The 48,012-nt window shown below is 59.5% G+C and carries 46 protein-coding genes; 17 read left to right on the top strand and 29 right to left on the bottom strand.

What is annotated here, in order from left to right; all coding sequences use genetic code 11:
• Both PKC81_RS09220 and PKC81_RS09215 read right to left on the bottom strand, forming a co-directional pair.
• Positions 1-165, bottom strand: a 165-nt coding sequence (locus PKC81_RS09220) for a fructose-bisphosphatase class II (protein ID WP_324335339.1), incomplete at its 3' end; no start/stop codon positions are given.
• A 1-nt stretch (position 166) separates the two neighbouring features.
• Entirely contained in the window at positions 167-1,468 is a 1,302-nt protein-coding gene (locus PKC81_RS09215) for a homoserine dehydrogenase (RefSeq protein WP_324335336.1), read from the bottom strand.
• A 100-nt stretch (positions 1,469-1,568) separates the two neighbouring features.
• On the opposite strand from PKC81_RS09215, the gene PKC81_RS09210 reads away from it, so the two are divergent.
• Positions 1,569-2,372 carry a nucleotidyltransferase family protein gene (locus tag PKC81_RS09210; RefSeq protein ID WP_324335334.1) on the top strand — a complete coding sequence of 268 codons (804 nt, stop codon included), beginning with the start codon at positions 1,569-1,571 and terminating at the stop codon, positions 2,370-2,372.
• Here the strand turns inward: PKC81_RS09210 and PKC81_RS09205 are convergent.
• Entirely contained in the window at positions 2,369-3,427 is a 1,059-nt protein-coding gene (locus tag PKC81_RS09205; protein ID WP_324335332.1) for a DUF1176 domain-containing protein, read from the bottom strand. The genes PKC81_RS09210 and PKC81_RS09205 overlap by 4 nt on opposite strands.
• 71 nt (positions 3,428-3,498) lie before the next feature.
• On the opposite strand from PKC81_RS09205, the gene PKC81_RS09200 reads away from it, so the two are divergent.
• Together PKC81_RS09200 and PKC81_RS09195 are read left to right on the top strand one after the other, a co-directional pair.
• The gene (locus PKC81_RS09200) at positions 3,499-4,368 is read left to right on the top strand and encodes a 3-hydroxyacyl-CoA dehydrogenase NAD-binding domain-containing protein (RefSeq protein ID WP_324335330.1); all 870 of its coding nucleotides are present in this window, start codon (positions 3,499-3,501) and stop codon (positions 4,366-4,368) included.
• A gap of 86 nt (positions 4,369-4,454) precedes the next feature.
• Positions 4,455-4,907, top strand: coding sequence for a DNA starvation/stationary phase protection protein (locus PKC81_RS09195; RefSeq protein WP_324335328.1), 453 nt, complete (start codon positions 4,455-4,457; stop codon positions 4,905-4,907).
• A 59-nt stretch (positions 4,908-4,966) separates the two neighbouring features.
• Here the strand turns inward: PKC81_RS09195 and PKC81_RS09190 are convergent, their stop codons facing one another.
• Entirely contained in the window at positions 4,967-5,764 is a 798-nt protein-coding gene (locus PKC81_RS09190; RefSeq protein WP_324335326.1) for a cold-shock protein, read from the bottom strand.
• Between the two features lie 243 nt (positions 5,765-6,007).
• Between PKC81_RS09190 and PKC81_RS09185 the strand changes: the two genes are divergently transcribed.
• From PKC81_RS09185 to rpoN, 5 genes are all read left to right on the top strand, one after another.
• Positions 6,008-6,628: a ribonuclease D gene (locus PKC81_RS09185; RefSeq protein ID WP_324335324.1), complete on the top strand. Its 621-nt coding sequence runs from the start codon at positions 6,008-6,010 to the stop codon at positions 6,626-6,628.
• 36 nt (positions 6,629-6,664) lie between these two features.
• A complete protein-coding gene (locus tag PKC81_RS09180) occupies positions 6,665-7,303 on the top strand; it encodes an LPS export ABC transporter periplasmic protein LptC (protein WP_324335322.1) in 639 nt (212 codons plus the stop codon).
• Between the two features lie 7 nt (positions 7,304-7,310).
• Positions 7,311-7,832: an LptA/OstA family protein gene (locus PKC81_RS09175; RefSeq protein WP_324335320.1), complete on the top strand. Its 522-nt coding sequence runs from the start codon at positions 7,311-7,313 to the stop codon at positions 7,830-7,832.
• A gap of 152 nt (positions 7,833-7,984) precedes the next feature.
• A complete protein-coding gene (gene lptB, locus PKC81_RS09170; RefSeq protein ID WP_324335338.1) occupies positions 7,985-8,755 on the top strand; it encodes an LPS export ABC transporter ATP-binding protein in 771 nt (256 codons plus the stop codon).
• 50 nt (positions 8,756-8,805) lie between these two features.
• On the top strand, positions 8,806-10,305 hold the full coding sequence (gene rpoN / locus PKC81_RS09165; protein WP_324335319.1) for an RNA polymerase factor sigma-54: 1,500 nt from the start codon (positions 8,806-8,808) through the stop codon (positions 10,303-10,305).
• Here the strand turns inward: rpoN and glpK are convergent.
• Positions 10,302-11,771, bottom strand: a complete 1,470-nt coding sequence (glpK, locus tag PKC81_RS09160) for a glycerol kinase GlpK (protein WP_324335317.1) — start codon at positions 11,769-11,771, stop codon at positions 10,302-10,304. The genes rpoN and glpK overlap by 4 nt on opposite strands.
• Positions 11,772-11,980: 209 nt before the next feature.
• Here glpK and PKC81_RS09155 point away from each other — a divergent pair, with 209 nt between their 5' ends.
• Positions 11,981-14,044, top strand: a complete 2,064-nt coding sequence (locus PKC81_RS09155; protein WP_324335315.1) for a molybdopterin oxidoreductase family protein — start codon at positions 11,981-11,983, stop codon at positions 14,042-14,044.
• A 111-nt stretch (positions 14,045-14,155) separates the two neighbouring features.
• Here the strand turns inward: PKC81_RS09155 and PKC81_RS09150 are convergent, their stop codons facing one another.
• Positions 14,156-15,730: a peptide chain release factor 3 gene (locus PKC81_RS09150; protein ID WP_324335313.1), complete on the bottom strand. Its 1,575-nt coding sequence runs from the start codon at positions 15,728-15,730 to the stop codon at positions 14,156-14,158.
• Between the two features lie 157 nt (positions 15,731-15,887).
• On the opposite strand from PKC81_RS09150, the gene PKC81_RS09145 reads away from it, so the two are divergent.
• Both PKC81_RS09145 and PKC81_RS09140 read left to right on the top strand, forming a co-directional pair.
• Entirely contained in the window at positions 15,888-18,236 is a 2,349-nt protein-coding gene (locus PKC81_RS09145; RefSeq protein WP_324335311.1) for a TonB-dependent receptor, read from the top strand.
• A 189-nt stretch (positions 18,237-18,425) separates the two neighbouring features.
• Positions 18,426-19,103: a Fe2+-dependent dioxygenase gene (locus tag PKC81_RS09140; protein WP_324335309.1), complete on the top strand. Its 678-nt coding sequence runs from the start codon at positions 18,426-18,428 to the stop codon at positions 19,101-19,103.
• On the opposite strand, the gene PKC81_RS09135 is transcribed toward PKC81_RS09140, so the two are convergent.
• Positions 19,100-19,696, bottom strand: coding sequence for a TetR/AcrR family transcriptional regulator (locus tag PKC81_RS09135; RefSeq protein WP_324335307.1), 597 nt, complete (start codon positions 19,694-19,696; stop codon positions 19,100-19,102). The two genes, PKC81_RS09140 and PKC81_RS09135, sit on opposite strands and share 4 nt — an antisense overlap.
• A 138-nt stretch (positions 19,697-19,834) precedes the next feature.
• Here PKC81_RS09135 and PKC81_RS09130 point away from each other — a divergent pair, with 138 nt between their 5' ends.
• A complete protein-coding gene (locus PKC81_RS09130; protein WP_324335305.1) occupies positions 19,835-22,057 on the top strand; it encodes a TonB-dependent receptor in 2,223 nt (740 codons plus the stop codon).
• A gap of 77 nt (positions 22,058-22,134) precedes the next feature.
• Here PKC81_RS09130 and PKC81_RS09125 read toward each other — a convergent pair whose 3' ends face one another.
• From PKC81_RS09125 to PKC81_RS09080, 10 genes are all read right to left on the bottom strand, one after another.
• Positions 22,135-23,595, bottom strand: a complete 1,461-nt coding sequence (locus tag PKC81_RS09125; protein WP_324335303.1) for a S41 family peptidase — start codon at positions 23,593-23,595, stop codon at positions 22,135-22,137.
• 83 nt (positions 23,596-23,678) lie between these two features.
• Positions 23,679-26,048, bottom strand: coding sequence for a phenylalanine--tRNA ligase subunit beta (pheT, locus tag PKC81_RS09120; RefSeq protein ID WP_324335301.1), 2,370 nt, complete (start codon positions 26,046-26,048; stop codon positions 23,679-23,681).
• Positions 26,045-27,127, bottom strand: coding sequence for a phenylalanine--tRNA ligase subunit alpha (gene pheS / locus PKC81_RS09115; RefSeq protein ID WP_324335299.1), 1,083 nt, complete (start codon positions 27,125-27,127; stop codon positions 26,045-26,047). Before pheS ends, pheT begins: the two co-directional genes overlap by 4 nt.
• A 107-nt stretch (positions 27,128-27,234) precedes the next feature.
• A complete protein-coding gene (locus PKC81_RS09110; RefSeq protein ID WP_324335297.1) occupies positions 27,235-27,519 on the bottom strand; it encodes a GIY-YIG nuclease family protein in 285 nt (94 codons plus the stop codon).
• Between the two features lie 221 nt (positions 27,520-27,740).
• Positions 27,741-28,106, bottom strand: coding sequence for a 50S ribosomal protein L20 (rplT, locus tag PKC81_RS09105; protein ID WP_324335295.1), 366 nt, complete (start codon positions 28,104-28,106; stop codon positions 27,741-27,743).
• Between the two features lie 13 nt (positions 28,107-28,119).
• Entirely contained in the window at positions 28,120-28,323 is a 204-nt protein-coding gene (gene rpmI, locus PKC81_RS09100) for a 50S ribosomal protein L35 (RefSeq protein WP_115550181.1), read from the bottom strand.
• Between the two features lie 223 nt (positions 28,324-28,546).
• Positions 28,547-29,449: a helix-turn-helix domain-containing protein gene (locus PKC81_RS09095; RefSeq protein ID WP_324335292.1), complete on the bottom strand. Its 903-nt coding sequence runs from the start codon at positions 29,447-29,449 to the stop codon at positions 28,547-28,549.
• Between the two features lie 60 nt (positions 29,450-29,509).
• On the bottom strand, positions 29,510-30,388 hold the full coding sequence (locus PKC81_RS09090; RefSeq protein WP_324335290.1) for a helix-turn-helix domain-containing protein: 879 nt from the start codon (positions 30,386-30,388) through the stop codon (positions 29,510-29,512).
• Positions 30,376-31,158 carry an inositol monophosphatase family protein gene (locus tag PKC81_RS09085; protein WP_324335288.1) on the bottom strand — a complete coding sequence of 261 codons (783 nt, stop codon included), beginning with the start codon at positions 31,156-31,158 and terminating at the stop codon, positions 30,376-30,378. Before PKC81_RS09085 ends, PKC81_RS09090 begins: the two co-directional genes overlap by 13 nt.
• Before the next feature lie 75 nt (positions 31,159-31,233).
• Entirely contained in the window at positions 31,234-32,169 is a 936-nt protein-coding gene (locus PKC81_RS09080; protein ID WP_324335286.1) for a ribose-phosphate pyrophosphokinase, read from the bottom strand.
• A 203-nt stretch (positions 32,170-32,372) separates the two neighbouring features.
• On the opposite strand from PKC81_RS09080, the gene PKC81_RS09075 reads away from it, so the two are divergent.
• Entirely contained in the window at positions 32,373-34,028 is a 1,656-nt protein-coding gene (locus PKC81_RS09075; protein ID WP_324335285.1) for an NAD+ synthase, read from the top strand.
• Positions 34,029-34,127: 99 nt separating this feature from the next.
• Here the strand turns inward: PKC81_RS09075 and sppA are convergent, their stop codons facing one another.
• Positions 34,128-36,011, bottom strand: coding sequence for a signal peptide peptidase SppA (gene sppA / locus PKC81_RS09070; protein WP_324335282.1), 1,884 nt, complete (start codon positions 36,009-36,011; stop codon positions 34,128-34,130).
• A gap of 384 nt (positions 36,012-36,395) precedes the next feature.
• Positions 36,396-36,926, bottom strand: a complete 531-nt coding sequence (locus PKC81_RS09065; protein ID WP_324335280.1) for a hypothetical protein — start codon at positions 36,924-36,926, stop codon at positions 36,396-36,398.
• A gap of 50 nt (positions 36,927-36,976) precedes the next feature.
• On the opposite strand from PKC81_RS09065, the gene PKC81_RS09060 reads away from it, so the two are divergent.
• A complete protein-coding gene (locus PKC81_RS09060) occupies positions 36,977-37,723 on the top strand; it encodes a TlyA family RNA methyltransferase (protein WP_324335278.1) in 747 nt (248 codons plus the stop codon).
• 3 nt (positions 37,724-37,726) lie between these two features.
• Here PKC81_RS09060 and hemN read toward each other — a convergent pair whose 3' ends face one another.
• Positions 37,727-39,046, bottom strand: a complete 1,320-nt coding sequence (gene hemN / locus PKC81_RS09055; protein WP_324335276.1) for an oxygen-independent coproporphyrinogen III oxidase — start codon at positions 39,044-39,046, stop codon at positions 37,727-37,729.
• A gap of 135 nt (positions 39,047-39,181) precedes the next feature.
• On the opposite strand from hemN, the gene PKC81_RS09050 reads away from it, so the two are divergent.
• From PKC81_RS09050 to PKC81_RS09040, 3 genes are read left to right on the top strand one after another with little or no spacing between them, the layout of a single operon-like run.
• Positions 39,182-39,997, top strand: coding sequence for a universal stress protein (locus PKC81_RS09050; RefSeq protein WP_324335274.1), 816 nt, complete (start codon positions 39,182-39,184; stop codon positions 39,995-39,997).
• A gap of 22 nt (positions 39,998-40,019) precedes the next feature.
• Positions 40,020-40,208: a DUF2892 domain-containing protein gene (locus PKC81_RS09045; protein WP_324335272.1), complete on the top strand. Its 189-nt coding sequence runs from the start codon at positions 40,020-40,022 to the stop codon at positions 40,206-40,208.
• A 25-nt stretch (positions 40,209-40,233) separates the two neighbouring features.
• Positions 40,234-40,902 carry an OmpW family outer membrane protein gene (locus PKC81_RS09040; RefSeq protein ID WP_324335270.1) on the top strand — a complete coding sequence of 223 codons (669 nt, stop codon included), beginning with the start codon at positions 40,234-40,236 and terminating at the stop codon, positions 40,900-40,902.
• Positions 40,903-41,117: 215 nt separating this feature from the next.
• On the opposite strand, the gene PKC81_RS09035 is transcribed toward PKC81_RS09040, so the two are convergent.
• The 9 genes from PKC81_RS09035 to PKC81_RS08995 form a co-directional block, all read right to left on the bottom strand.
• On the bottom strand, positions 41,118-41,363 hold the full coding sequence (locus tag PKC81_RS09035) for a hypothetical protein (protein ID WP_324335268.1): 246 nt from the start codon (positions 41,361-41,363) through the stop codon (positions 41,118-41,120).
• Entirely contained in the window at positions 41,356-41,511 is a 156-nt protein-coding gene (ccoS, locus tag PKC81_RS09030) for a cbb3-type cytochrome oxidase assembly protein CcoS (RefSeq protein WP_324335266.1), read from the bottom strand. The genes PKC81_RS09035 and ccoS overlap by 8 nt, the downstream gene beginning before the upstream one ends.
• On the bottom strand, positions 41,508-43,637 hold the full coding sequence (locus PKC81_RS09025) for a heavy metal translocating P-type ATPase (RefSeq protein WP_324335264.1): 2,130 nt from the start codon (positions 43,635-43,637) through the stop codon (positions 41,508-41,510). Before PKC81_RS09025 ends, ccoS begins: the two co-directional genes overlap by 4 nt.
• Entirely contained in the window at positions 43,634-44,092 is a 459-nt protein-coding gene (locus PKC81_RS09020) for a FixH family protein (RefSeq protein ID WP_324335262.1), read from the bottom strand. Before PKC81_RS09020 ends, PKC81_RS09025 begins: the two co-directional genes overlap by 4 nt.
• Positions 44,093-44,097: 5 nt before the next feature.
• Positions 44,098-45,555, bottom strand: coding sequence for a cytochrome c oxidase accessory protein CcoG (gene ccoG, locus PKC81_RS09015; RefSeq protein WP_324335260.1), 1,458 nt, complete (start codon positions 45,553-45,555; stop codon positions 44,098-44,100).
• Complete coding sequence (gene ccoP / locus PKC81_RS09010; protein ID WP_324335258.1) at positions 45,542-46,492, bottom strand: cytochrome-c oxidase, cbb3-type subunit III; 951 nt, start codon at positions 46,490-46,492, stop codon at positions 45,542-45,544. The genes ccoG and ccoP overlap by 14 nt, the downstream gene beginning before the upstream one ends.
• The gene (locus PKC81_RS09005) at positions 46,485-46,643 is read right to left on the bottom strand and encodes a cbb3-type cytochrome c oxidase subunit 3 (RefSeq protein WP_115549887.1); all 159 of its coding nucleotides are present in this window, start codon (positions 46,641-46,643) and stop codon (positions 46,485-46,487) included. The genes ccoP and PKC81_RS09005 overlap by 8 nt, the downstream gene beginning before the upstream one ends.
• Positions 46,640-47,389, bottom strand: coding sequence for a cytochrome-c oxidase, cbb3-type subunit II (ccoO, locus tag PKC81_RS09000; RefSeq protein ID WP_115549886.1), 750 nt, complete (start codon positions 47,387-47,389; stop codon positions 46,640-46,642). Before ccoO ends, PKC81_RS09005 begins: the two co-directional genes overlap by 4 nt.
• Before the next feature lie 12 nt (positions 47,390-47,401).
• The coding region (locus PKC81_RS08995) for a cbb3-type cytochrome c oxidase subunit I (RefSeq protein WP_324335253.1) at positions 47,402-48,012 on the bottom strand (611 nt) is incomplete at its 5' end.

The following is a 48,012-nucleotide window of genomic DNA, read 5'->3' as shown; positions in this document are numbered from 1 at the left end:
AAGATCGTTGAGCGCAGCGCGCATCGCTTCAACGGCGGCGGCATCGGCGGCCTTTTCGTCACCGCGCCCGATCATGCTGGCCGCTGCCATCGCCGCGGCCTCTGTAACGCGCACCATTTCGAGGACCAGAACGCGGTCCATTGCGCCGCTAGATTGCGTCGTCATTCTATTCTCCCAAAATATGCATGACCATCGGTTCACCCTGCAGGCTATCAGAGCCTTTAAGGGCGGCGAGGGTATCGGTTACGGCCTGTTCACGCGCCTCGTGCGTGACCATGGCAATCAAAGCGGAGCCATCGGCTACTTCGCGCTGGATCAGGCTTTCGATCGACAGCCCGGCATCGCGCATCGCGGCTGCGATTTCGGCGAGTACACCCGGCCGGTCGGCAACAAGCATGCGCAAATAGGTTTTGTTGATGCGGTGCGCAGCGGTGGCGCGCGGCAATTCGTCGAGTTCGGTTGTCGGCACAGAGAATGCCGGGCCGGTTTCCTTGCGTGCAATGTCGACAAGGTCTGCCACCACCGCAGACGCCGTTGGCCGATCGCCAGCGCCAGCGCCCTGGAAAAGCAGCCGACCAGAAAAATTGCCCTCCGCAACCACCGCATTGGTTGCACCCGCGACATGGGCCAACGGATGATCGATGGGAACGAGACAGGGCTGCACCCGCTGGAACAGCGAAGCGCCGCCATTTTCACCATCGACTTCGGCAAGGCCTATCAGACGGATCCGGTATCCCAGCGCCCGTGCCTGCGCGATGTCGGCAGCGATAATCTTGCGGATACCGCGAATATCCACGCCTTCGAAATCGATCCGGCTGCCAAAGCTGAGTGAGGCGAGGATGGATAGCTTGTGCGCAGCGTCAACGCCGTCAATGTCAAAGCTCGGATCAGCTTCGGCGAATCCCTTGGCCTGGGCATCGGCCAGCACCTCACCAAAGTCGCGTCCGTCGCGCTCCATCGCCGAGAGGATGAAATTGCAGGTGCCGTTGAGGATGCCATACACTCGGTCGATCCGATTGGCCGCAGCCCCGTCGCGCAGTCCCTGGATAACCGGAATGCCGCCGGCTACTGCAGCCTCGAACTTCAGCGGCGCACCTTGGGCATCAGCCAGCGCCCCGAGTTCTGCGCCGTGATGCGCAATCATCGCCTTGTTGGCCGTAACCAGTGCGCGGCCCGCGCCCAGCGTTTCGCGCGCCAGCGTAACCGCCGGGCCATCGGATCCACCGACAAGTTCGACTACAACATCGACATCGGCTGCCGTGGCGAGTTCGCCCATATCGTCGACCCAGCGATAAGGTGTCAGGTCGACACCGCGATCCTTGGAACGGTCGCGCGCAGTCACAGCAGTAATCTGGATAGGGCGGCCTGCCCGGCGCGCAATCAATGCGCTGTTTTCTTCGATAAGCTGGATGACGCCAGTGCCGACCGTCCCCAACCCGGCCAATCCGATACGAAGCGCGTTTGCCATAAAAGCCCTGAATTCCTTTTCGCGCCCGCGCCTAGTGCAAAATCCGGTGCTTGACCAGCCTTAGCTTGCCGTAAAATGCCGCTGTCCCTATAGGCGCTGCATGACCGACCAGCCGACTATCCTCATCCTCGCGGGCAAGCGCGACGGGAAACTCGATCCACTCGCCGAACGCGCAGGTGTCAGCCATAAATGCCGGGTGCCAATCAACGGCAAGCCGCTACTCGAATGGGTGGTCGAAGCCGTCGGGCCCGCTTTCCCTGATGCCAAGGTTTTCATCTCGATCCACGATCCCGCCGTTGTCGCTGACCTACCAGCGGTCGAGGCACTTGCAAAAAGCGGGCGTCTTGTGCTGTGCGAAGCGCAGGCGGGCATCGTCGAAAGCGTCGAGCACGCAATCGCATTGGCTGGCGGGGACGCCGCCTTTCCTCTGTTGATCACCACCGCTGACAATGTGCTCGCTGAAAGCGGCTATCTGCAAGGCGTGCATCGCGATGCACTGGCGAGCGAAGGCGACGCCGTGGTCGTTCTCGCAACGCGCGAGTCCATCCGCGCGGCCCATCCGGACGGGCAACGCAAATTCTATGAATTCAAGGATGTCGCCATTTCGAACTGCAACGTCTTTTGGCTGCGCAATGCCAAAGCGTTGCGGGCGACCGAAGCCTTTCGCGAAGGTGGGCAATTTGCGAAGAACCGCGCCCGCATCGCCAAGGCGTTCGGCATCATCAACCTGATCCGTTTCCGGCTGGGCTGGTGGACGCTCGACAAGGCGTTCAAGGCCATCTCACGTCGGTTCGGCGTTCAGGTAGTGCCGCAAATCACGCCCGTTGGAGCCTTTGCCATCGATGTCGACAATGAACGGACTTATGGGGTCGCTGAGCTGCTGTTGAAAGCGCGCAAGGGTTAATCCTTGAACTCCACCCGGGCACGCCAGAGCTGCATCCATTCGGTAGAGCCACGGCATTCGTCCATGGCAAATGCTTCGACCAGGCGGAACACATCCCCGTCCCAGACATAGGTCTGGGCGGTGCCGCAATCGCCCGATCCGCGCCCTTTGTGAAAGCTGCTGAGTTGTTGTGTCGCGGCGTCCCAACTCGGGTTGGAAAGCAGCTTCACTCCGTCCATCCCTTCATCGGCCTGATCCGGATAATCGAACCGCGCCGGAGCGAAGGCCCATTTCTTGCCATCCGCTGAGCTGCCCACATAAGGGGCAACCGCCATGTTATAGGCTCCTGTGCCGCAACTGACCTGAAGCAGCACCCTGTGCCGACTATCTTTCTTGCCAAGGCTGACGGCGCTGTTTTCGGTTACGGTCGAACTATCGCTTGAACATTTCGCATTTTCCACCATGCCAATGATCGTTCCGGCATCAGGAACCGCTGACTGTTTGCCGATGCGGGTGGCGGTTATGACCGGCAGCGCAACCGATCTTGCAGCCTGTTCGCGCCGCCCGACAAGGAACAGCGCAGTACGCGTGCGTGCACGGTTTTGCATCATGTCGATATGGATCAGCGCGGCAGCAGAACCTTTGAGCGTACGCTTGCCCAAGACAGTTCCATCATCCCCGCGAATGACCATGTTTCGCCCCCGACCGATCGAACGCGCCAGTTTGAGCGAGTCAGCAACCGAACCAATGATCGACCACTCGCCTTGCGCAAGTGCGCCACGGTCAACTTCACGACCGTCGATCAAGATGCGGTAACTGTTCCCAGAGGGGGCCACGAGCGAGATTTTCACCGTGACCGCTTCATTGGGCGATTCCCGACTGATCAGGATGGCTGGGGCGGTGTCGCCACCGTCAACTTCGGGTGCAAGCGACAGCGCCTCGCACGAATAGACGTTGTCGCAGGCGGCAGCCCAGTCTTTATGGAAGAACTGCTTGCCCGGTTCGATTGGCGCGGCATGTGACGAAGCGGCCAGCACCGAAGCGACAAAGAGGAATTTTGCGAACGGCAAGCTCATGGCAAACAGTCTATCGTGAACCGTCCGGCTGCGCTAGGGGGGCGCCGAACATATTCGAAAGGGTCGTCAGCATGCGGTCAGTTGCAGTTATCGGGGCAGGTCAGATGGGTGCGGGCATCGCACAGGTCAGCGCGGCAGCGGGTTATCATGTGCTGCTTTCCGACATAGATATGGACCGTGCTAAGGCGGGCAAGGATGGCATCGCAAAAGCGATCCATCGCCTTGTTGAGCGCGAAAAGATCGGCGCCGCCGAAGCCGAGCAGATCATTGCGCGCATCGAACCTGTCGCCAGCTATGAACCGATGGCTTCAGCCGGGCTGGTGATCGAAGCCGCCACCGAGCGTGAGGACATCAAGCGCAAGATTTTCGACGAAGTGGGCAAGGTGCTCGGCCATCAGGCGGTTCTGGCGACCAATACCTCGTCCATTCCCATCACCCGCATGGCGCAATCGTCACCCGATCCGGCGCGCTTTATCGGTGTGCACTTCTTCAATCCGGTGCCGATCATGGGGCTGATCGAGGTCATCCGCGGGCTTGCCACATCGGAACAGACCGTTGAAAAAGTCAAAATGTTCGGTGACGCGCTGGGCAAATCGATGGTCTTTGCCGAGGATGTTCCAGGCTTTATCGTCAATCGCATATTGATGCCGATGCTCAATGAAGCCTGCTTTTCCTTGGGTGAGGGCGTGGCATCAATCCGCGATATCGACATGGCCTGCCAGATTGGTCTGAACCACCCGATGGGCCCGCTGACGCTCGCCGATTTCATCGGGCTCGATACCTGTTTCGAGATCATCAAGGTGCTGCACGACACCACAGGGGATTCCAAATACCGCCCTGCCCCTCTGCTGGTCAAATATGTCGAGGCCGGTTGGCTGGGTCGTAAGACCAAGCGCGGTTTTTATGATTATAGTGGTGAGGTGCCTGTTCCTACACGATGAATCGATTAGCGTAGCAAAGATTTCGCATTGGCATTCGGCGCGGCCAGACACCATATTCCTGTCATACGCTCTGAAGGAGATTTTAGATGGGAAATAACAGCACAACTGCGCTCGCAGCAGCGCTGAACCGACTGCTTGCCGACTATTTTGCGCTATATCTGAAGACCAAGAACTTCCACTGGCATGTTTCAGGGCCGCATTTTCGCGAATATCATCTGTTGTTCGACGAACATGCGACCGAACTGATCGGCACGACAGACCTGATCGCTGAGCGGGTTCGCAAATTGGGGCAACGGACTTTGACCTCAATTGGTGACATTACCGCCAAGCAGTCAATGAAGGACAATGACGAGGACGGCTTATCCGCTGACGCGATGCTCAAGGAGTTGCTGTCCGACAACAAGGCGCTGATCAATACTTTGAAATCGGTTAAAGAGCTCGCCAGTGAAGCCGGTGACAATGCAACCGACGGAATGCTCGACGACTGGACAGATCAAGCCCAACAGCGTGAATGGTTCCTGACACAAACAATCGGCTGAACCCGCAAACAAAAAGGGCCTCGAAAGAGGCCCTTTTCGTATCAGCGGTAAGCCAAGCCTTATTCAGCCAGACGCTCTACATTGGTCGCCGAATATTTGCCGCGACGATCGACTTCGATGTCGAATGCCAGACGGTCATTCTGCGTCACTTGGCCAACACCCGAACGCTCAAGCGCGGAAATGTGCACGAACACATCTTCGCCGCCATCGTCACGCTGGATGAAGCCAAATCCCTTCATGTCGTTGAAGAATTTGACAGTGCCATTTGCGCGTTCGCCAGTCGATTCGCGCATCGGTCCACGCTGGAAGCCGCCATCGCGATCGCCGCCGCGCTGGAAGCCACCACGATCGCCACCGCGATCACGATCGAAACCGCTACGCTCGGGACGCGGTGCGCGCTCTGGAACCGGAAGCGGATCGCCGTCGATCACAAGATCGGTCGCCGATACTTTGCCACCGCGATCGACAAGCGTGAATTCGAGCGGTTGCCCTTCGGCCAAGCCAGTCAGGCCGGCTTGCTCGACAGCGCTGATGTGCACGAATACGTCATCGGGGCGATCATCAACCTGGATAAAGCCGAAGCCCTTCTGATTATTGAAGAATTTGACAACGCCTTTGCCTTCGCCAACCACCTGGGCGGGCATTGAAGGGGCCCGGGGAGCGCCACCGCGGAAACCACCGCCGCCTCCGCCACCGAAGCCACCACCGCCGCCGCGGGGACCGCCAAAGCCGCCGCTGGGGCGCTCGCCACCTCTCAATTCACCAGGGAATGAGGGGGCGTCAAAACCGAAATTGTCGTCACCAAAACGATCGCGCTTGTCACGGCCACGGCCACGACGCTTGTCATTGAAACTCATGTTCGAACTAATACTTTCCCGTCGCCCGCCAATTTCCATCCATGCAGAATAGGACGAATACCCCGCATTTCCCGCGACATGCCACTGGCCCCGCAATGGCAGGCTATACCCTATGCACGAAAAGCGCGATAGCAAATAATGCACCAATCCTAAATCGGCGTAAAAGCCGTAAAACTTGCCTTGACGACGCGGCTGGGGCAGAGGGATTGGCATATTAACCGATTAGAGAAAGCTTGAGCGCGGATGAGCGTTTTCCTTCATGAAGAAGACCTGCCTGATGGCGTACTGCAAGGCAGCTCTGCCCTTGCGGTCGATACCGAAACCATGGGTCTGAACACATTGCGCGACAGGTTGTGTTTGCTGCAGATATCCGATGGTAGCGGCGATGAGCATCTGATCCGTTTTGCTCCCGGCAGCACCTATGCCGCGCCCAATCTTAAAGCGATTTTGGGCGATCCCAACCGATTGAAATTGTTTCACTTTGCTCGCTTCGATCTGGCCGCAATTGAATATTATCTGAAGGTGACGGCGACCCCGCTGTTCTGCACCAAAATTGCCTCGCGTCTCACCCGTACATTTACCGATCGCCATGGGTTGAAAGAATTGGTGAAGGAGCTTTTGTCCACCGACATTTCGAAACAACAACAATCGAGCGACTGGGGTGGGCCGGTCCTGAGCGAGGCGCAAAAGGATTATGCAGCCAGCGATGTGCGCTTCCTGCACCGCCTGCATGCCGAATTCGTTATCCGGCTCGAACGCGAAGGCCGCACCGAAATGGCGCAGGCCTGTTTCGATTTTCTGCCGCACCGGGCGCGACTCGACCTGATGGGCTGGCCCGAAGACGATATTTTCGCCCACAGCTAAAACCTTGTTCATCGACCGGAGACTGTAAAACCGCCTATGTCCGAGCAGGCAGACCGAGAACGCACATTGCGGCAGTTTTTTGCCGCTCCCGGCGGTCGACATGACCGGCTGGTGCGGATTCTTCGCGTTGCATTGCCCAGCATCATCGGCGTGTTGGTTGCAATGTTGGTGGTCAGCCCATTTTCGAATACGCAGGAAATGAGCTTCGTACTGGCAAAGGACGAGGTTAATATGGCCAAAGAGCGCTTGCGGCTGACCAACGCCATGTATCGCGGCGAAGACAGCCAAGGGCGCCCCTTCACGCTTCGCGGCGGCAGTGCAGTGCAGAAAAGCTCAGCGGAACCGATCATCCGGCTGACCGACTTGTCGGGGCAAATCCTGATGGCAGGCGGCCCCGCGCAACTGGTTGCAGGTCAGGGCTATTATAATCTCGAAACCGAAAAAGTTCGCGTTGAAGGGCCGCTGTCCTACACCAGTGGAGACGGATTCAGTGTTACCGCAAACAATGTCGAATTCGCGATGAAGACCCGGCAGATTGAGAGCTTCGGGCCAGTCAATGGCGCGATGAAGGTCGGCACTTTCAGTGCAGGCAAGTTACGGGCCGATGTTGATGCGCGTATTGTACGGCTTGAAGGCGGCGCGCATTTGCGCATCAACCAGAATGCGATTAGATAGGGCGACCATGTCAAAAACTTTCCTGCCGATCTTGCTGGCCAGCGCATTGGGAACTGCGGCCCTGTTATCGGTCGCGGCGCCCGCACAGGTCATCCGAAACCACAACAGCAACGCACCGGTCGATTTTGATGCAGGCGCGATTGAGTTGCAGGACAGGGCTGATCGCGTGATCCTGACAGGTGGCGTCACCGCCACCCAGGCTGGTCTGACGATGCGAGCCTCCCGCGTGACAGCGGCTTATACCAGCAATGGCGGGATTGATGTGAACAGGCTCGACGCCGTGGGCGGGGTAACAATCACCAAGGATGATTTGCGCGCTACCAGTGATGCCGCCATATATGATCTGGGATCCAACCTTATCACATTGATAGGCAATGTCCGCCTGACTCAAGGTGCAAACCGTTTGAGCGGCGGGCGTATTGTGATCGATTTGAATGCTGGTCGTTCGACCATCACCGGCGGCGCATCTTCCACAAGCAGCAAAGGCCGCGTCACCGGCACATTCACGGTCCCGCAACGCAAAAATTGAACCGTTCCGGATCAATCCGGCAAAGCGCCATGCACAAATCCTGCCAATTGCGGGCATTGTGCGCTTTTCTTGATGCTTTTTGCGGTATAAGCACTGTTCGAAGATAAAAGGACGAATACGGGATGAGCCTCGAACAGACCATGGGCGATGATATGCACCGGCACGAAACGCCGGCAAGCGCTTTGACCGAAGAAGGTCTTTCGACGGGTCTGGCCGTAGTGTCGATCGCCAAAAGCTATGACAAGCGCGCAGTGCTGACCGATGTTTCGCTCTCGGTGGCGAAGGGTGAAGTCGTCGGCCTGCTGGGCCCCAATGGTGCAGGAAAGACTACCTGTTTCTACTCGGTAATGGGGCTGGTGAAACCGGACTCGGGCCGCATCATGCTCAACGGTGAGGATATCACCCGCCTACCCATGTATCGCCGCGCGATTTTGGGTTTGGGCTATCTGCCACAAGAAACCTCAATCTTTCGCGGGCTTTCGGTCGAACAGAATATCATGGCGGTGCTGGAACTCGCCGAGCCCGACAAGAGCGCGCGCGAAGCGCGGCTTGAACAGCTGCTCGACGAATTCGGCCTCACGCGGCTGCGCGCGGCCTCTGCAATGGCGCTGTCGGGTGGCGAACGGCGGCGCTGCGAGATTGCCCGTGCATTGGCGGCGAACCCGTCAATAATCCTGCTCGATGAACCTTTTGCCGGGATCGACCCGATCTCGATCAATGACATTCGCGATCTGGTAAAAGACCTGAAAAAGCGCGGCATCGGCGTGTTGATAACCGACCATAATGTCCGTGAAACGCTCGACATCGTCGACCGTGCCTGCATCATCTACGGCGGGCAGGTGCTGTTCGCCGGATCGCCCGAGGATCTGGTCAAGGATGCCAATGTGCGCAGGCTTTACCTTGGCGAAGGGTTTGAGATGTGAGTTAGCACTGGTGGCGCGCGTGACTGCATCCCTTATCGGCTGACCCGGAAATGGCCTTAGCCCCCCGCCTTGATCTTCGGCAGACCCAGTCGCTGGTGATGACGCCGCAGCTGCAGCAGGCGATCAAACTGCTTGCGCTGTCATCGCTCGAAATCGAAAGCTTCATCGCTGAAGAGCTTGAGCGCAATCCGCTTCTCGAAATGGCATCGGGCGATAATGCTGGCGAAGCGGATGCGCCAGACATCGCAGAAACACCCCCTTCAACCGAAAATCTCGGCAGCGACCAGTTGATGAACGACGGTGATTTCGGCACCGGGGGTGAAGCGCTCGACACCGATTTTTCGAACGAGACATTCGAACCCGGTGAGGGTGGCGGTGCAGGGGCCGATGGGATGCTGGGAATGAACGGCATCGAGGGGCGCGGATCGGACTTTGGCGAAGGTCCGGATTTCGATGCCTTTGCGGCTCCCGACATCTCATTGCGCGAACATCTGATGCAGCAAGCGGGCTCCTCGGCCTCTGGCAGGCAATTGCTACTGCTCGAACAGTTGATCGAACATATCGAGCCTTCAGGCTGGCTAGGCGCGGACCTCATGGGCATCGCCTATCGACTGGGTGTGCCATTGGCGGAAATGGAGGAAGCGCTGGCGCTGTTGCAGACTTTCGATCCGACCGGCGTCGGGGCGCGCGACCTCGCCGAATGCATTGCACTGCAGGCAAAAGAGGCAGATCGTTACGACCCCTGCATGGCGCGGCTGATCGACAATCTCGATCTGGTCGCGCGCGGTAGTTTCGATCAGCTCAAGCGGCTGTGCCGTGTCGACGATGAGGATCTGCGCGACATGCTGATCGAACTGCGCAGCTATGATCCCAAGCCCGGCCTGCGCTTTGACAGCGACGATGCGGCGATGGCTGTAACGCCCGACATTTTCGTGACCGCGCAACGCAAAGGCTGGGCGATCGAGCTTAACAGTGCCAACCTGCCGCGGCTGCTGGTCAACCGCAGCTATTATTCCGAAATGGGCGGCGGAGGCAGCAACAAGGCGGCGAACAACTGGCTCAACGAGGCGCTGGCCGACGCCAACTGGCTGATCAAGGCGATGGACCAACGCCAGCGCACGATCATGAAGGTCGCGCAGGAAATTGTGAAGCAGCAGGAAGGGTTTTTCCGCGAAGGTGTCTCGCGGTTGAAGCCACTGACCTTGCGGCAGGTCGCGGAAGCGATCGACATGCACGAATCGACCGTCAGCCGTGTCACCAGCAACAAATATCTGCATTGCAGCAGAGGTCTGTTCGACCTCAAATATTTCTTCTCAAGCGGTGTCGGTTCGGCCGATGGCGATGGTGCATCGGCAGAGGCGGTAAAGGCCGCGATCAAGACACTGATCGATGCAGAGGCCCCCAACGATATCCTTTCCGACGACACGCTGGTCGACATGCTCAAGGGAAAAGGCTTCGACATAGCCCGCCGCACCGTCGCCAAATATCGCGAGGCGATGGGGATTGGTTCGAGCGTGCAGCGGCGTCGCGCGAAGAAGATGGGGCGTTAGGCGAGAACCCGCCCCAGCGCATCCTTCCACCCTGTTAGCCGCGCCTGCCGCGCAACGCCATCCATTGCAGGGCTGAACCGGCCAACCTTGCCGCGCATCACCGATGCCTCCGCAAGCGAACCGTAAAGCCCTGCCCCGACACCTGCCAGCATCGCCGCGCCCAATGCGGTGGTCTCAACGAAATCGGGGCGTTCGACCTCGACCGCCAAAATGTCCGCGAGATCCTGCACCATCCAGCCGTTTGAAACCATGCCACCATCGACACGCAGTTCGGCCCAGTCGGCCCCGTCGGCGGCGAAGGCGGTTTTGAGATCGTGGGTCTGGTGCGCCATAGCCTCCAGTGCGGCGCGCGCGACATGCGCTTTTTTTGCTGCAAAGGTCAGGCCGTGGATCGCGGCACGTGCATGCGGTTGCCAGTGCGGCGCGCCGAGGCCCGACAGTGCGGGGACAAGATAGACGCCGCCATTATCCTCGACACTGCGCGCCAGCGGCTCGGTATCGGGTGAGGCATCGATCAGGCCGAGATCATCACGCAGCCACTGGATCAGGCTGCCGGCGACAAAGACCGACCCTTCGAGGGCATAATGCCGCTCCCCACCAAGCTGCCATGCAATGGTCGCGAGCAACCTATTGGTCGATTTGGGCAGGCTCCGCCCCGTCTGGGTCAGCACGAAGGCACCGGTGCCAAAGGTCGCCTTGGTCTGGCCGGGCTCAAGGCAGCTTTGCCCGATCAGCGCCGCCTGCTGGTCCCCCGCCATTCCGGTGATCGCAATGGGTGCGCCGAACAGGCTGGTATCGGTCATGCCCAATTGGCCCGCGCTGTCGCAGATTTCGGGCAGGATGGAACGCGGAACACCGAACAGGCTAAGGAGGCCATCATCCCAATCGCCGCTGCCGATTGCCATCAACGCGGTGCGGCTGGCATTGCTGGCGTCCGACACATGCACCTTGCCGCCCGTCAGGCGATAGACAAGATAGCTTTCAATGGTGCCGACCGCGAGATGCTCCCCTGCCGCTTTTAGCTGCGGCCAGTTTTTGAGCGCCCAACCGATTTTCGATCCTGAGAAATAGGGGTCGAGCAACAGCCCCGTCTTCGCCTGCACATCAGCTTCATGGCCTGCGGCCTTCAGCGCCTCGCACATCTCCGCCGTGCGCCGGTCCTGCCAGACAATCGCGCGCGACAGTGGTTCCCCTGTGCGACGATCCCAAAAAACCACCGTCTCGCGCTGGTTGGTAATACCGATACCGGCAATGGCATGCGCCCCGCCCGCTTGCGCCACCATCTCGCGCGCGCATTCGAGCGTGAGGCCCCATATTTCGGCGGCGTCGTGCTCGACCAGTCCGGGGGCAGGGTAATGCTGCGTCAACGGGCGCTGCGCGCTGCCCAGACATGTGCCATCCTTGGCAAACAGCATCGCGCGCGTCGACGTGGTCCCTTCGTCGATGACGAGGATATGATCAGTCATTTTCTTCTCCCCTCCCGCCTGCGGGAGGGGCCGGGGGAGGGCCAGAATTCGGCGCTCCTTCTCAGGCCCTCCCCTAACCCCTCCCGCGCGCGGGAAGGGAATGTTGGTCTTTCGACCGGAGTGCGGCAAGCTAAGCGGATCGTCAAGCCGCCAAACCCTTGCATCCCCCATCAAACCGGATAGCCTGCCCATTGAGGAGAGAGTCGATCATGCCCACCACACACCACCGCACCTGCAGCATTTGCGAAGCCAATTGCGGGATCATCGTCACCGCCGAAGGGCGCGACATAATCTCGATCAAGGGCGATCCCGATAACGCACTGTCGCGCGGGCATATCTGCCCCAAGGCAACGGCGCTTGCAGATTTGCAGAATGACCCTGATCGCTTGCGCAACCCGCTGAAGCGCAATGGCGAAGCTTGGGAGGAAATCAGCTGGGATCGGGCCCTTGCCGAAATCGGTGAGCGTACCCGCGCAATATTGGCGCGCGATGCCAGCGGTGCGGCGATGTATATCGGCAACCCCAATGCGCACAGTTATGCCAATTCGCTGGTTTCGGGTGAGCTCAAAAAAGCGCTGGGGCTGAAGACTATCTATTCGGCAAGCACCGTTGACCAGATGCCGCATATGGTCGCGAATCTTGCCCTGTTCGGGCATTCAGGTTTGTGGGGCGTGCCTGATATCGACCGCACCGAAACGATGATCATATTGGGCGGCAATCCGATGGCATCGAACGGCAGCGTGTGGACCGTTCCCGATTTCCGCAACCGGGCGAAGGCGCTGCAGAAGCGCGGCGGGCAGTTGTTCGTCATCGATCCGCGGCGCACAGAGACCGCGAAGATTGCCGACCGGCATCTGTTCATCCGGCCGGCCACTGACGGGTTGCTGCTGGTCGCCCTGCTGCAAGCTGTGCTCGCGCATCCGGAGCGGCCCGCCCTGCCCGATTATGTCGACAATCTGGATGCGGTGGCCGATGCGCTATCGGGCTTTGATAGCGCCACTTGTGCGGCGCAGACCGGGGTGGCTCTTGGTGACATCGAGTGGTTGGCGGATCGCATGGTGAAGGGGCCAGCGGCGCTTTATGGGCGCATCGGTGCCGCGACGCAGAGCTTTGGCACATTGAACGCCTGGTTGATCGCGCTCATAAACATCGCCTCGGGCCAGTTGGACCGCGAGGGCGGGCTGCTCTTCCCGACGCCTTTGGTCGATACCGTTGCGATGGCAGGGCCGGGCTCGATCGGGCGACGCCATTCGCGCGTGTCGGGCCACCCGCTGGTGATGGGGGAATTTCCCGCCGCCGCGCTGGCAGAGGAAATCGAAACGCCGGGCGAGGGTCAGATCAAAGCGCTGTTTGCCGTTGCAGGCAACCCGGTGCTGTCGACGCCCAATGGCCGACGGCTCGATGCGGCGCTCGAGGGCCTCGAGCTGATGGTCTCGATTGATATGTACCGCAACGCCACCAGCCGCCGCGCGCATTACATCCTGCCACCGGTAGGGCCGCTCGAGCGTGAGCATTATGGACTGTTCCTTCTTCCGATCGCGATCCGGAACTTTGGCAAATTCTCCAAACCATTGTTCGAGGCCGAGGAAGGGTCGCTGCACGACTGGCAGATCATCCGCAAGCTGGCCGAAGCGATTTCGGGCGTGCCCATTGAACGGGCCACGCCGCGTGAATTGCTGGACAATCTGCTCAAGGCAGGGCCCTATGGCGTGTCGCTGGCGGAAGTGGAAGCCGAGCCGAGCGGCAAGGACTTCGGGCCGTTACAGGCCGGACGTTTCCCGGAAAGGCTGCGCACCCCGACCAAGCGCATTGATTGCGCCCCTGCCAATCTGATTGCTGATCTCGAACGCCTGCACGGGACACTGGCGCACGCCAATGATGACCGGTTGCGGCTGATCGGGCGGCGGCATGTGCGGTCTAACAACAGCTGGCTGCACAATAGCCCACGCCTTGTGAAGGGACCCGAGCGATGCACACTGATGATCCACCCCGACGATGCCCGCGCGCGCAATCTTGGCGATGGGTCGTTGGCGGAAATCTCGTCCAAAAGCGGTGCGATTAAACTGCCGGTTGAGGTTACCGACGACATGATGCCCGGCACGGTTTCGATCCCGCATGGCTGGGGGCATAATCTGCCAGGCGTTTCGATGGCGGTGGCACAAGCGCATGCCGGGGCCAGCATCAACGACCTGACCGAGGAAGATGCGCTCGATCCCTTGTCAGGCAATGCCGCCTTTTCCGGCGTGCCGGTGGAGGTCAGGCCTGCGGCTTAGTTTGTCCAACCAACCGTAGCCCTGAGCCTGTCGAAGGGCGGCTCTCAGTCAGAAACGGAATTTGAAACCTAGGGACGTGCTTCGACAGGCTCAGCGCTGCGGTGTTTTTCGTTACCGCTCCTTGGTTGCACTGAAAACCAGATCGGGATGCTTTTCCTGCTGATAACCGACATCCCATGACGAGCGGGCCATGAAGACCGGGTTGCCATCGCGATCCTTGGCCATATTGCCAGCGTTGAATTGGGCAAAGGCCTTGAGCGCGGCATCGCTGCCGTTCAACCAGCGGGCGGTGTCGTACGGCGCGGGTTCGAGGAAGGCGTCGACCTTATACTCTGCCTCCAGACGTGAAATCAGAACGTCAAGCTGGAGCTGGCCGACCACGCCGACCACCCAGTTCGAACCGATCTCCGGATAGAAAACCTGTATGACGCCTTCTTCCGAAAGATCGTCGAGCGCCTTACGCAACTGTTTGGTCTTGGTCGGGTCGCGCAGCACGACGCGGCGGAGGATTTCCGGCGCGAAATTGGGCAGGCCAGTGAAGCGCACGCCATTTTTCTCGCTCAGCGTATCACCGACGCGCAGCGTACCATGGTTGGGAATACCGATGATGTCGCCGGGCTCGGCGGTGTCGGCAATCTCGCGGTCTTGCGCAAAGAACAGGATTGGCGAATGGATTGCAACCGGTTTGCCAAGCCCCGACGGCGTCAGCTTCATGCCGCGTTTGAAAGTGCCCGAACACAGCCGCATGAAGGCGATGCGGTCGCGGTGCTGTGGGTCCATATTGGCCTGCACCTTGAAGATGAAGCCGGTGACTTCATTGTTATCCGGCGTGATCGTGCCCGCTTCGCTCGGCTGCGGGCGCGGCGGCGGCGCGAATTGGGCGATGGCGGCGATCATTTCCTCAATCCCGAATTCTTTCAGCGCCGAGCCGAAATAGACCGGGGTCAGATCGCCATGGCGATAGGCCTCCAGATCGAATGACGCATAGCCCGCCTGCGCCAGTTCGGCCTCCTCGCGGAATTTAGCAAGGCCTTGGGCCGACAATTTCTCCGCGAGCGATGGATCGTCGATGCCGCTGTGCTGGCTCGATTTGCCCTCATAGGCCTTGCTGTCGCCGCTGGGCTGGGTGAGCCTGCCGCTGGCGAAATCGAAAATGCCTTCAAACTCTCCACCCATACCGACCGGCCAGCTCATCGGGCAGACATCGAGCGCGAGTTTGTCGGCAACCTCGTCAAGGATTTCGAAGCAGGGGCGGCCCTCGCGGTCGACCTTGTTGACAAAGGTGATAATCGGCACGCTGCGCAAGCGGCAAACCTCGAACAGTTTGAGCGTCTGTGGCTCGATCCCCTTGGCGGCATCGATCACCATGATCGCGGAATCGACCGCGGTCAGTGTCCGGTAGGTATCTTCGGAGAAGTCTTCGTGCCCCGGCGTATCGAGCAGATTGAAGACGATGCCGTCTTTCTCGAACGTCATCACCGACGATGTAACAGAAATACCGCGCTGCTGTTCGATCTTCATCCAGTCCGAACGCGCACGACGGGCAGCCCCGCGCGCCTTGACCTCGCCAGCCAGGTGGATAGCGCCGCCTTGCAGCAGCAGTTTCTCGGTCAGCGTGGTCTTACCCGCGTCAGGGTGCGAGATGATCGCAAAGGTGCGGCGTTTGGCCCATGGTGCAGTCGTCATAGGCGGGGCGCATAGCGGGGTTGGCGGCAACAATCCAGAAACACCTGACCTATGTTTTGTTCCTTGTGGGCGTCCCGGGTCTCTTTTTGGGTTGACTAATTGCAAATGATTCGCAATTGCGACGTTATTGCAATTCAATCTCAATAAAGGGGAAGCCATGTCCGTGTCCACAACCGGAACGTCCGTTCGCGCCAATTCGATACCGCCAGCCAAGCCCGCGCTGCTGGAGCGTGGAGCGCTGCTGGAGCGTGGAGCGCTGCTGGGCGCGGTGCTGTCGGCGGCTATCATCCCCGCTGCGGCGCATGCAGAAATGCTGGATGAAGAGGCGGCCTCGGGCCGCGCACCGATTGTCGTGACGGGTTCGCGGATCGAGGCTGCCAACCCCAACGCCAATCCGAATGCACCCTATAAGGTCGAAAAATCGCAGAATGACAAATTCACCGAAGAGCTGCGCGACACCCCGAAAACAGTCATCGCCATCCCGAAGGAAGTGATCGAGGATCTGGGCGCCAACAGCTTTCGCGAAGTCGTGCGGTCCACCCCCGGCGTCACTTTGGGCACCGGTGAAGGCGGCAATGCCTTTGGCGACCGCATCTTCATCCGCGGGTTCGAAGCGCGCAACGACGTCTATATCGACGGCCTGCGCGACCCAGGCGTGACCAGCCGTGATATATTCGCGGTCGAGCAGATCGAGATTGTGAAGGGCCCATCGGGTAGCTTCGGCGGACGCGGTACAACCGGCGGCCTCGTCAGCCTCGAATCCAAACGCCCGCAGGTCACCGACACCTACACCCATGTCGAAGCCGGAATCGGAACCGAAAATTATTGGCGCGGAGCCGCAGATATCAACATCGCGCTCAATGATCGTATGGCTGTTCGCGTCAACGGCCTGTACCAGAATAGCGACACACCGGGCCGCGATTATGTGAACCAGGAAAAATATGGCGGCGCGATCTCCGCCTTCTGGCAGGCGACCGATACGCTGAGCCTGACCGCGGACTATTATCTCTACCGCATGCAGGGCATCCCCGATTTCGGCCATCCGTTCGATACGACAACACAACAGCCCTACAAAGTTGACCGCGACAATTTCTATGGCGTGATCGGTCGCGATTTCATCGAAAATGGGGCGGATGTCGGCACTATCCGCATCGATTTCGATCCTATTGACAATCTCAGCTTCCGTTCGGTCACCCGTATGGGCGAAACCTATAACCGTTATCTGGTCGGCACCCCCGGATCGGTTTGCCGCTTTGCCCGAACCGCAACGGGCGCATGCCCCGCGACCGGCGTCGATGTGGGAGAGGCCAATTACACGATCACCGCAGGTGGCCAGCGCCGTTTCGGCACCAACCGTTACGTCGCCAATGTCACCGATGCCACTGCACGTTTCGAAACCGGCGGTATCAAGCATATACTCGTCATTGGCGGCGAATATGCGAAGGAAAAAGTCAGCACGCTGCCACTGTTGATCGACGCCTTTGTCGAAGATTCGGCGGGCAATGTCATCTCTACGCCATCCACCTATATCCGCAATTTGCTCAACCCCGACCCGGTGCTCGGCTACACGATCCCGGTATATGCCAATGCGGCGAATGGCCCGACCAAAGTTTCGGTCGAATCGCTGTCGGCCTATGTCATCGATACGATCAAATTCACTCCGCAAATCTGGGCGACGGTTGGCGCCCGCCTCGATGGCTATTCGCTGCGCTACCAAAGCAACGGGCTGCCCACTGCAACCGTGCTGCGCAACAATGTGCAGTTTGCCAACTATCAGGGCAGTCTGACCTGGAAGCCGAGCGAATTTCTGACGCTCTATGCCTCCTTCGCTACCTCCTCAAACCCGTCGGGTGAACAGCTTGACGGTAACGGCATCTCCTATGACGGCATCGCCGCGCAGACCCAGAATCTGGCACCCGAACGCAACCGTGCATGGGAAGGCGGGGTGAAATGGGAAACCCCTGACGGCAACCTGCTGCTGACTGCTGCAGCTTTCCAGATCACCAAGGCCAATGCGCGCGAGAATATTGGCGGCAATGTCTATGAACTGGTAGGCAAGCTGCGCTCACGCGGTGTCGAGCTGGGCGTCAACGGCACACTTTTTGACGTGCTGCAACTGTTCGGCGGCTACACCTATACCGACGCCACGATCGTCGAATCGGTAAATGCAGCCAATGTCGGTCGGCCATTCGCCAACATCCCGAAGCACAGCGCCAATTTGCTGGCGACGGTGATGCTGGGAGATCATGTCGAGGTCGGCGGTCAAGTGCATTATCAAAGCAAGATTTTCGGCGGCAGCCTGGCTGCAGGCAATGCCCATGTGCCTGACTATGTCCGGTTGGATGCCATCGCCCGTTTCAAGCCGACCGAATGGCTCGAAGCGCGGGTGAACGTCAACAACCTGACCGACAAACGCTATTATGATGCGATTTATCGATCAGGCAGCCCCTTCGCCTATATCGCCCCCGGGCGATCGGCATTCCTGACGCTTGCCGTGAAGATGTAAGCTAGGAGGCTCCTCTTCGGGCACGGGTAAATATATAAAGATTTCCTAATCTCGTCATTCCCGCGAAGGCGGGAATCCATCACCGGACGTTGAAATTTCCTTCATCGGCGATGGCCCCCCGCCTTCGCGGGGGTGACAAGATACGAGACTTAATTCAACTTTGCCGCAAATTTATTAGGACAAATATCCATGCTAATTGTCATTCCGCAGCTGCTCGACCGCGAACAGGCAAGGGCGCTTGGCCGCACGATAGCCGCTGCGGAATGGGTCGACGGCAATGTGACCAGCGGGGCCGGCGCCGCGCTCGCCAAGCACAACCGCCAATTGCCCGAGGCAGGCGAAGCCGCAGCCCATGCCCGGATAGTGGTGCAGGAAGGGCTCGCCCGATCACAGCTGTTCCTGTCCGCCGCCCTGCCCAAACGGGTCTTCCCGCCATTGTTTAACCGCTATGGCGTGGGCGAAGGCTTTGGCGACCATGTCGACAACGCCATCCGGTTACTTCCCGACGGTACGCAGATGCGCACCGACCTGTCGGCAACATTGTTCCTCAACGACCCTGCAGACTATGACGGCGGCGAATTATCGATCGAAGGCGATTTCGGACGCGTCGCGTATAAGCTGGAGGCGGGCGACATGCTGCTCTACCCCTCAACCAGCCTGCACCATGTAACCGAGGTGACGCGCGGTGAGCGCATCGCCAGTTTCTTCTGGCTCGAATCGTTGGTCCGCGACGGCGGCGCACGTGAGGCGCTGTTCGATCTCGATCAGTCTGTGCAGACACTGACTGCCGAGCGCGGCGGCGATGATGCGCAAGTGCTGCGGCTGACGAAGCTGTACCACAATCTGATCCGCCGTTGGGCAGTCTAGCGCTTGGTCAAACCATCGCGCAGCATTGTGTTCACCACATCGGCAATTTCGCCGACAGCACGCTCTTCGCCCAATACGCCATAACGCAGCCCGAGGAAGACGTTCATCCCCATGATCGCCCAGGCATGGGCTTCATCGACCGGACCACCGATCTCACCGCGCGCTTCGGCAGCCTTCAGACGATCAAAAATGCGGTCGACGGTAGTGCCATAATGCGCCTGCCAGGCATCGGGGGCGACGAATTCGGCTTCGTCGATGATCCGGTAGATTTCCTTATGCTGCCGCGCGAAGGACAGGAAGGCGGAGAGCGCCCGGCCTTCCGCATCGATCTGGTCTCCTTCGCCCGCAAGCACAGGTGCAACATAATCGCGCACCTGCCCCGACATGTCCTTGACCAGCGCGCGGAACAGCGATTCTTTCGAATCGAAATAGGTGTAGAAGCTGCCGAGCGCGACCCCGGCGCGGCTCGTGATGCTGACCACCGAGCTGTCATGGAAGCCCTTTTCGCCAAATTCGGCGCGGGCAGCATCCAGCAAGGCACGCAATGTGCGACGGCCGCGTTCGGTGCGCGGTGCCTTGTCTTCCCCCGTCATTGTTGCATCCATGCCACGCACGGCGACCATTTGCAAAATTCCTCTTCCAGAAGTTGAAAGATGGTTCAACTTTCAGTATGGAGCAAGCAGAAAATAGCGGGACAGCCGCATATTTAGATGTACGGAAGAGAGGATATCATGAAATTCCAATCATTTACGCGCGCAATCCTGTTGTCGGGAATCGCCCTTGGCAGCGTCACCACTTTGTCCAGCCCCGTTTGGGCGCAAGATGAAGCTACCGCCGACGAAGGCGAAGGTGGTGGTGAAATCATCGTTACCGCCCGCCGTCGTGAGGAAAGCCTGCTCGACGTTCCGATTTCGATGACCGCCATTTCGGGCGACACGCTTGCTGCCCAGGGCGCAGTCGACATCACCGCGCTGCAAGACAAGGCGCCGAACATGACGATGCAGATTGCACGCGGTTCGAACTCGACCCTGATCGGTTTCATCCGCGGCGTCGGCCAGCAAGACCCGCTCTGGGGCTTTGAACCCGGCGTCGGCCTGTATGTCGACGACGTCTATGTCGCCCGCCCGCAGGGTGCGGTGCTCGACATTTTTGACGTCTCACGCGTCGAAGTGCTGCGCGGGCCGCAGGGCACGCTTTATGGTCGCAACACCATCGGCGGCGCGGTCAAATATGTAACCAACAAACTCGGCAACGAATTTGGCGGTAAGGTGCGTGCCTCTTATGGTGCGTATAACCAGATCGACCTGATCGGTCAGGTCACTGTGCCGCTGGGTGACACCTTCTCGATCGGTGGGGCCATCGCATGGTACCAGCGTGACGGTTTCGGCAAGAATCTGACCACGGGCGCCGAGCATTATAACAAGGATGTGCTTGCCGGCCGTATTTCGGCGGAATTTGCACCGTCTGAAGATGTCTTCATCCGCGTCGCAGCCGACAAGATCATCGACAAGTCGAACCCGCGCCACGGCACACGTCTCGTCGGCAATGGTGGCGTAGCAGCCTTCGAACCCACCGCCAGCGTCTATGACACCCGCGCAGGCATTGGCGATGACAATAAGGTCGAAACGCAAGGCGTATCGCTGACCGGCGAATTCGGCCTGTCGGATGCACTGACCTTCAAGACGATTTCGGCTTATCGCGACGGCCACACCGACACGCTGATCGATTTCGATAACACCGCGGGCCCCGTCCTCGACGTGCCCGCTTTCTATGACGACCGCCAGTTCACGCAGGAACTACAGCTGCTGTTCGAAGGCGACCGCATTCAAGGTGTTGCCGGGCTCTACTATCTCGACGCACGCGCCAGCGGGGCGTTTGACACGGTATTGGGTGGCCTCAATCTCACCACGCTGACATCGGGAACGGTGAAGACCAAAAGCTACGCGGCCTTTGCCGATGTCAGCTTTGACGTGACAGAGCAGCTGAAGCTTTCGGCTGGCCTGCGCTACACCAAGGATGACAAGACCGGCACCGTATTCCGGCGCAACTATACCGGCATCCGTAGCCCGCAGTTCGGCAATGCAACGGCCGTTCCCGGCCTGATCCGTTCGGATTATACCAATAGCCGCAGTTTCAAGAAGCTGACCCCACGTATTTCGCTGAGCTATCAGCCGAACGACAATGCGAATATCTACGCCTCATACGGCAAGGGTTTCAAATCGGGCGGTTTCGACATGCGCGGCGACGCTATTCTGACGCCGACCACGGTCAACGGCTATGAACCCGAAACCATCGACAGCTTTGAAATTGGCTTCAAGGGCGCGTTCCTCGACCGCACGCTGTTCACCAACTTTGCGCTGTTTAAGTCGAAGTATAAGAACCAGCAGGTCACCGTGCAGGTGCCGAGCCTTGCAGGCGGCATTGCCAGCTTTGTCGACAATGCGGGTCGCGGAGACATTTCAGGTGCGGAATTCGAACTGCGCGTTGTGCCTTCAGCCAACTTCTCGATGAATGCAGCAGTCGGCTACACCAATGCCGATTATAAGGAATTCCTGACCTTCATCACCGGCGGCACCACCCCGGTCGATGTATCCAACGCACGCGAATTCCAGAACACGCCAAAATTCACCGCCAGCGTTTCGGCAACGGCGTCGGGCGACCTGCTGGGCGGAACGATTTCGTTCACCCCGGCAGTTTCGCTGCGCAGTGATGCCTATATGTTCGAAATCCCGACCCCGGCGCTCGATCCCGACGGTTATTTCCTGGTCGATGCCTCGGCAGCCTGGACCTCGCCTGATGACGTATTCAAGCTTTCGGTCAACCTGCGCAACCTGACCAATGAACGCTACCGCGTCGGTGGTTACAACTTCCCGGGTGCTCTGTTCGGCAATTCGATCATCGGCTACTATGGCCCGCCGCGCACCGCGACGTTCAACATCGAATATCGCTTCTGATTTCTACTCCTACCCTCTCCCAGGAGTGAAACGGAAAGGCCGGGGTTTGCGCCCCGGCCTTTCTTGTTTCTGGATGGTCAGAACAGCCCGGGCACCTCGCGCTGCGCCACATTGGGTATCTTGGGCAGCGGCACCACCCGGCGATCCGTCCTTTGACCATCGGCTTGCTGCTGCTGCCCGGCCGTAACCGGCGTACAAGACCGACCGGCTATGAAATCCAGTGCTGAACGCAGCGACGCTTCTGTAGGATCGCCAAGCGGGCGAGCAATATCGTCAGGAGCGGCGCAAGTCGTCCGCATATTGCTTGCCAGCCCCGAATAATAGTCGCCCTGTCCGGCAGAATTATCCTTGGCAAAGGCAACTACGCGAATACGATCGTCGCATGCAGAACGGTCAACTGCAATCTGTCCCACAGGCTTGCCATATGTATTGCTGCCGATCAGCGCAGCGTTGACGCCGAGATAGGGAATGAAACTGTTCATCACCAACTCACTGGCAGATGCGGTGGCATTGGTGGTGATGAACGCAATTTTCATGGGTGCTACTGACTGCGACTGGGGTTCGAAACGGCGGGTTTCGTTATTCGATGCTTTGGACGCCCGGAATCGGGTGACCGAAAAAACATCGCTGGTGGTGCGGTTGCCGCCCAGCAGGTCGCCCATCAGCTCAGCCGTGGAAACAAGCCCGCCGCCATTATAGCGGAAATCGATCACTATGTTGGTGATACCCTGCGCCCGGAAATCGGCAAAGGCGGTGCGCAACTGGTTATCCGCTGTCGAAATGAAGGTGCGCATGTTGATGTAACCGACGCGGCGCCCGCCATCGTCAATCACCTTGGCTCCGTAGCGTGAGGACAGTGGATCGATATTATAGTCGGCTTTGGTGATCGTGACATTTCGCGTGCCCGCACCGTCGCTGATCCGCAGCACGCGGGTCGTGCCCACGGTGCTTGGGCCGAGCGCGTCGCTGACGCCAGCGGAGCCTTGCGAAGCAAGAATGTCGGCAACCGGCACCAGATTAGTTTCGCTTGTTCCGATCGCCACTATCTCGGTTCCCCGATCGATTCCTGCGGTTAAGGCAGGTGCGCCCTCAAAGGCCTCAATCACGAACAACCGGGTCCCCTGATATGCAAAACGAACGCCAAATCCTGCAGTTGCGCCCGACGCAAAGAAGGCGTTTTCCTCGGCAATAGAGGTTATGTACGTGAAGAACCGGTCCCTACCCTGCGAACGAGCGGTAGCGGTGAGCGCGTCAATATAGGCGTCCACCGTGCTGTAAGGCGACGGATCGAGCGAAGCCGGCAGCGTTTCCGGAAACAGATACCATTCGTTGAGAACCGAAAAGGCAAAATCCTGACGACTGCGCAAACTACACGCGGTTGGTGGCGGGGGCGGCGTAGGTGTGCTGCCGGTCGGGGGCACAACAACCGTACCTCCACCCGATCCGCCTCCGCCTCCCCCGCCACAAGCCGTGGCACCGGTAGCCAGAATGATGACCAGATTTTTGAGCGACTTTTTCCGCACGACCGCGAACTCCATGTAAAGACGGGATGGCCAAAGCCATCAATCCGTCCTTAACAGCATGAGTGCGGCTGAACTGGCAAGTAACAACTTGCTAGGCGTCAACCGCGCAGCGTCGCACCTTGCTTGGAAGCGGTTGCAACGACCCGATCACTAATCGCTTTCAACTCCTCGTCGGTGTAGCTTTTATCGCTGGGCTGAAGCGCCACCTCAATGGCCAGGCTGACCTGGCCTTCAGGTACGCCCTGCCCCGCGAAGCGGTCGAACAGGCGGACGGCGACAATGTTGTCCTTATCGCAACCACGGATGGCGCGAACGAGGTCACCCGCTGCCAATGTATCGGGAACGAGGAAGGCAAAGTCTCGGGTCACCGCCTGCAACGCCGGAGGTGTGAAGGCCGGACGCATGAAGCCGCTGCCTTTTTTCGCTGGGATCGCATCAAGGAAGATTTCGGCGGCAATCACGGTGCCGTCGAGGTCAAACGCCTTGGCGGTCGCGGGGTGCAGCGTGCCAAAGGCTGCAAGCACGTTTTTCGGCCCCATGCGCAATGTAGCCGACTGGCCGGGATGATAATGATCTCCCGCCTCACCCATGACCATCAGGCTGTCGGTGGCAACGCCGGCCGCGGCAAGTAGTGCCAGCACTTCGGCCTTGGCATCATAGGCATCGAACTTCGCAGCTTTGCCCGCCGCCCAACCGCGCGGCGTCTTCTCGCCCGCCAGCACAATGCCGCAGGTCAGCCGCTCACTGTCAGCCAGATAGCGCCGCCCGATTTCGAACAGCCGCACCGAAGAGGCACCGCGATCCATATTGCGCCGCGCCGCGGAAAGCAGGCCGGGGAGCAGCGAGGGACGCATGACCTTCATGTCTTCGGAAATCGGATTGTCGAGACTCCAGATGCCGCCACCAAAAGCGTCGGCTTCCTTTTGCGGCAGGAACGACCAGTTGATTGCCTCGTTCAGACCGCGCGCAGCTGCAGCGCGGCGCACCTTGCGTTCGAGGCTTTGCTGCGGGGTTGCCGTCGGCTTGGCGACGCCATCCGCGCGGGGCAGCGGGGTGGACACCACATTGTCGAGACCGACGATACGCACAACTTCTTCGACCAGGTCGGCCCAGCCATCGACGTCGCGGCGCCATGTCGGAACGGTTACCGTCCAGTCTGCTGCGACTTCGAATCCGAGCGATTCCAATATCGCCTTTTGGCGGTCCGCAGGTACATCGATGCCGCCCAGCGCCGCACAGCGGGCGGTGTCATAAGTGATTGTCTTGCGTTCCAGCGGCGGTTGCCCGGCGCGGGTGACATCGCTCGGCTCACCGCCGCAGGTCTGGACGATCAGATCGGTAAGCAGCGCAAGTCCATCGTCAAGGAAGGCTGGATCGACGCCCCTTTCAAAACGACTGCGTGCATCGGAGGTCAGCGCCAGCGCCTGCCCCGTCCTGGCGATGCGCTCGGGCGTGAAATAGGCGATTTCGAGCAACACATCGGTGGTGTCATCCGAACAGCCCGAATGTTCGCCGCCCATGATACCGGCAATGTCGTGCACGCCGCTGTCGTCCGCGATCACTGTCATTTCCGATGTGAGCGTGTACTCCTTGCCATTAAGCGCTGTGACGGACTCGCCGTTTTTCGCGCGGCGTGCCACAACCGCACCGTTCAATTGCGCCAGATCATAAGCGTGCGCCGGGCGTCCGCAGGCAAGCATCAAATAGTTGGTGCAATCGACCAGCGCCGAAATCGGGCGCTGCCCCGCAGCCTTCAACCGCGCCTGCATCCAGTCGGGCGAGGGGCCGTTCTTCACGCCGCGAATGACGCGTCCGTAAAAGGCCGGGCAGCCTTCCGGGTCATCGGTGCGGATTTCGATCGGGCAGGGATAGTTGCCGGTGATAGAGGGCACTTCGACCGGTTTAAACGTGCCAAGGCCAGCCGCCGCCAGATCGCGCGCAATGCCCATCACGCCCATACAATCCTGCCGGTTGGGGGTGATGGCGACATCGATCACCGGATCATTGACGTCGGCATATTCGGCGAAGGCCATGCCGACAGGCGCATCGGCGGGAAGCTCGATGATCCCATCATGATCGTCGCCCAGTTCGAGTTCGGCGACCGAGCACATCATGCCATTCGATTCAACGCCGCGGATGGCGGTCTTTTTCAGCACCATGCCATTGGCAGGGACAGTCGCGCCTTCAATGCCGAACACGCCGACAAGCCCCGCGCGGGCATTGGGTGCACCGCACACGACCTGCAACGGATTGCCGTCCCCGGAATCGACCGTCAGCACCTGCAGCTTGTCTGCCTGCGGGTGTGGGGCCGCGGTGAGCACGCGTGCAACCTTGAAGCCCGTCAAGTGATCAGCCGGGTTTTCTATACCCTCAACCTCAAGCCCGATGCGGTTGAGGCAATCGGCAACCTGTTCGATGGTTGCATCGGTTTCGAGATAATATTTGAGCCAGGAGAGCGAGAATTTCATGCGCCTACTCCCCCGCTGAGCGTGGGCACATCAAGCGCGTTGAACCCGTAATGCTGGAGCCAACGATTATCGCCATCGAAGAAGGCGCGCAAATCGTCCATGCCATATTTGAGCATCGCCAAGCGGTCGACACCCGTACCGAAGGCAAAGCCCTGCCACACATCGGGATCGAGCCCGCAAGCTTCGATCACCTTGCGATGGACCATGCCGCTGCCCAGCACTTCCATCCAGCCTTCACTGCCGCCAATCACGCGTTTTCCCTTGACCACCGAATAGCCGACATCGACCTCGACCGAGGGTTCGGTGAAGGGAAAATAGCTGGGGCGCAGGCGCAGCACGACATCGTCGCGCTCGAAAAACGCCTTGAGGAAGGTTTCGAGGGTCCATTTGAGATGCCCCAGATGGATGCCCTTGTCGATGACCAGCCCTTCGATCTGGTGGAACATCGGCGTGTGCGTCGCGTCGCTGTCGCTGCGATACACCCGGCCCGGCGCGATGATGCGGATCGGCGGTTCTTGGCTTGTCATCGTGCGGATCTGCACCGGCGAAGTATGCGTACGCAGCAGCATCTTTTTCCCGTCTTGCGCCATCTGGTCCGGGAAATAGAAAGTATCGTGCATCGCACGAGCGGGATGCGTTTCGGGAATGTTGAGCGCGCTGAAATTGTGCCAGTCGTCCTCGATTTCCGGACCCTCGGCGACAGCGAAGCCCATGTCAGCGAAGATTTCGGCGAGTTCGTCCATCACTTGGCTGACCGGATGCACGGTGCCGCGCGGCGCTTCGGGCGCGGGGAGTGTCATGTCCAGCCGTTCGGTAGCGAGGCGTTGATTGAGGATTGCGGTTTCCAGCGCAGCCTTTTTGGCGGCGATGCCATTGGTCACCGCTTCGCGCAGACCGTTAATCATCGGTCCCTGCACTTGCCGTTCCTCGGGTGACATCTGCCCCAGTGATTTGAGCAGCGCCGAAACGCTGCCCTGCTTGCCAAGCGCGTCAATGCGGACGGCCTCAAGCGCGTCGGGCGTGTCTGCCGCTTCGATGGCGGCCAACAAGCTGGTTTTCAGACTCTCAATGTCACTCATTTTCGTCATTCCCGCGAAGGCGGGAATCCATCACCCGCCGATTAATTTTACCCCTCTGGTGATGGCCCCCGCCTGCGCAGGGGTGACGGTAGAGGGCAATATTAGTTCTAAACCGACCACAAAGGTGGAAATCCAAAATCAACCGCCAAATCCTTCCAATCCGGATTTTCAGCCTCGATCAAATTTATCCGCCATTGTCTGTTCCAATTCTTGATCCGCTTTTCCCTCAAAATGGCCGTTTCCATCATTTCATGCTGTTCATACCAGACCAGCAGTTTCGCCTGCACCCGTTTGCTATGGCCTTCAAAAATCTCGTCTCGATGTTGCCTCACCCGATCCATCAGATTTGAAGTGACTCCCGTGTAGAGCGCTCCCTGCTTTCGGTTTGCCATGATGTAAACCGTCGGCTGGAAGGCTGTCCAATCTCTGGCCAATGCTCGTCACCCCCGCGAAGGCGGGGGTCCATCACCCGCCGTGTAAATTTCACCTTCCGGTGATGGATTCCCGCCTTCGCGGGAATGACGAAGAAAAAGAAACCAGAAAACTCATAAGCAAATGGGCGCGAACGGCAAGTGCCGCCCACGCCCATTTGCGCATTATTCGAAATGGTAGCTTATGCTGCTTTCGGCAGCGCTGCCTTCGCCTGCGCAACTATGGCGCTAAACACAGCCGACTCGTTCATCGCAAGATCGGCAAGCGTCTTGCGGTCGAGTTCGACGCCAGCCAGCTTCAGGCCGTGCATGAACACGCCATAGGTCAAGCCTTCGGCGCGGACAGCGGCGTTGATGCGCTGGATCCACAAAGCGCGGAAATTGCGCTTGTTTACCTTGCGGTCGCGATACGCATATTGGCCGGCCTTTTCGACAGCCTGACGTGCGATGCGGATGGTATTCTTGCGGCGGCCATAATAGCCTTTTGCCTGCTCCAAGATGTTCTTGTGCTTGGCGCGGGTGGTTACACCCCGTTTGACGCGTGCCATATCTCAGCGCTCCTTATTTCAAGCCGTACGGCGCCCATTGGCGAATGTGACCCGCATCCGAATCGCTGAGCACGTCGGTGCCGCGGTTCTGACGAATATATTTGCCGCTGTGGCTGATCAGGCGGTGGCGCTTGCCGGCTACGCCGTGCTTTACCTTGCCTGTGGCGGTGAGCTTGAAGCGCTTTTTGACGCCGCTCTTGGTCTTCAACTTGGGCATTTTGGTCTCCTTTGTTTGCATGGAGGCGGTACCGGCCCACTCCCCCACCCGGCCACCCATGACGATACCCTGTTTGGGTGGCCGGGTGGGGGAGTGGGCTGGTGCCGCACCTCTCCAAGAGAGTCCGTATCGAGCAAACATGGCAGCCCTTTTAGCCAGCCTGCTCATTCGGAAGGCGCGCGCCTAGCGGGATTCGCGCGGAAATGCAAGCGCGAAGGCCGATTCAATGCCCGTTGCCCGCGCCAGGCTTTTGCAACGCTTGCAGCGGATCACCCAGCGCGGCCATCCGCGCTCGCGATGCCGCGCCGATAATCGGATGCGGATGCTGCCGGTATTCACGCGGGCTCATCTTGAAGAACTGGCGGAAATCGCGGTTGAAATGCGCCTGGTCATAATAGAGCATGTCCAGCGCCTCGGACCAGTTGCTGTCTGGATCGCGCATAATCACCGCCAAGGTCCGCACAAAGCGCTGCCGCCGCAGCAGCAATTTGGGCGAAAAGCCGAATATGCGCAGAGAGAAGCGCTGCAACTGGGCGATGGAGAGCTGCAACCGCTCCGCCAACTGGCCGACCGAGGCGATTTCGGGATCCATCAGCGCTGCATGTGCCGCGCGCACCCGCTGTTCAGTGGCAGCATCAATCAGCGGCCGGTTATCCAGAGCGTCGAGCAATATGGCATCGAAACGAGCCGCCATTTCGTCAAGATTTTGCGCCGATACCGCTGCCTGCATCATGTCGGCAAAAGCAACTGGCGTCTTGACCAGCGAGGCATCTTCCAGCCGATCTGCCCAAAGATCAGCGGGCTCGTCGATAAACATGCTCCACCCGACTGGCAGGAAGCCAATGCTCGCAATCCGCGCATGTTGCGCGGCAAAAGGCCCCGCAAGGCTGGTCGGCCCGACAAAATGCGCCGGCGGAATGTCGCGCAGCTTTTGCCCGACAAATCCGCCCAGCGTGTCGCCGCTATAGCGAAAGCGTACGCTCGCCCATTCAGGGTTCATCCAGTCGCGCACGGGCTCGCCATCGGGACTGTCAATCGCAGTGAAATAATAGACCGACAGATAAGGCTGCAAGCGCGGATGCGGGGCGATAAATCGCGTATGGCTGGAGCCGACTGCCCCGGTCATTCTACCATCCCCTGCATGTAAACTGTCATTGCTGCAGGATTTCCCTGCGTCAAGCAGGGACTAACCCGTAGGGCCCTGCAATACTTGCAGTGGCTGGCCTAACGCCTCGGCCCGCGCCCTTAGCGCCGCCTTGCTGATCGGGCGGGGCATATCGAGAAAGGCCCTTGGCGACATGCCCATGAAGTCGCGGAAATCGCGACTGAAATGTGCCTGATCGTGATAACTCGCGTCGAGCACCTTGACCCATTTCAGCGCTGGATCGAAAATCCGCGGCGCCAACGAACGCAAAAATCGCTGACGACGAAGCAGTCTTTTGGGTGGGAAGCCGAAAATCCGGCGGCACAGCCGCTCGACATATTGGCTGTTCAGCCCCAGCCTTTCCGCAAGTTGCCCGACATCGGTAATCTCGGGATCGGCCAAAGCGGCGTGCACCCGTTCTATCTCATCTTCCCGATCATCCTCAGGTCCGAGTGCGGCCAGCAAATGGCGGTCAAACACATCCGCGATCTCGCGATGATCGCGCAATCCTGCGATGTCCCGCCATATCGCGCCGAAAATCCCGAACGCTGGTTCGGTTTCAACATCGAAAACGGCGTCTGCGTAAAGGTGCGCACTTTCACCGACAAACCGGTTCCAGCCCAATGGCAAGATGCCAATGCCTGCCATACGGGCAAAGGAGCAACGCACATGACAGGCCCGCCCGGTTGGTCCGGTCATCGACGCGCGCGGCACCGGCACCACCGGATCGGGCACCATGCTGGCTGGGATCATCCCTTCCAGCATGAAGCGTGCGCTGGCCCATTCAGGGTATAGCAGATCGTCCAGCTCAATGCCCCCAGGCGTCGCGATCTCGACGAAATAATAGCTGCTGAAATAGCGTCTGAGCTCAGGCGCTGGCAGGATGAATCGATAATCGCCGACAGAGCTTAGTGGTTGCACGCCAGTGCCTCGACAACATCTTCCATCCGCGCCGGATCGCCCAGCGCGATGACATGGCCTTCGGAGCCCGCGTGCAACATCTCGCCATTCCAGTCGCACATCATTCCGCCCGCGCCTTCAACGACCGGCACCAGCGCGGCAAAGTCGTGCAGCTTGAGGCCGGATTCGACCACAATGTCGATATGACCCGATGCGAGCAGCGCGTAATTGTAGCAGTCGCCGCCAAACAGCATTCGTTTGTGCGCGGTCTGCGCGGCGAGTGCCATGAAATGGTCGCCATCATGCTGGCTGAAATATTGCGGGCCGCTTGTGGCCAGCGAGGCTGCCGCCAATTCACGGCAGGCGCGGGTCGAAACCGGCTTGCCGTTCAAAGTCGTGCCTTGCCCGGTGACGCCGATCCAGCGTTCGCGGTTGACGCACTGGTCGATCAAGCCAAGCACCGGCCAGCCATCCTCCAGCAAGGCGATGAGCGTACCGAAAATCGGTCGGCCGGCCATGAAACTGATGGTACCGTCGATCGGATCGATCACCCATGTTCGGCCAGAAGTCCCCGGCTTCTCGCCATATTCTTCGCCGATGATGGCATCTGTCGGACATTCCACATCGAGGATCGTGCGGATCGCTGCCTCGGCGGCGCGGTCGGCTTCGGTGACTGGTGTGGAGTCTGCCTTGGCTTCATGATCAAAGCTGGCGCGGAAAAACGGGCGTATCACGCCCCCGGCCACATCGGCGAGTCGCCCCGCCAATTCAATCTCCCTTGCCCCAATCATGTAAATTTCCCTGCCCTGCTTTTCAGCAAAGCGCAACATGGCTTTGCATATCAGGGCGTTGGAGCGGCAGCAGCCTTAATCAAACAGGCTCGATACGCTGCTTTCATCGGCAATGCGCTTGATGGCTTCGCCCAGCAGCGGCGCGATTGGCAGCTGGCGGATTTTGGCACTGTCGCGCGCGGCGTCGGAGGCGATGATCGAATCGGTGATCACCAGCTTGCGCAAGCTTGATGCGTTGACGCGGTTCACAGCCTCGCCCGACAGCACGCCGTGGGTGATATAGGCGACAACGTCAGAGGCCCCTGCCGCCTTGAGCGCATCGGCGGCATTGCACAGCGTGCCCGCGCTGTCGGCGATGTCGTCTATCAGGATGCAGAAACGGTCCTTCACGTCACCAATAATGTTCATCACTTCGGAAACGCCCGCCTTCTCGCGGCGTTTATCGACGATTGCGAGGGGGGCATCGTTGATGCGCTTGGAGAGCCCCCGCGCGCGAACTACACCGCCGACGTCGGGGGAGACAACGGTGATCGGCTTATCGCCATGGCGTTCGAGAATGTCGGCGCTCATCACCGGTCCGGCAAACAGATTATCGGTCGGGATATCGAAGAAGCCCTGAATCTGGCCAGCGTGCAGATCGACGGTCAGCACGCGGTCAGCGCCAGCTTCGGTGATCAGATTGGCAACCAGCTTGGCCGAAATCGGTGTGCGCGGACCGGGTTTCCGATCCTGTCGGGCATAGCCGAAATAGGGCAGAACCGCTGTGATGCGCTTGGCCGAGGCACGGCGCAGTGCGTCGATCATGATCAGCAATTCCATCAGATTGTCGTTCGCCGGATGGCTGGTCGACTGGATGACGAACATATCTTCGCCACGGACATTTTCGTGAATCTCGACGAAAATCTCGTTGTCGGCAAAGCGGCGGACGCTGGCATCGGTCAGCGGCAGGCCGAGATATTCGGCAATGCCCTTGGCGAGCGGAAGGTTGGAATTGCCGGTAATCAGTTTCATTTCTACACCCCGTCCCCAAGTTCGCCATTCCCGCGAATGGCGGGAATCCATCACCTGCCGTTGAAACTTCAGCCTTCGGTGATGGACCCCCGCCTTCGCGGGGGTGACGAGGATATGAATTGATTCGTTTGTTCCCCTAACGAAGCGAGCCCACCTAGACAATCGCCTTGCCCGCCTCGATTGTGGACAATAGGAAAGAAATTATGACGCAGCAGCTTACGATCGCCATGGCCCAGCTCAACCAGCGCGTGGGCGACCTGAAAGGCAATGCCGATGCCATGCTCGAATGGCGGGCAAAGGCGGGGGCAGTCGACCTGGTGCTGTTTCCGGAGCAGCAGCTGATTGGTTATCCCGCCGAAGACCTTGTGCTGAAACCCGCATTCCAAAAGGCGGCTGCGCAGGAGCTGGAACGGCTTGCGGCAGCGACTACCGATGGTGGTCCGGCGATGCTGGTCGGATCGATACTGAAGGAGGCGGATGGTCTCTACAATATTGTTGCGTTGCTCGATGGCGGCAAGGTCGCGGCTGTACGCAAGAAGCACGAGCTGCCTAACTATGGCACTTTCGATGAGAAACGCATTTTCGCGCAGGGGCCTCTGCCGGAACCGGTAGAGTTCCGCGGGGCCAAGTTGGGCCTGCCAATCTGTGAGGATGGCTGGCTGCCCACGGTTTGCTCGCACCTAAAGGCGCAAGGGGCTGAACTGCTGATTTCAGTCAATGGCAGCCCCTATGAAATCGACAAGGATGACCGGCGGCTTGAACAGGTGTTTGCTGCTCGCGTCGCCGAAACCGGTCTGCCGCTGATATTCCTCAACCGTATCGGCGGGCAGGATGAGCTGGTGTTCGACGGCTGCTCTTTCGTTTTGAATGCCGACGGGCAAGCCGCGCATCATCTGCCCGATTGGGAAGAGCATCTGCGCATCACGCGATGGACGCGAAGTGCTGAAGGCTGGGTCTGCGACGGCGGCGAACTGGCCGAATGGGAAGACCATCCCGCGGATATCTATTCGGCCATGGTGCTGGCGCTGCGCGACTATGTGGATCGCAACCGCTTTCCCGGCGTAGTGCTGGGGCTATCGGGCGGAATTGACAGCGCGATCTGCGCGGCGATTGCCGCCGACGCTTTGGGCCCGGACCGCGTCTGGTGTGTGATGCTCCCCAGCCGCTTTACCGGCCAGCTAAGCCTCGACCTTGCTGGGGAATGTGCGCAGATGATCGGCTGCCGCCTCGATACCATCCCGATCAATCCGGCGGTCATGGCGTTTGACGAAATGCTCGCGGGCAGCTTTGCCGACAAGGATGTCGACATCACCGAGGAGAATGTCCAGTCGCGCATCCGCGGGGTGACGCTGATGGCGCTGTCGAACAAATTTGGTCACATGCTACTGACCACTGGCAACAAAAGCGAGATGAGCGTGGGCTATGCCACCATCTATGGCGATATGGCGGGCGGTTATAACCCGCTCAAAGATGCCTACAAAATGACGGTGTTTGCCATCTCGCGCTGGCGCAACAAGCACAAGCCGCGCATCGGCCTTGGTCCCGACGGGCCGGTGATGCCCGAAGCGATCATCACGCGCCCGCCCAGTGCGGAGTTGCGGCCCGACCAAAAGGACAGTGACAGCCTGCCCGATTATCCGGTGTTGGATGATATCCTATTGGGCCTCGTCGAACAGGAGCTGTCTGTCGACGAGGTAACGGCCCGTGGCCACCCTCGCGCAGTGGTTGAACGGATTGAGCGGTTGCTCTACATTGCCGAATATAAAAGACGGCAGGCTCCGCCGGGTGTGAAGCTGGGCAGCCGCAATTTCGGCCGCGACCGGCGCTATCCGATTACCAATGCATTCCGGAGCGGGTGAAACACTATCGTCGCCCCAGCGCAGGCTGGGGCCGCCAAAGGTTTATGCTGCTCGGCCTGAGTGAACCGCCTGCGGCCCCGGTCTACGCCGGGGCGACGTTTAGCGAATATGTTGGATAAGCATCGCCAACCAGCCCTTGTCTAGCCCGACCTCCGGCTGTGTGGGCAACCCTGCAACTGCCCCACATTCCAGACAACGCACTTGCGCGCCTTGGACGCCCGACAGCAAGCGCAGGTCGGCGGCAATCCGGTCAAACATCAGTTGCTGCTCAAACGCTGCGCGTCCGAAAAGGTCGGTCGGCATTTGCGCCTGCGCCGGTTCGGGCATAAACCCGCCAAGTAAGGTGCTGGCAAAATCGGGCATGGGCTCAATGTAGAGCGGGTGCCAGTTGCCTTTTTCAAGATTTGCCAACCGCGCCGCTTCTGCCAAAGCATCGTCCAAGCCACCCAGCCGGTCAACCAATCCCAATTGTCGTGCAGTACCGCCCGCCCAAACGCGGCCCTGCCCAATGGCGTCGACTTGCTCGACCGTCTTTTTGCGCGACGCCGCCACACGTGTCAGGAAATCACGATAGCCTTTTTCGACCGTCGCCTGCGCCAGCCGGTCAAATTCTGGACTGATGCCACCGAGCACATCGGGCTCCCCCGACAGCGGGGTGGTACGCACGCCATCGGTGGTCACACCCCATTTGGCGAGCGCTTCCTTGCCCGAAGGCAGCACACCAAAAATACCGATCGAGCCGGTGATCGTCGATGGTTCGGCAAAGATTGCGTCGGCCGGCATCGAAATCCAGTAACCGCCGCTCGCGGCCAGATTGGCCATCGAGACGACGACCGGGATTTTGCGCTTTTTAGCCTCCGCCAAGGCCAGCCGGATTTTCTCCGACGCGGTCACCGAACCGCCTGGGGAATCGACCCGTACGACCAGCGCCTTCAACTCGTCATTCTTGAGCGCGTCATAGATGAGTTCAGAAACACTATCCCCCGCGGCCACACCCGGGCCGCCCTCACCGTCGATGATTTCGCCCGCGATGGTGATGACACCAATAGGAGAGCCATCGCGCGACGGGCTGTGTGCGGCCAGCAAGGCAGCCGGGCGCGTTTCGGCAAAGCTACCGATCTTTTCCTCGCGCCCTTCGCCCACTTTGGCGGCGACATATTTGCCGAACGCGATGCGATCACCCAGCTTGTCGACCAACCCGTTTGCCAGCGATACCTGCGCCAAATCACCTTTTGCTGCCTCCACGGCCGCCGGTGCATCAGCAAGTAGGGCATCGAGTTTCGCCTTGGGTCGCGCTTTGGCAACATCGCTGCGCCATTGCGCCCACACTTCGTCGTAGAGCGCTTTCATTGCGACTTCGGCTTCGGGCGATTGGTCGGCGCGCATATACGGCTCGACCGCGCTCTTGAAGGTGCCGACGCGGTAGATATGCGCCTTGATGCCCAACTGGTCGAACAGGCCTTTATAATAAGTCCGCGAGCCGCCCGGCCCGGTCGGCAGCACACCACCCAATGGATCGACCCAGATTTCACTGGCATGCGCCGCCAGCTGATAGCCATCGTCGCTATAGGCAGTGGCAAAGGCATAGACCGGCTTTCCGGCTTTGCGCACCGCCTCGATGCGCTCACCGATTGCCGCAAGGCTCGCCTGACCGCCTCCCATGAAGCGATCGAGATCGAGCACCACGGCTTTTATGCGGTCGTCTGTGATGGCAAGTTCAAGTGATCGCGAAATATCGCGCTGGCGGAACTCACGCACCGGGGCCCGCTGCGACAACAAGGCTGCCACCGGATCCAACGCTGCAGGCTGTTCCGAAACATAACCGTCCAGTTCGAGAAGCAGCGCCCCTTTATGCACGGCACCGGGGTTCGGCCCGGCGCTCAACAGCGCGTAGAGCAAACCAAAGAACACCAGCAGGAATAGCAGTGCCAGGCCATCCTTGATTGCTACCAGAAACCGCCACACGCTTTTAAGGAATGCCATGATCGAACCTCAACTTTCACATTCCAATCTAGGGTTGAAAGTCGCACTTTCCAACCACCCATGCGAAAAGGGCCGCTCCGTGTTGGAGCGACCCTTTCCTAGCATGGTCAGCAGCCGGACATGCCGCTGCCGGGAGTGGTATTCATGCTGAAATCAGCAGCCGATCCCCCGAACGGAAATGTCCGACCTCGTAACTGAACCATGAGACATCGGATCACCTCCTTTCGATTGTTGAAAACTGTTTGCGTCTTGCATCTGCTTGCCCTCCGCGACTCAAATTTGAATCAAGCGAATCTATGAAACAAGTCTTGTTTTTCGATTTTTTTCTGGCAAATATCTTGCCTCTTGCGCGGGGCCATAGAGGCCCCTTTTTTATGCCCGAATTCAGCGGCAATCCTCGATAACGCGCCCGATCTCTGCCCAGTTCGGGATTGCCATCGGGCGCAAGTCTTGAATTTCAATGGCAAAGCGTCCGCGACTATAGGCGATCGCATCAAGGATAGCATCGCGCGGCATGAGTTCGGCTGCGACATAAGGCGGCTCTTTGGAAGCCTGCACCGCCGCCAAGGATTTCATCGTGGAGCTGGTACGAACCAGCATCGCGCCTGCTTGCGCCGTGCCGGACACCGAAAGGAAGACGCGCGCACGCGCTTTATCGCAGCGCAAGGTAATGGTCGCATTGGCGCCTGCAGGTCCAAACAGGGCCAGCGATCCACGCGCGTCGGTGCGATAGACCCATGTGCCGGGCTCGATCGGCCAGTCAATCCAGTCACCCGACGGACGCACGGGCTGCGGTGCCACAACAACGGGCGGTGGCGCGGGTTGTGGTTTGGGCTGTGGAACCGGCTCGGGCTTCGATGGCACGCAAGCCGCAAGCGCAAACAAGGGCAGCAGGATCAAATGGTTCAACCGCATGGACAGCCTTATGGCCAATCAGCGCGCATTCGGCTAGGCCCCAAATTGCGATGGCCAAACAGAAAATCCGGATAGACCAACTGCTCGTCGAGCGCGGCCTTGCCGAAAGCCGGACCCGCGCGCAGGCGCTGGTCATGGCAGGGCATGTGATGCTGGGCGACAAAAAGGTTGATAAACCAGGTGCACAGGTCGCTGACGATGTCGAAATTAGCGTAAAAGGGCAGGACCATCCGTGGGTCTCACGCGGGGGCATAAAGCTGGCGCACGCACTTGACCAGTTTGGTATCGACGTCACCGGCACTGTCGCAATCGACGTCGGTTCTTCGACCGGCGGCTTCACCGATGTGTTGCTAAGCAAGGGGGCCACTAAGGTCTATGCCGTAGACAGCGGCACCAACCAGCTTGCCTGGAGGTTGCGACAGGATGCGCGTGTGATCGTCCACGAACAGACCAGCGCGCGAATCTTGACTGCCGAACATATTTCGGAACCGGTCGACATCATCGTCTGCGATGCAAGCTTCATCGGCCTATCGAAGGTGCTCGAACGGCCAATGTCATTCGCCAGACCCGGCGCGCAAATGGTTGCGCTGATAAAACCGCAATTTGAAGCGGGGCGGGGTGAAGTCGGGAAAGGGGGGGTCGTGCGCGATACAGCCATTCACGCCCGAGTTTGCGACGAAGTGTCAGCCTGGCTTGAGGACAGCGAATGGGCGGTCAAGGGGCTAACCGAAAGCCCGATCACTGGCCCCAAAGGGAATGTCGAATTCCTGATATGGGCGATCAAATCGACTGATTGACGTTCAGGCCGCCAGCGACCCGGTGCCAAGTTCGGGTAGCGAACTATCAAACAATGCCGCCACGACGCGGGCATAGGGACGCCCTGCTTCGGTCAGTTTGATAAAGCTGCCATCGCGAACCACCAGCCTGCGTTCTTCTAGCTGGTGTAGCGACGCCATCGAGGCGGGTTCTGCCAACAGGCAAGAGGCATCAGCATGGCCCGAGCACAATAAATGTTCGATGCGCGCTGCACGAATCTGATCGTCGGCATCGCGCAACAGGCCGCGGCTTCCGGCCAGCCGATGCGCTCCAACGATCTCCCGATAGGCACCCGGATTCTTTTCATTCTGGATGATGCGATCCGGAAACTGGCTGATGGCGCTGGCGCCAAAGCCAATCAGCACATCGGACTGGTCGTCGGTAAAGCCCTGGAAATTGCGCCGCACCTTGCCTTCGGCTGCCGCTATTGCAAGCGAGTCATCGGGCAGCGCGAAATGATCAAAACCGATGGGCACATAGCCTTCGGACACCAGCCGTTCAAAACCAATCGCCGCCTGTTCGAACCGCGCCTCAATGCCGGGCAAGGCCGCTGCATCGATGCGTTTTTGGCGCGGAAAAATATGTGGCAAATGCGCATAGCCGAACAGCGCAATGCGTGACGGCCGCAACCGCGCGACATGGTCCAGCGTACCAAGCAGGCTTTCATTGGTCTGATGCGGCAAGCCATACATGAGGTCGAAATTGATCGAATGGATTCCCCGCGCACGCAACGATGCCATGCAGGTTTCGATCATCTCCACCGGCTGGATGCGGCCAATCGCGGCCTGTATTTCAGGCTCAAAACTTTGCACCCCGAAACTGACTCGATTTACCTGCGCAATCGCCAGTGTCATCGCCCATTCGAGGGAGAAGGCGCGCGGATCGATTTCGATCGAAATGTCTGGGTTGTTGCCACCGAACGTCGTGACCAGGCGGTCGACCAGCCGGACAAAGGCGACCGGCTCGATTGCATTGGGGCTGCCGCCACCAAAGGCAATTCGCTGCAACTTGCCGCGACCGCCCAGCATCTTCGCTACCATCGCCATTTCTGCCTCAAGCGCTTCAAGATAGGCATGCAGCCGCTGCGTCCGCCCCGCCGCACCGGTGTTGCAGCCGCAATACCAGCAGATCGACTGACAATAGGGAATATGCGCATAAAGCGAGATTGGCGTTCCCGAAACAACGCTGTTCAACGCCTCTGCCTGGGCGCCCGCATTGACCTTATCCGTGAATTGGGTGGCCGGCGGGTAGCTCGTATATCGCGGTACAGGCCGCGCCAACAGATCTGGGAAGTAAGGCCACATAATCGCCTATACCTACGCAAAAGCGCCAATTCAGGCTTTGATCTCAGTCAATAACTTCCTTGTCATCGGTCAAGGACAAGGCCTGCAACGACTCGTACTATCTGGGCTCCAATCGGAATTGCAGGGGAAGTTGCAATGCTGAAATCAGTAATTGTTCATGTCCATGACGACAGCGGCCTTGATGGCCGGGTGTCGGCTGCGCTCGACATTTGCCGTGCGCATGACGCCCATCTCACATGCATGCATGTGACGCCTTATGGTGCCTATGCGACCTTTGATCCGGCAGGTGGCATGTTCACCAGCGGCGTGTTGATCGAAGAATTGCGCAAGACGCAGGACGCCTTGCAGAAGCGTATCGAGGACCGCCTGTCCAAGGAAGATGTCCGTTGGGACTGGCAGGCCTTTGACGGCGATGTTGCCCAGACACTGGTTTCCGCATCATCGCTTGCCGATCTGGTCGTGCTTGGACAGGCTGGTCCGTCCAAGGGCGACATTGCCCATCCATTGCCCATCGTTGACGCAGTCGTCGTTCATGCCGGATGCCCGGTTCTGGTCGTCCCAACAGGGTGTGACAAAGTTGATCCCGCTGCACCCGTGGTCGTTGGCTGGAATGCATCGGAACAGGCCGCACGCGCAATCCGCCATGCTTTGCCAACGCTGCAAGCGGCCTCTGCGGTGCATCTGGTTTCCATCGGCAATGGCGGCGAAGACTTTCCTCAGCTGGGCGCTTCGGAATATCTGTCGCGCCATGGCATCAAGACCGAGCTGCACCAGTTGAAGCCCGGTGTGCGCGATACCGATGATGTGCTACACCAGTTCGCACTTGATCATGGCGCAGGCTGCATTCTGATCGGTGCCTATGGCCATTCACGGCTGCGTGAAACGCTGCTCGGCGGCGTCACCCGCTATCTGACGATGCAGTCGCGCATTCCGCTGATGCTGTCGCGCTAAACCATCTGGAAAGGATCAAGTCATGAACGCCAATGTCGGAAATGCTGATCGTATTCTGCGGATTGTCGCAGGCATTATATTGATTTCGCTCGTCTTTGTCGGGCCGAAAACCGTCTGGGGATGGGTGGGGCTCGTCCCGCTCTTCACCGGGCTCTTCCGCTGGTGTCCGGCCTACACATTGTTCGGGCTGAACACCTGCAAGAAACCATAACCCAACGCTCACAGGGAGTTACATAATGAGCACCAAGATAAAAACGATTTCCGCACTCGCTCTCCTGATGGCTGGAATGGCGGCAACCCCCGCCATGGCCGAAGCAGGCGATACCTTCATCCGTGTTCGCGGCATCATGGTTGCCCCGAACGAGGATTCGACCGGCATCACCCCGGCATTCCCGGCTGAAACCGTTTCGGTCGACAACGCCATCGCACCCGAAGTCGACATCACCCACATGCTGAGCAACAATGTCGGCATCGAACTGATCGCTGCTACTACCAAGCACAGCGTCTCGGGAACTTCTGGCACCACCGGAACTATCGGCAAGCTGGCTTCGACCTGGGTGCTCCCGCCGACCGTTACGCTGCAATATCATTTCGCACCCGCAGCCAAGGTTCGCCCTTATGTCGGTGCCGGCGTCAACTGGACGCTGTTCTACAAGGAAAAGGCATCGAACGGCCTTGAAGCTGCGGTCGGCCAGACCAACGTCAATCTGAGCAGCAGCTTTGGCTGGGCCGCGCAGGCCGGGATCGACATCGACCTCAACGAGAAGATGTTTCTCAATTTCGACGTCAAATATATCAAGATGGACACCAATGCCCGCCTGAACACGACGGCTGCCGGGGTGCAGCGCGTAGGCGTGGATATTGATCCGCTCGTCTTTGGCGTGGGCGTGGGCTTCAAGCTCTAAACACGCATTTACCAGCTCCTCCCTCTAGAGGCGGGTTCACAAGAGCCCGCCTCTTTTTTGTTGGAACCTCGTGCCCAGTGGAATAATTCGTCATTCCCGCGAAGGCGGGCAACGAAGTGACGGCACGTCAATCCATCTCCGGCCGCAGAAATTTATCCCACGGGTGATGGACTCCCGCCTTCGCGGGGGTGACGGGCAAACAAATGGGAAGACGCTCAGCAGCAGTCGTCTTGGCTATCGTCCTGATTTTTTTTGCGCCGGTCATTGGCGGCGTGGCAGCCCTTGTTGCAGCAGCCATGATCGCTTGGTTGGGTGGGGTCTGCAGGTATATCTATGCGATCCATCCCGCCCATGCAGTTCGACACCATGATCGAACGCGCCTGCACCGCTGCAGGGATAGGCATGGACAGTGCCAGTGACGCGAGCAGGGCAACCCAGGGATTGACGCGGCGCTCAATCATCGCCCGGCCCTTCGTCGTCGATTAATATGCGCAACGCTGCCCCATCAAGATCGTCAAATTGCCCGCTGCGCAGCGACCAGAAAAAGGCCCCCAATCCCAGCAGGCCAAGGCCCAATGCTATCGGTATCAGAACGAGGATGCCGGTCATTTGGCAGCGCCTTTCAACCGCAACGCATTGGCGACCACGATAATCGACGAACCTGACATGGCCAGCGCGGCGATAAGCGGCGTGACCAGTCCCATGATCGCCAAGGGCACTGCGACCACATTATAGCCAATCGCCAGCACAAAATTCTGGCGGACAATTCGCTGGGTGGCACGGGCTGCGCGGATCGCGATGGTGACGGGCAAAAGGCTGTCGCCCATGAACACGGCATCCGCCGCATTCTGCCCCGCATCGCTGGCCGAAGCCGGGGCGAGCGATGCGTGCCCGGCTGCCAAAGCAGGGCCATCATTCAGGCCATCGCCGATCATCAACACCTTGTGACCGGCAGAAGAAAGTCGCGATATCGTATCGAGCTTGTCCTGCGGGTGCATGCCGGTCTGCGCGGTCAGGCCCAATTCCCGCGCAACGGGCTGGACAGCCTCGGCGCGGTCACCGGAAACGATGCTGCTTTCGATGCCCAGCGCCTGCAATTGGCGCAGTGCCGATTGCACGTCAGGGCGCATGCCATCTTCAAAGGCCAAAACAATCGCCGGTGCATCGCCCTGCCGGAATTGCACGGCCAGCGACGCACCGGCGCTCCTCGCATCGGGGCGCTCAAGACGGACCCTCTCCGATCCGTAAAGCGCCTCGACCCCTTGACCGGCAATTTCCCGGATATCTGTGATGTCAGCCGCAGCCACGCCTTCGGCTTCCAGCGCACGACGCAAGGCTTGCGAGAGCGGATGGCGGCTGTTGCGCGCCAAGGCCAGCGCTACAGGTTTGGCCGATGCGGGAAACGCCTCGCGGTTCACCAATTCTGGGCGGCCCAAAGTCAAGGTTCCTGTCTTGTCGAACAGCGCACGATCCACTTCCGCCAGCCGCTCGAGCGCAGAGCCATCTTTGACCAAAATGCCTTTTTTCATCAACGCGCCGGCGGTGACGATTTGCGCGGCAGGAACGGCCAGCCCCAAAGCACAGGGGCAGGTGATAATCAGTACCGCAACTGCGATCAGCAACGACTGATGCCATCCGGCCCCCGCCAGCATCCAGCCAGCGAAGCTGAGCAAAGCGAGCGTATGCACGGCGGGTGCATAATAGCGCGCGGCACGGTCTGCTATGCGGACGTAGCGCGACTTGGATTGCCCGGCATCCTCCATCAGCCGCGCAATGTCGGCGAGCGCGGTGGCTGCACCTGTGGCCGTTATCCGGACTTCTACGGGTGCATCGACGTTGAGCGTTCCGGCATGAACCATGTCACCCACGGCCACCAAGACCGGAACCGATTCCCCGGTAAGCAACGACAGGTCGAATTGCGACCGTCCTTTTATGACGATCCCGTCTGCCGCCAACCGCTCTCCTGCGGCAACCAGCATAACCATTCCGGTCTTGAGCGCATCGGCGTTGACCCAGCCCGATGTGCCATCCTCCGACAGCACCAAGGCACCTGCGGCCTTGTGCTTGAGCAGCGCCGAGACGCCATCCCGCGCGCGATCACGCATCACGCTGTCGAGCCAGCGTCCGGTCAGCAGGAAGAAGAGCAGCATCACGACGCCGTCGAAATAGGCATGAGGGCCGCTGACAAAGGTTTCGTGCAGCGACAGCGCCGTCGTCAGGGTGACACCGATTGCTATCGGCACATCCATATTGGTGCGCCGGTTCTTGAGCGCGTTCCAGGCAGAGCGGAAGAATGGCCGCCCCGAATAGGCGACGGTGGGCAGGGCTATCAGCGCCGACAGCCAGTGGAACAGGTCTTTCGTGCCCCCCGTAGCCCCTGACCAGACCGAGACCGAAAGCAACATGATGTTCATCATGGCAAAACCGGCGACGGCCATCGCCTTCAACAATTCCCGGCTGCTGTGATCTGAAATGCCTGCCAGTTCGTCGCCTAACGGCTGCGATTCGAAGCCCAGCGCTGCAATTGCACGCTGGATTTCAGGAACGGTAGTTTCGGGCAGATGGCTGATTGCCACCCGCTTTGCCGTGAAATTGACGCGGGCAGCAGCAATCCCCGGCACTTGCGTCAACCCGGTTTCGATCTTGGAAATACACCCCGCACAGCGCATCCCCGGCACCGCAAACAGCGTTTCCGGCAGTGCGCTTATCGAAACCTGGGGTGCAGGTGCGTTCATTTTACGTCGGCGATTGTACGATAATGGTCAGCGTCACGGCGCATTTCGAAGTGGAGCGTCCAGCGGCCCGTGGGCAGCGCCTCGGCGGAAAGCCAATTTCCATCACCCTGCGGTTCAAAGCGCAGCGCCTGTTCGGGCGCGCGGCCCAGCGGATGGATGGCGCGCGCCGATATGACAAAGCCCTGCCCGGCTGCGCCATTGTCAGCGACTTTCAGGGCAACCTTGCCGCCTGCGACACGCGATGCGGCAATCGACCAGCCCAATTTGCTCTGGCGGTCGGCCTCGGCCAGCCATTCATTGTAGTTCTGGCTGGCCACATAGCTGTTGTCGACCACGGTACCCCCAAAGGTACCGATGGCGACCTTCGCCATGTAGATGTTGACCGCGATCACGATTCCGAAAAAGCCGCTCAGGATGGCTGTCATATGATAGCCGGTAAAAGGCTTGCGCGTCATATCTGTCATTGTCCTGTCTCCGGCCTTTCAAAGCGCACGCTATCGCTGTCGCCGCGTTCATTACCCGTCAGCGCGACGGCTTGGATTTCGAAATCGGTACGTGCCGAGCCTTCGGTCGGGGCGACGACAAACAGGCGGACTTTCTGCACCGTATCGGGCGCGACCGAGACCTTCACCCTATCGGTTGCAGTTTCGCGCGACCCTGTACTGGTCCATGCGACGGCGCCCGGCAGCCCCTTGACCACCAGTTCAACCTCGCGCTGGCGGGTTTCCATGTTGCGCACTTTGACGGTGTAATTGTTACGGATCGAGCCGTCCGACAGCTGCACATAAAGCGGGTTACGGTCATGCTGGACTGTAAGGTCCAGTCGCGTCCGCTGCCCCAGCGTGAACAGCATGGCGAGCCCGATCAGGCACCAGATGCCAAAATAGACCAACGTGCGCGGCCGGAAGAGCGTCTTGAGCGTCGGATGCGCCGTACCGCCCGCCTTTTCAGTCGCGACATCATCAAGCGTCAGATAATCGATCAGACCGCGCGGGCGGCCAATCTGTTCCATCACACTGTCGCAAGCATCGATGCACAGTGCGCAGGTGATGCAGCCGATCTGCGGCCCTTCGCGGATGTCGATACCGGTCGGGCATACGGCAACACATTGATTGCAGTCGATGCAGTCGCCAAAGGCACCGGGCTGGGCCTCTGCCTTTTTGACCGAGCCGCGCGGTTCGCCGCGCCATTCGCGATAGGTAACGATCAGCGACTTTTCGTCCATCATCGCGGTCTGGATACGCGGCCAGGGGCACATATAGACGCACACCTGCTCGCGCATGAAACCACCGAAGATGAAGGTCGTCGCGGTCAGCACGCCCACCGTTGCATAGGCAACCGGCGGCGCCTGACCGGTCCAGAAATCGACCGTCAGTGTTGGCGCGTCGGCAAAATACATGATCCACGCACCGCCGGTCCAGAAGGCGATGAAGAGGTAGATTGACCATTTGGCCAAGCGTTTAAGGATTTTTTCCGGCCCCCAAGACGCCTTTTCGAGGCGGATCTGCGCGTTGCGATCGCCATCCACCAAGCGGTCAACATGCTGGAACAGGTCGGTCCATACGGTCTGCGGGCAGGCATAGCCGCACCACGCACGACCAACAGCGCTGGTCACCAAAAACAGGCCGATGCCCGCCATCACCAGCAAGCCAGCCACATAATAAAATTCGTGCGGCCAGATTTCGATGTTGAACATGTAGAAACGGCGATTGGCGAGATCGACCAATACGGCCTGGTCGGGGGCGTGCGGCCCCCGATCCCATCTTATCCACGGCGTGACATAATAGATGGCAAGGGTTATCGCCATGATCGCCCATTTGAATCGCCGGAAGAAGCCGTTGACCGCCTTGGGGTAGACGCCCTTGCGCTTTTCGTAGAGCGGGTTGTCCGCCCCCATCAGGTCATCAAGGTTGGCCATTGGCCGCCTTCGCCTCCATAATGGCCGGTGCAGCAGCAGTAGCAGGAGCCGCGGCAGCCGGAGTGGCTTCACCACCGCCCAGTGAATAAACATAAGCAGCGAGCATCTTGATGGTAGCTGCATCGAGTTTGTCATTCCAGCGCGGCATCACGCCCTGACGGCTATATTTGACCGTCTCGGTCAGCGTCGCCTTGTCGCCGCCGTAGAGCCAGATACCATCGGTCAGATTTGGCGCACCAAATTCGCGCAATCCCTTGCCATCGGCACCGTGACATGACGCACAATTTGTGGCGAACAGTTCGGCACCCTTGGCATTGGGCTTAGCCTTGCCAGACAGCGACTGGACATGGCCGACCACCGAAGCGATTTCGGCAGGCGTCAGCACACCGTCAAAAGCAGGCATCGCCGAAACCCGAGTTTCGGGATGATCCGGGTTCCGGATACCGTGCGTCAACGTATAATGGATTGCGGCAATATCCCCGCCCCACAGCCAGTCATCGTCGTTCAGGTTCGGGTAGCCCTTGGAGCCGATCGCGCCCGATCCGTGACACTGCACGCAATGCACCTTGAACGCGGCGGCACCGCCTGCGACTGCGCCTTGATAAAGCTTCTGGTCGGCAACGAGTTGCTCAACGGGGATGGCGGCCAACGCATTCACCAATGGCGCACGCTTCACATCGGCTGCCTGCATTTCCGCAGCCAACTGCCCCCGGCTCGTCCAGCCCAGCATCCCCTTGGTCGCGCTATCCACCAGAGGCCATGCCGGGTACATGATGACATAAGCCAACGCCCAGATGATCGTAAGGTAAAAGGTCCACAACCACCAGCGCGGCAGCGGTGTATTCAGTTCCTCGATACCGTCCCATTCATGGCCGACAAAGGCCGTGCCCGTGGGCTGGTCGATACGTTGGGTGTCGTCACCAGGTTTTTTAGCCATTGTCGTCGTCCCTGAAAATCATGTTCGCCGCAGCGTCATGGTCGCGGCTTGCCCCCTTGCGAAATGTCCAACCGACGAGCCCCAGAAAGAGGAGGACGGTGAATACCAGCCCCCAGCTGTCGGCAAATGCGCGTGCGGATTCATAGTTCATTTCGCTGCCTCCGCATTCGGCACCTGCTGTGCAGCCGCTTTCTTGTGGTCAACCAGCGTGCCCAGCATCTGCAGATAGGCAACCAACGCGTCCATTTCGGTGACGCGTGACGGATCCCCGTCATAGTCGCGGATCTGGACCTTGGCGTAACGCTTCTTCAGACCTTCGCTGTCGGCATTGGGATCGGCCTGTGCGACCAGATCGGCATTCGCCTCGGCAATCGCTTCCTTGCTGTAAGGGACGCCGACCCGGCTCAACGCGGTCAGATGCTTGGTCATATCACCGGCATTGAGATCGCGTTCGGCAAGGAAGGCATAAGGTGGCATGATCGATTCAGGCACAACCGCGCGCGGGTCTTTCAAATGCGCGCGGTGCCATTCATCCGAATAACGCCCGCCAACCCGCGCCAAATCCGGCCCGGTACGCTTCGATCCCCATTGGAACGGGTGGTCGTACATGCTTTCCGCTGCCAGGCTGTAGGGGCCATAACGCTCCACCTCATCGCGGAACGGGCGGACCATCTGGCTGTGGCAGACATAGCAGCCTTCGCGCATATAGATGTTGCGCCCGGCTTGCTCCAGAGGAGTGTAAGGCCGCATCCCGTCCACTTTCTCGATGGTCGAGTCGATCCAGAAGAGCGGCGTGATCTGCACCAGACCGCCGATCGCGACGGTCACAAGGGCAAAGAGGCCAAGCAAGGCAACGTTGCGTTCCAGCTTGCCATGTTCAATAATTCTGAAAGCCATTTTCGTTGCTCCTTATTCGGCCGGTACGGCAACCGCCGGGCGGTCCGCTTCAGGATTATGGGGGGTTTCGGTCATCGGCAGCTCTTCACGGAGCGGAGAGCCGGCAATCGTCTTCCAGATGTTTACCGTCATCACCAGGGCACCAGCCAGATAGAGCAGGCCGCCAAAGGCGCGGATCAGATACATCGGGAACATCGCATCGACCGTTTCGACGAAGGAGTAGACGAGATAACCGTCCGCCCCATATTCGCGCCACATCAGGCCCTGCATAATGCCCGAAACCCACATGGCCGAGGCGTAGAAAACAATCCCTGCGCTCGCCAGCCAGAAGTGCCAGTTGACCATGCGCAACGAATAGAGACGCTGGCGGTTCCACAGGCGCGGTGCGAGATAGTAGAGGCAGCCAAAGGTTACCATGCCGTTCCAGCCTAAAGCGCCGCTATGAACGTGGCCGATGGTCCAGTCGGTATAGTGCGACAGGCTGTTCACCGCCTTGATCGACAGCATCGGCCCTTCAAAGGTCGACATGCCGTAGAAAGCGAGGCTCATCACGAACATGCGGGTAATCGGATCGGTGCGGATCTTGTCCCATGCGCCGTTGAGCGTCATCAGACCGTTGATCA

This window comes from Sphingorhabdus sp., from assembly GCF_035329025.1.
Lineage (GTDB): Bacteria > Pseudomonadota > Alphaproteobacteria > Sphingomonadales > Sphingomonadaceae > Sphingorhabdus_B.
Note: the sequence above shows the minus strand (reverse complement) of the source record. Positions and strands in the feature narration are given on the sequence as shown.

Bases quoted from the DNA above. Each gene is read 5' to 3' on its own strand.
- PKC81_RS09110 (WP_324335297.1), bottom strand. From the start codon at position 27,519: ATGGCAAACCGAAAGCAGGGAGCGCTCTACACGGGAGTCACTTCAAAT.
- PKC81_RS09155 (WP_324335315.1), top strand. From the start codon at position 11,981: ATGCCCACCACACACCACCGCACCTGCAGCATTTGCGAAGCCAATTGC.
- PKC81_RS09025 (WP_324335264.1), bottom strand. From the start codon at position 43,637: ATGAACGCACCTGCACCCCAGGTTTCGATAAGCGCACTGCCGGAAACG.
- PKC81_RS09150 (WP_324335313.1), bottom strand. From the start codon at position 15,730: ATGACGACTGCACCATGGGCCAAACGCCGCACCTTTGCGATCATCTCG.
- PKC81_RS09205 (WP_324335332.1), bottom strand. From the start codon at position 3,427: ATGAGCTTGCCGTTCGCAAAATTCCTCTTTGTCGCTTCGGTGCTGGCC.
- PKC81_RS09050 (WP_324335274.1), top strand. From the start codon at position 39,182: ATGCTGAAATCAGTAATTGTTCATGTCCATGACGACAGCGGCCTTGAT.
- PKC81_RS09185 (WP_324335324.1), top strand. From the start codon at position 6,008: ATGAGCGTTTTCCTTCATGAAGAAGACCTGCCTGATGGCGTACTGCAA.
- rpmI (WP_115550181.1), bottom strand. From the start codon at position 28,323: ATGCCCAAGTTGAAGACCAAGAGCGGCGTCAAAAAGCGCTTCAAGCTC.
- lptB (WP_324335338.1), top strand. From the start codon at position 7,985: ATGCACCGGCACGAAACGCCGGCAAGCGCTTTGACCGAAGAAGGTCTT.
- PKC81_RS09135 (WP_324335307.1), bottom strand. From the start codon at position 19,696: ATGACGGGGGAAGACAAGGCACCGCGCACCGAACGCGGCCGTCGCACA.
- PKC81_RS09215 (WP_324335336.1), bottom strand. From the start codon at position 1,468: ATGGCAAACGCGCTTCGTATCGGATTGGCCGGGTTGGGGACGGTCGGC.
- PKC81_RS09005 (WP_115549887.1), bottom strand. From the start codon at position 46,643: ATGAACTATGAATCCGCACGCGCATTTGCCGACAGCTGGGGGCTGGTA.
- PKC81_RS09085 (WP_324335288.1), bottom strand. From the start codon at position 31,158: ATGATTGGGGCAAGGGAGATTGAATTGGCGGGGCGACTCGCCGATGTG.
- PKC81_RS09020 (WP_324335262.1), bottom strand. From the start codon at position 44,092: ATGACGCGCAAGCCTTTTACCGGCTATCATATGACAGCCATCCTGAGC.
- PKC81_RS09190 (WP_324335326.1), bottom strand. From the start codon at position 5,764: ATGAGTTTCAATGACAAGCGTCGTGGCCGTGGCCGTGACAAGCGCGAT.
- PKC81_RS09075 (WP_324335285.1), top strand. From the start codon at position 32,373: ATGACGCAGCAGCTTACGATCGCCATGGCCCAGCTCAACCAGCGCGTG.
- PKC81_RS09210 (WP_324335334.1), top strand. From the start codon at position 1,569: ATGACCGACCAGCCGACTATCCTCATCCTCGCGGGCAAGCGCGACGGG.
- hemN (WP_324335276.1), bottom strand. From the start codon at position 39,046: ATGTGGCCTTACTTCCCAGATCTGTTGGCGCGGCCTGTACCGCGATAT.
- PKC81_RS09175 (WP_324335320.1), top strand. From the start codon at position 7,311: ATGTCAAAAACTTTCCTGCCGATCTTGCTGGCCAGCGCATTGGGAACT.
- sppA (WP_324335282.1), bottom strand. From the start codon at position 36,011: ATGGCATTCCTTAAAAGCGTGTGGCGGTTTCTGGTAGCAATCAAGGAT.
- PKC81_RS09195 (WP_324335328.1), top strand. From the start codon at position 4,455: ATGGGAAATAACAGCACAACTGCGCTCGCAGCAGCGCTGAACCGACTG.
- PKC81_RS09045 (WP_324335272.1), top strand. From the start codon at position 40,020: ATGAACGCCAATGTCGGAAATGCTGATCGTATTCTGCGGATTGTCGCA.
- ccoS (WP_324335266.1), bottom strand. From the start codon at position 41,511: ATGACCGGCATCCTCGTTCTGATACCGATAGCATTGGGCCTTGGCCTG.
- PKC81_RS09060 (WP_324335278.1), top strand. From the start codon at position 36,977: ATGGCCAAACAGAAAATCCGGATAGACCAACTGCTCGTCGAGCGCGGC.
- PKC81_RS09125 (WP_324335303.1), bottom strand. From the start codon at position 23,595: ATGGAGTTCGCGGTCGTGCGGAAAAAGTCGCTCAAAAATCTGGTCATC.
- PKC81_RS09080 (WP_324335286.1), bottom strand. From the start codon at position 32,169: ATGAAACTGATTACCGGCAATTCCAACCTTCCGCTCGCCAAGGGCATT.
- PKC81_RS09035 (WP_324335268.1), bottom strand. From the start codon at position 41,363: ATGATTGAGCGCCGCGTCAATCCCTGGGTTGCCCTGCTCGCGTCACTG.
- pheT (WP_324335301.1), bottom strand. From the start codon at position 26,048: ATGAAATTCTCGCTCTCCTGGCTCAAATATTATCTCGAAACCGATGCA.
- pheS (WP_324335299.1), bottom strand. From the start codon at position 27,127: ATGAGTGACATTGAGAGTCTGAAAACCAGCTTGTTGGCCGCCATCGAA.
- PKC81_RS09095 (WP_324335292.1), bottom strand. From the start codon at position 29,449: ATGACCGGGGCAGTCGGCTCCAGCCATACGCGATTTATCGCCCCGCAT.
- ccoG (WP_324335260.1), bottom strand. From the start codon at position 45,555: ATGGCCAACCTTGATGACCTGATGGGGGCGGACAACCCGCTCTACGAA.
- PKC81_RS09040 (WP_324335270.1), top strand. From the start codon at position 40,234: ATGAGCACCAAGATAAAAACGATTTCCGCACTCGCTCTCCTGATGGCT.
- PKC81_RS09180 (WP_324335322.1), top strand. From the start codon at position 6,665: ATGTCCGAGCAGGCAGACCGAGAACGCACATTGCGGCAGTTTTTTGCC.
- rplT (WP_324335295.1), bottom strand. From the start codon at position 28,106: ATGGCACGCGTCAAACGGGGTGTAACCACCCGCGCCAAGCACAAGAAC.
- PKC81_RS09140 (WP_324335309.1), top strand. From the start codon at position 18,426: ATGCTAATTGTCATTCCGCAGCTGCTCGACCGCGAACAGGCAAGGGCG.
- ccoO (WP_115549886.1), bottom strand. From the start codon at position 47,389: ATGGCTTTCAGAATTATTGAACATGGCAAGCTGGAACGCAACGTTGCC.
- PKC81_RS09065 (WP_324335280.1), bottom strand. From the start codon at position 36,926: ATGCGGTTGAACCATTTGATCCTGCTGCCCTTGTTTGCGCTTGCGGCT.
- ccoP (WP_324335258.1), bottom strand. From the start codon at position 46,492: ATGGCTAAAAAACCTGGTGACGACACCCAACGTATCGACCAGCCCACG.
- glpK (WP_324335317.1), bottom strand. From the start codon at position 11,771: ATGACTGATCATATCCTCGTCATCGACGAAGGGACCACGTCGACGCGC.
- rpoN (WP_324335319.1), top strand. From the start codon at position 8,806: ATGGCCTTAGCCCCCCGCCTTGATCTTCGGCAGACCCAGTCGCTGGTG.
- PKC81_RS09200 (WP_324335330.1), top strand. From the start codon at position 3,499: ATGCGGTCAGTTGCAGTTATCGGGGCAGGTCAGATGGGTGCGGGCATC.
- PKC81_RS09145 (WP_324335311.1), top strand. From the start codon at position 15,888: ATGTCCGTGTCCACAACCGGAACGTCCGTTCGCGCCAATTCGATACCG.
- PKC81_RS09130 (WP_324335305.1), top strand. From the start codon at position 19,835: ATGAAATTCCAATCATTTACGCGCGCAATCCTGTTGTCGGGAATCGCC.